Here is a 45,142-nt window from a genome sequence, read left to right as displayed (position 1 = left end):
GGGCAAGCTCGCCGCTGAAATGCTCTTCGCCCGCCTTCACCGTCGGCCGCTGGAAAACAGGCGGGTGCGCATGGAGCCGCAACTCGTCGTGCGGGATTCCACGCAGGCGGCGCCCAAGGGCTGAGTGCCCGGATCAGCCCCGAGAGCCGAAATGCCGCTCGAAGGTGAAGAGCGAGGTCGGCAACGCCGAGCCGCTGTCCAGCGCGAGATCGCACAGGATTTCGCCGATGACGCTGGTGAATTTGAAGCCATGGCCGGAGCAGGCCGAGGACACCACGACATTGCGGTGGGCCGGGCTGAAATCGATCAGGAAATCCTCGCTCGGCAGCATCGTGTAGCGGCAGGTCGTGGCGCGCATGCGCACGCTTGCCACCTTCGGCAGGCGTTTGCGGGCAAAACCGTCGAGCAGCGCGGTGTCCGCCTCGTTGACCGGCGGATTGGCGGCCGCCGGATCGATCTGCTCGCGGAAATGCGCATGGCGGCCGATCTTGACGCCATCGATGCCGATGGCCGGGAAACCGAAATAGGAACCGTTCTCGCCCTCGTCGCGCAGGAAGCAGGGCATGCGGCCCGGCTGGGCGGCAAAGCCGTCCTCCGGCTGATACCAGGCGACGACCTGGCGGATCGGCACGGCATGGGCGGCAAGCTGGGGGACGAGCTCCGCAATCCAGGCGCCGGTCGCGATGATCACTTTGCGTGCCCGGTATCGGCCGGTGGTGGTCAGGATATCGACCCCGTCCTCATCCGGTTCGATTGCCATCACCCGCTCGCCGAAATGCAGTTCCGCCCCGTCTTCCGTGGCGAGCTTGAGATAGCCCATGATCGCCGCCTCGGGCCTGATATAGCCGCCCTGCGGATCGAGCAGGCCGATCTCGCCGTCCTCCAGCGCGAAGGCCGGGTAGCGCCGCGCCATCTCGGCCTTGTCGAGGATGTCGTGCGGCAGGCCGTGCAGGTCGCAGGAGGCTTTCGTACCGCTGACGATCTTGCTGTCGGGCCGGCCGATCTGCAGCACGCCGGTGACGGTCAGGATATCCGCGCGTAGTCGCGCCTCCAGCAATCGCCAGTTCTCATAGGCGCGCCGTAGGAGCGGCACATAGGACGGGTCCTCGAAATAGCCGAGCCGGATCAGCCGGGTGTCGCCATGCGAGGAGCCGAGCGCATGGGCGGGGAAATGCGCTTCGATGCCGAGGACGCGTGCACCGCGCGCCGCAGCAAAGGATGCCGCAGCACTGCCCATGGCACCGAGGCCGATGACGGCGACGTCGAATTCTGCGGGCATGGATATCTCCCGGTCAGCCGGCGGGCTTTTCGTCTGCAATCAGGGCTCTCAGCACCTCTATGTCCGTGCCGAGCGGCCGGTCGTCCTCGTAATGCGCCACCCTTGCACGGACCATGGCATGCAACGCCGCCGTGCCTTGGGCAGGTTCGGCCGTGCCGGTCAGGAAATCATGCGCCTGGGCTGCGGCCATCAGCTCGATGGCGAGGATATGTTCGGCATTGTCGAGGATAGCGAGCAGCTTGTTGGCGGCGGCCGTCGGATGCGCGAGGAAATCTTCCTGCAGGCCGGAGGTGATGCCGCCATCCATGGCAGCAGGCGCGGCAAGGCGGCGGTTCTCGTTGCTGAGTGCGGTTGCGGTATATTGCGCGATCATGAAGCCCGAATGGCTGCCGGCATCGCTGGCCAGGAACGGCGGCAGGCCGCTGACCAGCGGGTTGACCAGTCGGTCCATGCGCCGCTCGCTCATCGCCGCGATCTGGGCAATGGCGGTCGCCAGGCTATCGGCCGCCTGTCCGAGCGCCGGCGCCACGGCATGGGCCTGCGAGGAGACGACGGGCTGGTCCGGCGTGCCGGAGACGGCGGGGTTGTCGGTGACCGAGGCCAGTTCGCGATCGACGACCGCGCCGCTCTGCTCGAACACATCCCAGGCCGCACCATGCGCATGGGGGACCGCACGCAGGCTGAGCGCATCCTGCGTGCGCTTACCGATGGCCGCGGCGATCAAGCCGCTGCCGGCAAGCTGTTTACGCAGCGTCGCGCCGACCCTGGCGATGCCGGCGGAGGGACGGAGCGCCAGAACGGCCTCGTCGAACGCCGCCATCTGGCAGCCGACCGCCTCGAGCGTCAGTGCGGCGATCGCATCGGCCCATTCGAGCAGGTGTTCGACACGCGATAGCGCAAGGGCGGAAAGACCCGTCGCGCAGGCCGTGCCGTTGACGAGGCTCAAGCCTTCCTTGGCCTCCAGCACCAGCGGCGCAAGGCCGATGGCGGCGAGCGCCTCGCGGCCGGTCATCTGTTTGCCGCGCACGACGGCATGGCCCTCGCCGATCAGGACGAGGGCGGTATGGGCATTGTGCGTGAGATATCCCGCCGAGCCCTTGGAGGGCACGTCGGGAATGCAATCCTGTGCCAGAAAGGCTGTGAGATAGCTGACGATTTCCGGGCGCACTCCTGAATGGCCGTGGCTGAAATTGGCGATCTGGGCGGCGATGATCGACCGCACGGCGCGCGGCGGCAGAAGCGGGCCGACGCCGCAGGCATGGCTGAGCACGATGTTGCGCGACAACCGGCTCTGCGAGTCGACATCGACGACCGTGTCGGACAGCGCGCCAACGCCGGTATTGACGCCATAGGCCCGCATGCCGGCCGCCACGATGGCATTGACGATTTTTCGCGCATGGGCGATGCGGGACATGGCCTGTTCGGAGAGGACAAGCGGTTCCCCTCCGCCGATCCGCGCGACATCCCGCCAGGACAAGCCGCCGTCGAGAACGATGCTCATTGCTCGCCGCCGAAATGGCCGATGAACTGGCGGAAGGCCGGCGACGCGCCGCTGCCGAACATGTCGTCCGGCGTGCCGCTGCTGTCGACCACGCCCTGGCGCATGAAGACGACGCGGTTGGAGACGTTGCGCGCAAAGCTCATTTCATGCGTCACGACGAGCATCGTCATGCCCTCTTCGGCGAGCGCCCGCATGACGCGCAGCACCTCGCCGACCAGCTCCGGATCGAGCGCCGAGGTGGGCTCGTCGAACAGCATGACCTTGGGCTTCATGGCGAGTGCGCGGGCAATCGCCGCGCGTTGCTGCTGGCCGCCCGAGAGATGGGCGGGATAGGCATGGCGCTTGTCGGCGATCCCGACCTTTTCGAGCAGCGCTTCCGCCTCGGCGATGCATTCGGCCTTCGGGCGCTTCAGCACATGGACGGGGCCTTCGATGACGTTCTGCAGGATCGTCATATGGGACCAGAGATTGAAGCTCTGGAACACCATGCCGAGTTCGGAGCGGATATGATCCACCTGCTTCTGGCTTTCCGGCCGGCTCTGGCCATTCTTTTTCACCATGCGGATCTGTTCGCCGTCGACGAAGATCTCGCCGTCGCTGGCCGTCTCCAGGAGGTTGATGCAGCGCAGAAAGGTCGATTTGCCGGAGCCGGAGGCGCCGAGCAGCGAAATCACGTCGCCGTCTTGGGCGTCGAGCGAAATGCCCTTCAGCACCTCGTGATTGCCGAAACTCTTGCGGATATTGCGAACGGAAAGGCGGATCACACCAGGCATCGGGATCTCCCTCAGGCTTTGACGGCCGACGGCGGGGCCGCGCGGCGATGTTTGGAGAGCGAATATTCAAGCAGCGCCATGCCCTGCAGGATCAGGAAATTCAGCACGAGATAGATGAGCGCCGCGCAGAGGAAGACTTCCATCGTGCGGTAGGTCTGCGAGATCAGCCGCTGGGCGACACCGGTAACCTCCCAGACGGTGACCAAGCTGGCGAGCGCGGTCGATTTCATCATCAGCACGATTTCCGTCGAATAGGCCGGAAGCGCATGGCGGAAGGCGATGGGCGCGATGATGCGGCGGACCAGCAGGAAGCCCGACATGCCGATCGCACGGGCCGCCTCGATCTCCTTCGGCGAGACGGCGCGGATGCCGCTTCGGAAAATCTCCGCCGAATAGCCGGCCGTGCAGAGCGCCAGCGACAGCACGGCGCAGACGACGGGTTCCCGCAGGAACGGCCACAGGAACGAATAGCGGATGACACCGAACTGTCCGAGGCCGTAGAAGACGAGGAACATTTGGATCAGGAGCGGCGAGCCGCGGAAGACGAAGATGTAGCCCTTGGCGAAACCGGAGAGGATCCGGTTGCCGGAAACCCGCATCGTGACGATCACCAGCGCCAGAAGGCAGCCGAAAAACACCGAGAGCGAGAACAGGAGAAGCGTCATGGGCACGGCCTTGAGCAGCGTGACCATCGCGGAGGAAAGGAAGGCGATATCCATCAGGCCTGCCCCATGGCTGCGCTCGGCATGCTGCGATTGGCGCGCCGTTCGGCGCGGTTGAACACCCGATCCGAAAAGCTTGTAAGCACCAGATAGAGAACACCACCGACGATGTAGAAGAGGAAATATTGCCGGGTCGAGCCGGCCGCCACCTGGCTGGTGCGCATCAACTCGGCAAGGCCGGTGACCGAGATCAGCGCCGAATCTTTCAACGTGAGCTGCCAGACGTTGCCGAGGCCGGGAATGGCATAGCGCAGCACCTGGGGCATGACGACGCGGCGCAGGCGCAGCCCGCGGTTCATGCCAATCGCCGAGGCTGCCTCGAGTTCGCCCTTGGCGATGGCGAGGTAAGCGCCGCGATAGACTTCCGCCTGGTAGGAGCCGGAAATGATACCAACGGCAAGCGCGCCGGCCGCAAACGACGGCAGGCCGAGAAAGCCCTCATAACCGAGCCAATGGCCGGCGGCGGTAACCGCCGAGGAGCCGCCGAAATAGATGAGATAGATGATCAGCAGTTCCGGCACGCCGCGAAACACGGTCGTATAGATATTGCCGAGGCCGACCAAAAGCGTGTTGCCCGACAGTTTGGCGGTCGCGACCACGGTGCCGAGCACGGCCCCGATCAGAAGCGCAGTCGCCGTCACCGCCAGCGTCATCAGCGTGGCGACCAAAAGCAGCGCGCCCCACCCATTCTGGCCGAAGCCCAGCAGTTCCAAGGTTGCCATGTCCGTTTCCCGTCGAATGCGGCATCAAGACAAATGCGATACGGACCTCCGGCAGCGGTGCCGGAGGCCGCAATCGCGACGACGTATCCCGCAGCTTACTCCGCCGGGCTGACGTCGACCTTGAACCACTTCATCGACAGTTCTTTCACGGTTCCGTCAGCCAGCGCCGACTTGATGGCCTCGTTGAACTTGTCGCGCAGATCCGTATCCGCCTTGCGGATGCCGAGGCCTTCGCCTTCGCCCCAGATCGGGCCGACGATTTCCGGACCGGTGAAGGCCAGCGCGCCGTTTGCAGCGGCAAAGGCGTTGCCGAAATAGACGGCGTCGTCGAAGCCGAGGTCGATGCGGCCGTTCTGGAGGTCCAGATCGCGCTCGGCGCCCGTCTTGTATTCACGGATCTCCGAGGTCGTGCCGAAATTGTCGTAGATGAACTTCGCATAGACGGTCGCGGCCTGGATGCCGATCGTCTTGCCGGCGAAGGCTTCCTTCAGCGCGTCGATTTCCTTCACGCCGGTCTGGCCGGCGGTCATCTTGATGATAGCGCCGGTTCCCGCCGCCTTGGCCAGCGGGCTGTCGGCCGCCGTCGCGAAGGCTGCCGGGGTAGCGGCATAGGGAATGGTGAAGTCGATGATCTGCTTGCGCTCTTCGGTGATCGACAGCGCGTCCATGATCACGTCGAACTTGCCGGCGTTCAGCGCCGGGATCATGCCGTCCCAGTCGGAAGCGACCAGTGTGCATTCGATCTTGGCGCGCTCGCACAGCACCTTGGCGAGTTCCGGCTCGAAACCGCCGAGCGTGCCGTCGGCATTGGTGAGGTTCCAGGGCGCATAGGCGCCTTCGAGCGTGATTGTCGCCGTCTTCCAGTCCTTGGCGAGGGCCGGGGCAGAGAGCGTGGCCAAAGCAGCCGCGCCCGCAAGAATAACTTTCCGCACTTCCATGTGAAGACTCCTCTGAGGTTCGTTAATCGTCATTGCCTACCGATCTGCGTCGGCTTGCCGCCATCGCTTGCGCTCTGGGGAGGTTGTATATGGTACCATAAGAAAAAATTTGCGTTATGCAAGATGGAAGTTTAGATTTTTGGAAATTGACCGGGAGATCGAGGGATGAATCGATGAAGCGTGGCGGCGAAATGCGCAGGGAGCTGGCGGAGAACGACGCGACGCCCCTTTATGCCGGCGTCAAGCAGATCATCCTCGACCGCATCCACAGCGGTGAGTGGCCGCCGAAACACCGTGTGCCCTCGGAAAACGAGCTGGTGGCCGAACTCGGCGTCAGCAAGATGACGGCAAACCGGGCGCTGCGCGAGCTGGCCAATGAAGGCGAACTCGTCCGCATCCAGGGCGTCGGTTCCTTCGTCGCCGAGCGCAAGGGCGTCTCGGCTCTGTTCGAGGTGCGCAACATCGCCGACGAGATCGCGGAACGCGGCCATATCCACGAAGCCAAGGTGGTTGCGCTGGCAAAAGCCTCGGCACCGCCGGATGTTGCGGATGCACTGGGTCTGGAAATCGGGGCGCCGGTTTTCCACTCGCTGATCGTCCATAGCGAGGAGGGTGTGCCGGTCCAGATCGAGGATCGCTACGTTCACCCCGGGGTCGCGCCCGATTACCTCAGCCAAGATTTTTCCGTCATCACGCCCAATGCCTATCTCTCGGCGATCGCGCCGCTCAGCGGTTCCGAGCATGTCGTCGAGGCGACCGTGCCGCAGCCGTGGGAATGCAAGCTGCTGATGATCCTGAAGACGGAACCCTGCCTGATGATCCGTCGCCGGACCTGGTCCGATCGCAACATCGTCTCGACCGCCCGGATCATCTATCCCGGCCAGCGCTATCGGCTGGAGAGCCGCAGCGGGACCATACCAGTTCCCTGATTGTATATGGAACATGGTGTTGTGCACACGATTCGTGTCCACGAGGGGAGCGGTCGGATCGGAATTCACTGAAGATTCAGGCAATTCCGGTCGCGAAACTTCTGCGCACCTGCTGGAACGCTCTAGATTCCGGATCCGTCGAGCTGCTGGGCGTCCTCGCCCTGCCAGGGGGAGGGCGCTGAGGCGCGGCTGATATTGGCCGAAGGCATCGGCATCCAGCATTTCAGCTCGGGTTCGGCATATTCGATGATGCAGCCGGGGGCGGAATCCGCGGCGCGCCAGCCTTCCGCGCCGAACCGGTCGCCGTGCGACCAATAGGCGACATCGACTTCGGCCGCCCCCTGTTCCGAAGAACGGACCGTGACGAGAATCCGGCTGCCGTCCCTCGGCGCACTTGTCATATGACGCCACCGCTCTGGCTGATCCATCGTCTTTCCTCCTGCCTCGTTGCAGGAAGTGTCGCGCCGCTGCCGAACCGGGTCAACCCAAACTTCGCACGGGCGCGCTCGTTTCTTGCGGCTGGCCATCCGTTCCGGCGGCACGCCGGGAACTGTCATCCTCTGATGCGCGCGAGAACGCGGTCGAGTGCGCTGTTCATCGCCTGGCTGCCGCCCTCCGCCTCGAAATCCCGGAAGACCTGCTCATTCAGGCCGCCTCTGGTGGCGAATTCGTGGCTCAATTCCAGGAAAGGCACGTCGTCGCCCGATAGGATTGCCGTATCGGAGAGGCTGGCGAAGAGGGGCGCGAGATAGGCGCGTCCCTTGCCTTCCGGCAGGCCGTTTGCCGCCAGCCACTCGCTTGCGCGATGCATGATGCCGAAATAGGTGGCCATCAGAGCGCTCGCTGCGGCGAGCAGGTCGTATTCTGCCTTGCTCTCGCACTCGACGGCGTTGCCCATCGCATTGAACAGTGCCGCGGTATCCGCATCGGGCGGGTAGACGGCGGTCACGCCCTTGCGGCGTGCGACGAAGGGCAGGGGGATTGCCTGGGAGAGACGCACATCCGCGCCGATCCAGTCGAGAAGGGTGTCTCGCGCCGTTGCGGCGACGACGCTGATCACGCGCTGCCCATCTCGGAAGCGCAGGGGGCGGATGACCTCCTCCGCGATCTGCGGGCGGATCGCCAGAACGACCGTGTCGCAGCCGTCGACGATGGTCTGGTTGTCGCCGGAGACCAGAACCTGCGGGAAATCGCCGGCCAGTCTTGCCGAGATATCCGCGCTGCGTAGCGATACCATGACATGCGGCACGGCGGCGGGCTTTGTGAGGAGGCCGCGCACCATCGCGTCGGTAATGGCGCCGGTTCCGATGAAGCCGATTTTCTGGGGCAGGGACATGATCATTCCGTGTTCTGAAGGGCAGGAGGTCGTCGGGAGATACCTGCTGCCGCATTTCGTGGCCATTGGGTCAGAAAATCAACGCCGCAGCAATCGCAAAATTTCCACCGTTTACATGCAATCGGCGCGCATGTTTGGTGCGCAGCAAGTGTTGAGCTGCGAGAAAAAATCTTGAGGCAATCCCTGAGGGACAAGGCCGTTTCGGTCTGCAATGAGAAGATCGCCAAGAAGGGCGAGGCCGTTGGCCTGTCGTTCTACGCCTTCTTTGCGAACAAAAACGAGAATCCGGATTTGCTGATGGAGGCGGCGGAGTGGTGGATCAAGACGCATCGCCTCGATCATTTCGAAAAGGCGACGAAAATCCACGCGATGATCACGTCGGGCCGGTAAAAAAGCTCGGGCCTTGTCTTCCCTTCGGGATGCCTGCCGAAGGACGGACCGGTCGTGCTCGATGCCGCTATGATGGGTCGCAGGCGCAGTCTTTGGGGGAATTCGTCGGAGGTCGCTATCTTCGCTGCGATGATTGCGCGAGGATCGTTCCAGCCGCAAACGAGAGCCTGTCATGACCAGCACACCGTCTTTCCGTGATCCCGCCGCCCCTGGAAACCTCGTCATACCCAGGCAGGAATGGGATCGCGCACCCTGGAACCGGTGGACCTTCCAGCATATCCGCGACATGGTGCCGACCACGCAGGTCTGGCGCGGGCCGGGGCCGGCGAGCCCGCTGCCGGTCAATCTGCAGCCTGTCGACGCCATTCCCTTCGAGGTGGACGGTCAGTACCTTACCATCGGCAGTTTTTTAGAGACGGCCTATACGGACGGCCTGCTGGTGCTCCATCGCGGCAGCATCGTTGCCGAGCGCTATCTGAATGGCATGGCGCCGCATACCCAGCACCTGTCGCAATCCGTCGCCAAGTCGATCGTCGGCACGCTGGCGGGCATTCTGATCGGCCGCGGCCTGGTCGATCCTGCTGCGCTGCTGACCTATTATCTGCCGGAACTGGAGGCGACGGCCTATCGCGGCGCGACCGTCCAGCATGTGCTGGATATGACCAGCGGCGTGCTGTTCGACGAGACCTATACCGCGCTCGATTCCCACATGGCGCAGCTCGACGCCGCCAGCGGCTGGAAGGATCGCTGGAACCCGGACTGGCCACAGCATGTCTGGGACCTGATCCTGTCCCTGACGGTGCTTGAGTGCCCGCACGGCGCCTCCTTCCGCTATCGCTCGATCGAGACCGACGTGCTGGCTTTCGTGCTGCAACGCGCGACCGCCACGCCGCTTGCCGAACTGGTCAGCCGCGAATTGTGGGCGCCGATGGGGGCGGAGGAGGATGCCTATTTTACCGTCGACGCCGCCGGCTACGCGCTTGGCGACGGCGGGTTCAACGCGACGCTGCGCGATTATGCCCGCTTCGCGCTGCTGCATCTGCGCGGCGGTGAGTTCAACGGTCGGCGCATCGTTCCGGCCGAGTGGATCGCCGCAACGCGTTTCGCCGCCGACCCGACGCTCTTCGGCGGCGTCTATCACGATGCGCTGCCGGCCGGCGCCTATCACAACCAGTTCTGGATCGAGGATATCGCACGTGGTGCCTATATGGCGCGAGGCGTTTTCGGCCAGCTGATCTACATCGATCCGGAGGCGGATTTTGCCGCTGTCATCCTGTCGAGCTGGCCGGAATTCGTCAACACGGCGCGCACGAGGACGGCGCTTGCCGCGGTCCGGGCCATTCGCGCGGCTTTGTCCGGTGCGGCGGGCGTGCCGGCTGCGCTGTAGCAATCGGTAGGGCGGCCTTTTTCACCGCTTGATCGCCTTCGCAAACCGGTCTCTACTCGGCGAGCAAATCGGGTGAGGATCTGTTGTGGCGACTTCAGACGACAGGAAGACGGCTTCGCGACGGCGAGGGCCTGGTGCGGCCAGATCAGCGCCGCAGGGTGTAACTCAAGATTTCGGGACGGGTGCTTTGCGCAAGAATTCCACACGGGTTGGCCCCGGCTATCCACAGGTCGTCGTTCTCTTCGGTGCGACGGGCGATCTGTCCCGCCGCAAGCTCCTTCCGGGACTGTTTCACCTCGTCAATGCCGGCTTCATTCCGGGCTGCCGGATCGTTGGCGTCTCGCTTGACGATATCGATGTCGATGGTTTCAGGACGATTGCCCGCGAGGCGCTCGACAAGTTCCTGACCCGTCAGTTCACCCAGGCCGAATGGGAGGCGTTCTCCGCCTCGCTCGACTATGTGCCGCTCAATGCCGGCGCCGGCGCGCTGAAGAAGGCGGTCGAGAAGGCGGAGGAGGCGCTCGGCCCGGAAACGCGGCGCGTGCACTACCTGTCCGTACCGCCCAAAGCCGCCCTTCCGGCCGTTCAGCTTCTGGCCGAGGCCGAACTGGTGGAGCGTTGTCGCATCATCATGGAAAAGCCGTTCGGCACGGATCTCGCCAGCGCCGTGGAGTTGAACAGGAAGCTCCACGAGGTCTTCGACGAGAAGCAGATCTTCCGCATCGACCATTTCCTCGGCAAGGAGCCGGCGCAGAACATTCTGGCCTTCCGTTTCGGCAACGGCCTGTTCGAGCCGATCTGGAACCGCAATTTCATCGATCACGTGCAGATCGACGTGCCGGAAACGCTCGGCCTTGCAACGCGCGCCGCCTTCTACGAGACGACGGGCGCCTATCGCGACATGGTCGTGACCCATCTTTTCCAGATCCTGGCCTTCATGGCCATGGAGCCGCCCACGGCACTGGAGCCCGCGCCGATCTCGGAGGAGAAGAACAAGGTGTTCCGCTCCATGCTGCCGATCGAACCGCGCGACGTGGTGCGCGGCCAGTATATCGGTTACCGCAAGGAGCCGGGCGTCGATCCCGAGAGCGACACGGATACGTTCATCGCGCTGAAATGCGCGATCGACAATTGGCGCTGGGCCGGCGTGCCCTTTTTCCTGCGCACGGGCAAGCGTCTGGCCGAGGGGCAGCGCATCATCTCCATCGCCTTCCGCGAGCCGCCGAAATCGATGTTCCCGCCGGGCTCCGGCGTGGGTGCGCAAGGACCCGACCATCTGACCTTCGATCTGGCCGATGCCTCCAAGGTCTCGCTTTCCTTCTATGGCAAGCGTCCGGGCCCGGGTTTCCGGCTCGACAAGCTGTCACTGCAATTCGCTATGAGCGAGACCGGCCTGATCGGCGAGGTGCTGGAGGCCTATGAACGGCTGATCCTCGACGCCATGCGCGGCGACCACACGCTGTTCACCACCGCCGAGGGCATCGAGCGGCTCTGGGAGGTTTCTCAACCGCTGCTCGACAATCCGCCGCCGGTGCGGCTCTACGATCAGGGCGGCTGGGGGCCGAAGTCGATCCACCAGCTCATCGCGCCGCATGCCTGGCGTCTGCCGTTCGAGCGCGCCTGGCGGGATTCGTCGAAAGGGTAGGGCAGCCGTTTCGCTTCAGGCTCAGTCGGGCCGGTAACCGTGGCGGGCGAAGAAACGGTCGAGCTCGTTCCGGCGCGGCGTCTGGCCGGTATAGATCGTGATATATTCCGGGATGCGCTTCATGCGCAGCGCGATGTCCTCCTGCGCCTGCATGGAGATGTAGCCGATCTGGACGAGGTAGGTCGTCCGCGCGCGGACGTCGGCGGCCGTCTCGTCATAGCCGAAGCGCATGAACATGCGGATCAGAGCCTCCAGCCGCGTCTGGTCGGCCCGCCGCACCTCCTGGAGAATGTCTTCCGATTGCAGCGCCCAGCTGCGAACGGCAAATTCGAAAGGGGAATCGAACAGATCCTTGTCCAGCCAGCAGTCGAAGACGTTCAGCATGGCTTCGGGCAGGGATTCCGCATAGGCTTCGGACCGCTTCACCATATTGCCGGTGTTCTTCTCCCGCCACCGCGCGATCAACGCATTCAGCAGCTCCTCCCGGTCCTTGAAGAACCAGTAGAAGCTGGTGCGGGAGAGGTTCAGTCGTTTGGCGAGCGGCAGGATCTTTACCGAATCCACGCCGGATTCGAGCAGGGCCTCATAGGCAGCCTCCAGCCATCCCTCCTGGGAGCCGCGCCAGCCGCTGTCGATCGTTGCCTGTTCCATACAACCTCCTAACAAAGACGGTCTGGCTTGGCAAGTAAATGTACATATATGTCAATTTTAAAGATGGCAATGTTTTCGCAGTTGACATGAGTGTACATTCCCACCTAGCTTTGCCGCGAAACCCGTCAAACCCGGAGCCTTGGCGCATGTCGAACGACCCCCTGCTGCAGCCCTATCAGCTCAAACACCTGACACTGCGCAACCGCATCATCGTCACCTCGCACGAGCCGGCTTACCCGGAGGACGGCATGCCGAAGGGCCGCTACCGCGCCTATACGGTGGAGCGCGCGCGGGGCGGAGTGGCGATGACGATGACGGCGGGCTCCGCGGCCGTCTCGAAGGACAGCCCGCCGGTCTTCAACAACCTGCTCGCCTACAAGGACGAGATTGTCCCGTGGATCCGCGAGATGACCGACGCCGTGCACGAAGAGGGCGCGGCGATCATGATCCAGCTCACCCATCTCGGCCGCCGTACCCGCTGGGACAAGGGCGACTGGTTGCCCGTCGTCGCTCCCTCGCACCATCGCGAAGCCGCGCATCGCGCCTTCCCAAAGAAGCTGGAAGACTGGGATATCGAGCGCATCATCAAGGATTTTGCCGATGCGGCCGAGCGCATGAAGGCCGGCGGCATGGATGGCGTCGAGCTGGAAGCCTACGGCCATCTCATCGACCAGTTCACCTCGCCGCTGACCAATGAGCTCGACGGCCCCTATGGCGGCTCGCTCGACAACCGCCTGCGCTTCTGTTTCGACGTGTTCAAGGCGATGCGCGAGCGCGTGGGCAACGACTTCATCCTCGGCGTGCGCTACACGGCAGACGAATGTCTGCCCGGCGGGACCGGAAAGGCCGAAGGCCTGGAAATCTCCCGTCGTCTCAAGGAAAGCGGCCTGATCGACTACCTCAATGTCATCCGCGGCCATATCGACACGGATCCCGGCCTGACCGATGTCATTCCGATCCAGGGCATGGCGAGCGCGCCGCATCTGGACTTTGCCGGCGATGTGCGGGCGGCGACCAAGTTCCCGACCTTCCATGCGGCGAAGATCCAGGATGTCGCCACCGCGCGTCATGCGATCGCGTCCGGTAAGGTCGACATGATCGGCATGACCCGCGCCCACATGACCGACCCGCATATCCTGCGCAAGATCATCGAGAAGCGCGAGGACGACATCCGCCCCTGTGTCGGGGCGAACTACTGTCTCGATCGCATCTACCAGGGCGGCCTGGCTTTCTGCATCCATAATGCGGCGACCGGCCGCGAGGAGACCATGCCGCACAGCATCCCGAAGGCGGATGTGCGCCGGAAGATCGTCGTTGTCGGCGCCGGCCCTGCCGGCCTGGAGGCGGCGCGCGTCTCCGCAGAGCGCGGGCATGCCGTCGTCGTCTTCGAAGCAGCGAACAATCCGGGCGGCCAGATCCGGCTGACGGCGCAGAGCGAGCGTCGCCGCGAAATGATCGGCATCGTCGACTGGCGCATGAGCCAGTGCGAGAAGCTGGGCGTCACGTTCCACTTCAACACCTGGGCGGATGCCGGTGCGATCACGGCGCAAAACCCCGATGTCGTGATCATCGCGACGGGTGGCTTGCCGCATACCGATGTGCTGACCAAGGGCAACGAGCTGGTGGTGTCGTCCTGGGATATCATCTCGGGTGACGTGAAGCCGGGCACCAATGTGCTCATCTATGACGATGCCGGCGACCATGCCGGCCTGCAGGCCGCCGAGTTCATCGCCAAGGCGGGCGGCAAGGTCGAGATCATGACGCCGGACCGCGCCTTCGCGCCCGAGGTCATGGCCATGAACCTCGTGCCCTACATGCGCTCGCTGCAGAAGCTCGACACGACCTTCACCGTCACCTATCGCCTGGAGGCGGCGGAAAAGAGCGGCAACCAGCTCATCGCCCATGTCGGCAGCGATTATGGCGGCGTTTCTAAGCAGCGCATCGTCGACCAGATCGTCGTCAACCACGGCACCATCCCGCTCGACGATCTCTATTTCGAGCTGAAGCCGGGGTCGAAGAACCTCGGCGAGGTGTCCTATGACGAGCTGCTCGACGGTGCGCCGCAGACCGTCGCTCGCAATCCCGACGGCGCCTACCAGCTCTTCCGCATCGGCGACGCCGTCGCCGCCCGCAACACGCATGCGGCGATCTACGACGCGCTGCGCCTTGCCAAGGATCTCTGACGGTGGCTTGAATCAGTGAGCGCGGTTTTGCGCGGATGGCGCTCGGGGCTGGTGTCCCGTGTATTGAAACGCGGGGGCAAGGCGCTATCCTTTCGACGTCATGACCCAAAGGAGACGATCAATGAGCATTTTCAGCCGCATCAAGGAGAAACTTTTTGGACATCCGGCCGCAGCGCCGGATCACGCCGTAACCGCTGGTGCGGAAAAGCCCGCCACCGCAGATATGGCCGCGACCCCCACCCTCGGCGGCCAAACGGACCAGGGCAAGGCGGAAAAGGTCGCGACACCGGCGCTCGGTGATGATGTCACCGCGACGCTTTCGGGGGCTCATTCCGACCCTGCGACCTCGGGAAATGCCGGTTCTGTCGATGTCGCGGCCGTCATGGATGCCGCCGTGAAGAAGAACGGTCAGAAACTCGACTGGCGGCACTCCATTGTCGACATGATGAAGGCGCTCGATCTGGATTCCAGCCTCTCGGCACGCAAGGAACTGGCCGATGAACTGGGGTTCAAAGGCGACAAGAACGATTCCGCAACGATGAATGTGTGGTTGCACAAGGCGCTGATGAAGGCCCTGGCCGATAATGGCGGCAAGGTGCCGGCCGAACTGCTCGATTGAGGCAAGCATGAAGGCGCCCGGATATCGGGCGCCTTGATCCCCGGGCGTGAGCCCTTGCTTCACGTGTCCGCACGGGCCTTGCGGGCAAAGTCGTTGAGCGCTGCGACAGTGGCGTCGAAGCGTTGTTCCGCCTCGGCGTTTCGCAGGAAGCCGACGCGTTGCACAAGAATTTCCGGCGGCGTGGGCTGCTGCTGGAAAAGTGCCATGACCTCATCGATGAAGTCCCGGAGCGGAAGATATCCCTCGCGTGTCGATTGGCCCGGTGTGAGTTCGGTCTGAACGGCCGGTGGCACCAGTTCGATCACTTCTATCCTGCCTTTCAGGACCTCGCGAAGCGAGACTGTGTAGCTGTGAATGGCGGCCTTCGTGGCGGAGTAGGTCGGCGTCGCCGTCAAAGGCACGAAGGCGAGACCTGAGCTGACATTGACGATCGCGGCATCGGATTGCGTGCTCAGATGGTCGATGAGCGCATTGGTCAGGCGGATCGGGCCGAGCAGGTTGGTGGTGATCGTCGTTTCCGCGTCCGCGAGATCACGCGATGCTTCCAGCGCCTCCATGCGCATGATGCCGGCATTGTTGATCAGTACGTTCAGGCTGGGAAAATCGGCGATGACCGTCTTGGCAAATGCCGAAATGCTTTCCGCACTGTCGATGTCGAGCGGAAGGGCGTGGATGTTCGGACGATCTCCGATAGCCTGCTGCAACGTCTCAAGCCGCCGTCCGGCGATGATGACGGTGTTGCCGAGATCGTGGAACCGATGGGCGAGTGCCTCGCCGATGCCCGAGCCGCCCCCGGTGATGAGAATGGTGTTGTTGCTTGCCTGCATGGATGTAAACCTCGTTGCTGTTGTTCTTCAGAAAATTAGGGGTCATACTCTCCATTCCAAAGTAGGCACCGAAAAGAGTTGTACGCACCAAAAGGAGAGTGTCTGATGCGCCGGGCAATCGCAGATCCTGAAATGGAAGAACAGCTGCGCGGTTCCGTTCCCGAGCATGTCGATCCGGAAATCGAGGCGCTCGTCGAGGACATCATCGGTAAGGTCGCCGACAAATGGACGATGCTCATCCTGGAGGCGTTGCAGGAACGGGGAACGTTGCGCTTTACCCAGCTCGGAAAGGCCGTCGGCGGCATCAGCCAGAAAATGCTGACCCAGACGGTGCGGCGCATGGAGGAGGACGGCCTTGTTCATCGCACTGTGCATCCCGTCATCCCGCCGCATGTCGACTACACGCTGACGCCGCTCGGCGAAAGCTTGAGCCAGGCGTTTTGCGGCGTCTGGATTTGGGCGGAGAAGCACCATGACGCGATCAAGCAAGCCCGCCAGACCTTCGCCAGAAACAGGAAAGGCTAGCCCTGCGCATGCAAGACAATTCTCGCGGTCGCGGAACGATTACGCTCCTCGTTGATTTCTCCGGCGCATTCATGCGGAAGGAGAAACACCATGAAATCGCTATCCGATATTTTCGAGCATACGCTGCAGGACGTCTACTACGCTGAAAACGCCATCACCAAGGCGCTGCCGAAGGTCGCCAAGGCGGCCAAGAGCCCTGAGTTGAAGAAGGCGGCGGAAGAGCATCTTGCCGAAACCAAAGAGCAGATCACCAAGCTGGAGCAGGTGTTCAAGTCCATCGGCAAGAAGGCCTCCGGCGAAAAATGCGACGCCATCGAGGGACTGATCAAGGAAGCCGATGGCTTGATGAAGGAAGCCGAGGGGACGGCGCTGGATGCCGGGCTTCTGGCTGCGTGCCAGGCTGTCGAGCATTATGAAATCGCCCGTTATGGTTCCCTGCGCGAATGGGCGAAGGATCTCGGCCATGATGAGGCGCACAAGCTTCTCAGCGAAATCCTCGACCAGGAGAAGGCGACGAACAACAAGCTGACGAACCTTGCTGTGACCGCGATCAATAAAACGGTCGCCAAGGCAAAGGCTGCCTGACAACGGGCGGGGCGACGCCGCGCCCCATGTTCCAAAAGTGAGAGATGTGTGGTGACATCGGATCTTCGGCTCGTCGATCCGGCATCACCACACTTCTGGAGCCTCTCTTCACGCTGGTCGAGGAATGCGGGATGCAGAAGACGATTGCGACCGCGCCGTAGTCATAAGGCATATTGCTGCGCGATGCCGACCGTCGCGCGGTCGATCCGCAAGGCGAATCCTACCCCCCAAGCAGTCCCGCTCTTCTCCAGAGCGTGGTTTTTCGTGCCGTTACGGCCTCAGGCTGTGAGGTCGATTTCCCGGCCGATGCCCTTCGCGCGGGCGCTGGCGACGATCAGGTTGCCGATCGCGAGATCCTGAATGGCGAGACCCACGGAATTGAACAGGGTGATGTCCTCCGCAGACGTTCGGCCCGTGGCGGCGCCGGTGATCACGTCGCCGATTTCGGTGGAGGCCTGTTCTGCGGTGATGGCACCGTCTGCAATGGCCAAAAGCAAGTCGCCTGAATCGTGCATGGCTATGGGCAGGCTGTCGAGGAAGACCTGAGCCCGCGCCATGCCGGCGGAGTCGATTTCGCGATGGTCCGGACGCGGCGGTGCACCGACGGCGTTGATATGCTGGCCAGGTTTGAACCAGGCGCCCTTTACATGCGGTTCGCGGGAGGGTGTCAGCGTGCAGACGATATCGGCTGCCGCGAAGACGTCTTCCGGCGCAGCGGCGCCTTCCAGCGCGAGGTCGGGGAAATCGCAGCCGACCCGTTCGATGAAGCGGGCGACGGTGGCCTGCGAGCGCGACCATACCACGACCCGTTCGATTGCACGGACTTCGCGGATGGCGTGCACATGCTCGACGGCGAGATCGCCGGCGCCGATCAGGCCGAGAACGCGGCTATCGGCGCGGGAGAGGTGGCGTGTCGCGACGGCGCTGGCGGCGGCCGTGCGGATACGAGTGGGAATCTGGCCGTGGAAGATTGCCACCGGTGCGCCGGTATCCTGCGAAACCAGCAGGGCCACCGACCGCTGCATCGGCAGGCTCCGCGCGGTATTGTCGGGAATGTCGGCAAGCAGCTTGACGATGGCAAGGCCCTGACGATCGGCAAGTGCGGGCATTGCCAGGAAGGCGCCGCTGCCGGAAGGCAGCTTCATCGCAACTGCCGCCGGCTGTGCGGCCGTGCCGCCGGACATGTCTGCGTGGGCCTCTTCCACGGCTTCGATCACCTCGGCCATGGTCACCAGCCCCTCGATTTCGGACCGGGACAGCACGAGGGTCGTGCGCGGGGAGAGGTGGCTGTCGGTCCTGCTGTCGACGTTCATCGGCATTCTCGCTGACTTCGGGTGACGTTGAAGTCTGTCATCCGGAAGAACCATATGTGCTTCTCGCTTCATCATGCTATGACTATATTGTATACAATGTCAATAAACATTGACTGATGTAAATTGTCAGGATTCGCTCGCTACCGTTCATCGAAAATCTGAAGATGCGCTTTGCGATGCTTCCAGGAGTGCCGGCAGGCCCTGCCGGGCAGCTATCGCCGTGGGATCCTTAAAGTCGATGCGTAAAACAGAACGCCCAGTCGGCGGCGCATCCGAAAATCAAAAGTCTGCTTTCGAGGTGCTTCGTTCGATAAAATAGTATGCAAAACTGTATCCCGTTCTGTCGCGGGGAAAGTCATGGCAAGGAGGCGACTATTCCGGCGAAACCAGTCCGTCGAAAACCTCGACAAGCGCGGTGACGATGGCCTGGCCCAATGCATTCGCCGTATCGGCGATTTGCGCATCGTCGCCGTCGCGGGCGGCAAGCGCCAGGTTTCCACCTTCCTCCGCGACGATTGCCTTGGCGCGCTCAATGGCCCATTGGGCGAAATCGCTGCGGCTGGATATCGTCATCACTTCCGATTGCTCATCCATTCGGTTTCTTCCGGGTTCGAGCCTGACAATCATAACGCAGGGCGTTTATCGTTTGGTCGCCATCCATATGACATGGCGGGCGCCGCTGTTCTTGGTGCTGGCGCGCACGCGCACCTCGTCGGTGGCAAAACCCGCTTCGCCCAATCGGCGGGTAAAGGCGCTGTCGGGTGCCGACGACCACACGGCGAGCACGCCGTTCGGACGCAGGGCGGCCTTGGCGGCGCGTAGGCCCTTTTGGCTGTAGAGGCCGTCATTGGAGGCGCGCGTCAGCCCATCGGGGCCGTTGTCGACATCCAGCAAAATGGCGTCAAAGGCGCCCGTCTTCGTGCGAATGAGGGCGCCGACATCGCCGACATGGATATCGACACGGGGATCGTCGAGTGTGCCGGCATGCAGGTCCGCCATCGGTCCGCGCGCCCATTCGACGACGGCCGGCACCAGTTCGGCGACGACGACCGACGTATCTTGCGGCAACGCGCCGAGAGCCGCCCGCAAGGTGAAGCCCATACCGAGACCGCCGATCAGCATGCGGGCGTTCTTCCGGCCGGCAATGCGCTCGCAGCTCAGCGTCGCCAAGGCTTCTTCCGAACCGCTCAGCCTGCTGTTCATAAGCTCCGTGGAGCCGAGCATGATGGAAAATTCGCTGCCGCGCTGCTTCAGGCGCAGCTCACCGCCATCACCGGGAATGGTTGCACGATCAAGCTGGATCCAGGGAAGCATCGGAGTATCTCACGGCCTTGTTCGGGCGCGTCGTAGCATGGCGGCGGGACCGAGGATATCCCATTGTCGGCGAACGCGGAACGCCGAACCTACTCGGGTCGCTTCAGCCCCTCCGGAGCACGATAAGCGGAGGCTTCATAGTGTAGCCGGTAGCTGTTGCTGCTTTCCGTCCCGGTATCGGTGCACGTGCCATCCTTGTCCGGTTTGCTGATGGTCGTCGTGTTGGTCTCGTCGACCACGATATCGGCGATGGCATTCCCGGCGGAGGGCACCATGGAGAGAGTGCGCTCGGTGGTGTGGAACTCGCCGGCACAGTTCGTATCCCATTCCCCCTGGTTGCTTGAGACGATGAGGCTGTCCAGTACGGGCGCGAGGCGCTCCTTGTCGTCGATCCGGAAGAGCCAGAGCGTCGTTTCGCCGAAGGGATTTGGGCGTGAGCTGCCCCGCAGCGACACGCGCAGCCCGAAGGCCATATTGCCGGGGGCCAGGCGATAGCGCGCCGTATCGAATGCGATGCTGGAAATGTACAGGGCATCATCGTTCATGAGATGCGGCAGGCGCAATCGTTGCCTGACCGCGGAATCGCTGCTGTTGACGACGAGCAGTTCGAGATCGCCCTCGTTGCTGTCATCGGATTGACGTGTCATCAGCGGCACGGCTACCAGCGTGAGTTCGGGCCGAGCCGGCCAGACCCGGCAGACGACGGCATGCGGGTCGTCGTCGGCGCTCGCGGAGACCTTGATGGTCGCACCATCGACCTCGAAACCTTGGTCGGGGATTTCTTGCGCTGCCGGATAGGCATTTTTGACGATAGCGGCGCCCTGGGAACCGCAGTCGTCTTGCGCAGCCAGCGCCATCGGTGTGTCAAAGCCGAGAGCGAGGACGCTCAGGACCGTCCATACGAATGGTCGAGCGAAAAGCGGCAAACACTGCCCCCTGCTGTGCATACTCATCTCCCCGCGATGGTCGATCATGTAACGGAACATACAGACGATTTGCTGGCCCCACAAACGGCGCGCAGAATTGGATCGCTGCCTGGAGCCGAAACGCATGGTGGAAAGGGGGTTGTTTACATGCCGTGGACATCGGCAAGAGAGGGAATGTCGCACTGACATTCCGGAGCGTCGAATCGCTCATGGTTGACGGCGGCTATTGCCCTGTCTGGCCGGCGCCCTGTGGACGCGCGGTGGAAAGGGGACGGCGAGCCGTCCCCCCAAAGTCACGCTTAAACCAAGCGAACGTTTTCGGCCTTCGACTTGCCGGTCTTGCGGTCCTGGCCGATGTCGTAGCTGACCTTCGTGCCGTCGCGGAGCGAATCGCCTGCCTGCACTGCGGATACATGGACAAAAACGTCTGCCCCGCCATTGTCGGGAGTGATGAAGCCGAAGCCCTTATCCTGGTTGAAAAACTTTACGGTGCCGGTTGCCATGTTATCCTCGTGATCTCAGTGCCGTTGTGGCCACTGCTGTAGCTTAAGCATCGTCCTGCGCCCCTGCAACCGCTTATTCGCGTTGTGTTGGCAAGGCCGAGAACAATCCTATGGATTATAGTCTTACGCGTGATGCAAATCCATTCAAGCCCGTCGGCGGCCTATCAGTGGCCCTAAATGGAATATTGTTCGCCAGCAGCATGAAAATCACCGTTCGAAGGGTTCTCCAAGCGAAGCCACGCCGTTGAGCTTGAGCAGGCGGCGGTCGGCGGAGATGATGCCGAGCACGATGATGGTGACGATATAGGGCAGGCTCGACAGGAGCTGCGAGGGCAGATCGAGGCCGGTCGTCTGGGCGGCAAGGCTCATCAGCGAGACCGCGCCGAACAGGCAGGCGCCGAGGAAGACGCGGCCCGTCAGCCAGGTTCCGAAGACGACAAGGGCGATCGCAATCCAGCCGCGGCCGGCGATCATGCCGTCGGCCCAGAGCGGCGTATAGACCACCGAGGCATAGGCGCCGGCAAAACCGGCCATCATGCCGCCGAAGGCGACGGCGGCGACGCGCACGGCGATGACCGGATAACCGATGGCATGCGCGGCCTTCGGATTTTCACCGACGGCGCGAATGACGAGGCCCGTCTTGGTGAAGGCGAAGGTCGCCCAGATGCCGAGCGTCGCCAGAAGCGACAGCCAAACGGCGAGGTCCTGCACGAAGAGGCCGCCGATGACGGGCAGGTCGGAAAGGCCTGGAATACCGAACTTCGGGAGCCCTTTCACCGTCAGGCTCTCGTAGCTCTTGCCGAAAAGGGCCGACAGGCCTTGGCCGAGGATACCGATGGCAAGTCCCGTCGCGACTTGGTTGGCGCGGAAGCCGAGCGCGATAAGGGCGAAGACGAGCGAGAGCAGCGCGCCGCAGATCCCGGCGGCGACGAAAGCGATGAAATGCCCGCCGCCGTGATAGACGATGATGAAGGCGATGGCCGCGCCGAAGGCCATCAGCCCCTCGACGCCGAGATTGAGCACGCCGGCGCGCTCGACGACCAGTTCGCCGAGGGCTGCGAGCAGGAAGGGCGTTGCCGCCGCCAGCATGCCGGCGAGGATGAATTCGACGGCGTTCATGACGGGCTCCGCGCGGTGACATGCGGCCATTCGAGGCGATAGCGCACGAAGGCGACGGCGACGAGATAGGCGAGCAGCAGGCTGCCCTGGAAGACGCGCACGGCGGCGATCGGCAGGTTTGCCGAGACCATGGCATTGTCGCCGCCGATCGAGATCGCCGCCATGACAAGCGAGGAGACGACGATGCCTATGGGGTGCAGGCCGCCGAGATAGGCGACGATGATCGCGGAATAGCCGTAGCCGGTGGAGATCGAACGCTGAAGCTGGCCGAGGGGGCCTGCGACCTCCGCCGCGCCCGCAAGGCCCGCGGCGAAACCGCCGATCAGCAGCGACAGCCAGATCGCTCCGCCTTCGCTGAAGCCGGCATAGCCGGCCGCGCGCGGCGCAAGGCCGCCGACCTGCAGCTTGTAGCCCATGAAGCTTCTCTGCATGAAGACCCAGGCGGCGAGCGAGAGTGCGAGCGCGATCAGAAGCGAGACGTTGACGCGCGTGCCGGCAAACAGCGTCGGCACCATGGCGTCGTACTGGAACATCACGGATTGCGGGAAATTGAAGCCGTTCGGATCCTTCCAGGGGCCGAGCAGCAGGTAATAGAGCACTTGCGCAGCCACCAGGCTCAGCATCAGCGAGACGAGGATTTCGTTGGCGTTGAGCCGCACGCGCCAGAAGGCGGTGATGCCGGCCCAGAGCGCGCCGCCGATGGCGCCGATCAGCAGCATGGCGGGCCAGATCCAGCCGCCCGTCGCCTGCGGAAACCAGATCGGGATGGCGGAAGCGAAGATCGCGCCGAGGATGAACTGCCCTTCCGCGCCGATGTTGAACACCTTGGCGCGGAAGCCGATGGCGAGACCCTGGGCGATGAGGAGCAGCGGCCCGGTCTTCAACAGCACCTCGGAAAACGACGACCACGAGATGAAGGGTTCCAGCAGCATGGCATGCACGACGGCCGCGGGATCGCGGCCCATCAGCACATAGAGCGCGAGATTGAGCAGGATCGCGGCGGCGAGCGCCAGCGGCGGCGCAAGCAGCATCGCCTTGCGCGAGGCGCGTTCGCGGCGCACGAGATTGGGCAGAAAATGCGTCATGCTCATGCGTCGGCCTTTTCCGGCTTTGCGCCCATCATGTAGCGGCCGATCTCTTCCGGCCTGGTGTCGCGCGTCACCAGCGGCGGGCTGAGGCGGCCGTGATAGAGCACCTGGATCGTGTCGGCGAGTTCGAACAGTTCTTCCAGCTCTTCCGATATGACGAGGATCGCCATGCCGGCATTGCGCAGCGCGATCAGCCGGCGGCGGATGGCGAAGGCGGCACCGATATCGACGCCCCAGGTCGGCTGGGCGACGAAGAGCAGTTTCGGCGCCAGCATGATCTCGCGGCCGACGATGAATTTTTGCAGGTTGCCGCCGGAGAGTGCCCCGGCTTCCGCCTGCGGGCCCGGCGTGCGCACGTCGTAGTCGCGGATGCAGGTTTCGGCAAAAGCAGTGGCCTGCGCCTGATCCACCAGGCCGTTTTTCAGGAGTTTCAGCGGATGGGCGGTGAGCAGCCCGTTCAGCACCAGCGACATTTCGGGCACCGCGCCGCGGCCGAGCCGGTCTTCCGGCACGAAGGCGAAGCCGCGCGCGCGGCGCGCCGCCGGACCGAGCTGGCCGACATCGGCGCCCATCATGAAGATACGATCCTTCTCATGGCGGGAGAGCCGTGCCTCGCCGGAGATCAAAGCTGCGAGCTCGCTCTGGCCGTTGCCGGAAACGCCGGCGATGCCGAGGATCTCGCCGGCACGCACCGTCAGATTGATATCGGCGAGCGGCACGGCGAAGGGATCGTCGGGCGTATGGTCGAGGCCGATGATCTCGAGCTGCTTGTCGCCGCCGCTCCGGGGCTCGGCCGGCATCGGCTCGGTCATGTCGCGGCCGATCATCATGCGGGCGAGATCATGCGCATCGTGCTCGCGCGGATCGACATTGCCGGTCACGCGGCCGGCGCGCAGGATCGTCGCGCGGTCGCAGATCGCCCGGATTTCTTCGAGTTTGTGCGAGATGAAGAGAATGGAAACGCCGCCGTCGCGCAGGCGCCGCAGCGTGTCGAAGAGCTTTTCCACCAGCTGCGGCGGCAGGACCGAGGTCGGCTCGTCGAGGATCAGAAGCTTCGGATTGGTCATCAGGCAGCGGATGATCTCCACCCGCTGGCGCTCGCCGACGGAGAGTGCGTGCACATGGGCCAGCGGATCGACCTCCAGGCCGAAATCGCGGCCGAGCGTGCGGATGCGCTTGGTCAGCTCGGCCTTCTTGCCCGGCACGACGAGGCGGATGTTTTCCACCACCGTCAGCGTCTCGAACAGCGAAAAATGCTGGAAGACCATGCCGATGCCCTGCCGCCGCGCCTCGGCGGGGGAGGCGAGGGCGAGAGGCTCGCCCTGCCAGGTGGCTGTGCCGTCGTCCGGCTGTTCGACGCCGTAGATGAGTTTCATCAGCGTCGATTTGCCCGCCCCGTTCTCGCCGAGGATCGCATGGATCGACCGGTCGGCCACGTCAAGGTCGATACCCTGGTTGGCCTTGATCGGTCCGTAGCTCTTCGAGATGCCGCGCAGCGACAGGAGGGGCGGGGTCATGGACTTACTTCGGCAGCGGGGTGGCGACGCCCTTGACGTGCCAGTCCATCGCGATGATCTCGGGGTCGGTCATGACGGCGCCGGCCGCGACACCCTCGCTGCCGTCCGCCTTGGCGATCGGGCCGGCGAAGGGCGAGAAGCTGCCGTCGGCGATCTTGGCCTCGGTTTCCTTGATCTTCGTCATCGTGTCGGCCGGGATGGCGGGATTCCAGTCCGTGACCTGCACCACCTTGTCGGCCACGCCGAGGAAGGCATTGGCGCCCTTGAAGGTGCCGGCCAGATGCGCTTCGACCGAGGCCAGGAAGAACGGCGACCAGTCGGTCGCGACGCAGCCGAGATAGGTCTTCTCGGCGTATTTCTTCATCGAGGAATTCAGGTTGAAGGAATAGGCACCGGCATCTTCGCAGGCCGCCACAACCGACGGCGTATCCTGCGCATTGGAGAAGATCACGTCGCATTTCTGCGCGATCAGTGCCTTTGCCGCTTCCTGCTCTTTGGCCGGATCGAACCAGGAATTGACCCAGACGACGGAGACTTCGATATCCGGGTTCACGGCCTGGGCGCCGAGCGTGAAGGCGTTGATCGAGGTGATGAGTTCGGGAATGGCGAAGGCCGAGACGGAGCCGAGCTTGCCGGTCTTCGAGACGGCGGCGGCGGCCATGCCGAGCAGGTAGGTACCCTGGAAATACTTCGCGGCGAAGGGGGAGAAGTTCGGCGCGACCTGGAAGCCGGAGGCGTGCAGCACGGTGACGCCGGGGTCGCGGCGGGCGACCTGAAGCGCGCCGTTCTGGTAGCCGAAGGAGCCGGCGATCAGGAACTTGTTCCCGTCGGCTACCGTCTTGGTCATTATGCGGTCGGCATCCGGGCCTTCCATGATGTTTTCCAGCACCGTGACCTTCACCTTGTCGCCGTACTTGGCCTTCACCGGTTCCAGGCTGGCGGAAAGCGCGTGACCCCAGCCCACGTCGCCGATCGGCGAGGGCACGACGAGCGTGATGCCGAGCGGCTCGTCGGCGGCAAAGGCGAGGCGGCTGCCGAGCGCGCCGGCAAGGCCGGTGGCGGCCGCGGCCTTCATCAGGTTTCTGCGGGTCAGGTTGGTCATGATGGTTCCCTCTGGTTGGTTTTTTAGAATTCTACGGTGGCGAGTGCCGCTTCTGCGTCGGCGGCGAGCTTGGCCTCATCGAGGCCGGGGAATTCACCGTCCTGCCAGACAATGCGGCCATTGATCATCGTCATGTCCGTTGCCATGCCGATGCCGACGCGCGGGATGAGGCTTATGGGATCACGACGCGTGCCGACATAGTCCATGCGGCGCGTGTCGATGGCGAAGAGGTCGGCAGCCATGCCGGGTGCCAGCCGGCCGATATCCGGCCGGCCGAGCAGGCTCGCGCCGCCCGTTGTGCCATAGCCGAGGAAATCGGCCGGATCGGGCACGGGATGCTCGCGCGTCGAGGCGACGAGGCATTGCAGCATATAGGCCGAATGCAGGCAGTGCATCAGGTTGGAATTGTCGTTAGAGGCAGCGCCGTCGCAGCCGAGGCCGACGCGCAGGCCGAAGGCGGCCATGGCGGGAATGTCGGTGACCTCGGCGCCGACGAGATAGACCGGCTCCGGGCAATGGGAAACGCCGGTGCCTCTCGCCGCCATGGTCTTCAGCTCGTCATGCGTCAGTTCCCAGCAATGAGCGTAGAAGGCGTCCGGACCGGTGAAACCCAGCTCCTCCAGATAGTCGACAGTCCGCTTGCCATGACGTGCCGCGATGACCGGGCTTTCGCCCTCGCCGACATGGGTGTGCAGGAAGACGCCGCGGTCACGCGCCAGCGCCACGGATTCCACGAAGGTCTCGCGGTAGCAGTTGACCGGCTGGCAGGGCGCGACGACGACCTGGCGCATGCTGAAGGGTTTTGCGTCGTGATAGGTGTCGATCAAGCGGGCACAATCGGCGATGAACTCGTCCGTCGTCTCCAGCATGGCGTCGGGAATGGTCGATCCCTCGGATTTCGGCAGCGTGTTGCCGCCGCGGCCGGCGTGGAAGCGCATGCCCAAAAGGTTCGCCGCCTCGAATTGCCGGTCGATCAGCCGCTTTCCGGCATGGCGCGGGAAATTGTACTGGTGGTCGAAGGCGGTGGTGCAGCCGTGCTTGATCAGCTCGGCCATGGCCGTGACGGAGGAATGATAGAAGCATTCCTCGTTGAGCTGCGAGAAGATCGGATAGATGCGGTCCAGCCACTCGATGACGGACAGTTTCGTCCAGTCGAGATCGGCGCGGTTGCGCACGAAGCACTGGAAGAAATGGTGATGCGTGTTGACGAGGCCGGGATAGACGAACCAGCCGGTCGCGTCCTGTACCTGAACGCCCAGGCCGGCTGGCAGGTTCTCGCCGATGGCCTTGATGGCGGGTCCCTCGGTGAGGAGGTCGACATTGCGTCGGACCTTGGGGCCGCTGCCATCGTTGACGATCACGGCGGCGCAGTTCTTCAGGAGATGGCCGCTCATGTCACGCCTCGCCCGTTTCGAGCTGCGGCTCGGGCTTCAATTCGTGCAGCCGGTGGATGCCGGGCATTTCGATGAAGCCGGGGAGCGAGCGGAGCCGACGCGACCAGAGGCGGATTGCCGGATAGGGATCGAGCGGCACGCCGCCGTCGGGCGCAAGCGCCACATAGGGGAAGCAGGCGATATCGGCCACGGTCGGCCGGTCGGCCGCGAGAAATTTCCGTCCGCGCTCCGCCTGTTCGACGAGGCCGAGTTCTAGCTCGCGGAGGGCGGCGATGCCCGATGCCCGCAGGGCGCCGATATCGCCCGGCCGTAGCAGCATTTCGTGCAGACGCGCACCGCCGAGACTTGCCGTGAGCCGACCGGAGAAGGAGAGCCATTGCTGCACGCGGGCAGCTTCTTGCGCATCGCTGCCGGCAAGCCAGCCCGGTGCGGCTTTCGCCGCGAGATAGACGAGCATGGCCGAGGACTCGGTCAGGAGCACGTCGCCGTCTTCAAGGATGGGGATGGAGCCGGCCGGGTTGAGCGCCAGGAGTTCCGGGCCGCGATGTTCGAGGCCGGGATGGAAATCCACGGCGCGCAGGTCGAGCTTGGTGTCCGTCAGCGCCGCCATCAGGCGCACCTTGTAGCAGCTCGGCGAGAGAATGTAGTCGTAAAGCTTCATCATTGCGCCACCAGCTGCGCGCCATAGGTATAGTTGTGACGCTTCAGCCAGCGCCGGTAGGCGACGGAGGTCAGGTCCGCGCGCGTCGGCATTTCCATGCCCGGATCGAGCGGCAGGAGGCGCGGCACCTGGTTTTCCAGGATCGAGCGGTCCTGCAGGAAGATCGTCTGCTGGAAATGGATGAGATCGGTCATCGGCGTGTCGTCGTCGAACAGTGCCATCCATGGCCAGACATCGCAGAGATCTTCCGCGAGCGGCTGCACGAAAAGCGTGATGACGTCCCATTCGCTCGGCCGCGGCGGGCAGGTCTTGTAGAGTACGGTGGAGGTCGGCCCGGCCACGCGATACATATATTGCGTGGTGATGCCGCCGCTCGCCGATTTCGCGGCCTGCGGCTGGTAGAACTCGACCTGCGTGGCCCAGACCTCATCGACATCCTCGCGGATCTCGACCTTGTAGGCCTGCACTTCCGTATGCGGCTCGGCGCCGAGAATATCGGTGTGCACGAAGGGGAAATGGGCGATGTCCAAAAAATTCTCGACGGCGCGCAGCGGCGAGCAGCGCACGCGCACCACGCCGACATCCACGAAGCGGCGGCCTGGCTGGTCGGCCTCAGGAATGGCGAACAGTTCCTTCTTGGGATCGCCGAGCGAGGTCCAGACATGGCCGTAGCGCACGCGCACCGGCAGGCTACGACCGGCGCTATCGGTCACTTTGGCATCACCGTTTCCATCGCGTGCGACCATGATCGGTTCGCCCATCAGCATGGTCTTGCGGCCGGCCTCGTCGAGTTGGCCGAAAATGCCGACCGGGTACCATTCATCGAGCATGGGCCCCACGGCCATCAGGCAGCTCCCTTCTTCTGGATATCTTCGGCCCCGCGACGGAGCGCTTCGGCAGCGCGGACCGCCGCGATACGGTCGGCAGGGCCGGCATCGGCCGAGACCAGCACATGGATAAGGGTTTCGCCACCTCGGGTGGACGACAGCAGGAGGCGAATATCTCCGGCGTCCAGCAGCCCTTCGGCCGTCGTCTTGGAGCCGGCGGCGGCCTCGACGGCGGCGATGTCGGCGAAGGCGGTGAGCGAGCGCAAGGGCACAAGGCCGGCGAGGCCCGGCGGCGCGGCAGCGGGTTCGCCGACGGCGACCCAGACCACGCCATCGGCCTCCGTCACCGGGTGGGTGACGGTGCGGATCGCGTCAGGCGGCGTCAGTCCGGGATGGGCGGGGATGCGCAGACAGTTCCCGGCCTGCCCGTAGCTCCAGCCGTGATAGATGCAGGAGAGCGTCTCGCCGCGCACGAAGCCGTGCGAAAGGCTCATCCCGCGGTGCGGACATCGGTCCGCAGAGGCGGCGACACGGCCGGACTGGCTGCGCCAGAGAGCAAGTGCGCCGGCGGGAATGCGCGCCGGCAGCACGGTTGCAGCCGGAAGATCCGAAGAAAGGGCGACCGGAACCCAAGAGCCCGTCGGCTCCGCAGGCATGAGGATATTTTCCAAGTGACTTCAACCGCTTGATTTTGCAGAAGGCGAAAGATCCCTTCTACGTTTGCACAAACAGTTCCGCATTGGCAAGTTGATCAAATACCAGAATAACGGCTTTTGCGACTATCCACCGGCATTGCTGACGCGCCTGCGATCGATGGTTTCAACCCATACGTTAATCGGGCCGAGCAGGCAGCCAACCTCCATCATATCGATGAGCTCCGGCGCGCCGGCAAGGTCGACTTCGATGCGGTCTGGACCACTATGGACGATTTCCTGGGAAAGGCCGAGCTTGGCGGCATGGCGGCGGATCCACGGCAGGAAACTGTCCGCGTCAAGCGCACCGCGGATCGTCATGCGTTCTCTCAAGAGAATATCGGCTTCATCCGGCACAGAAGGCTCCAACGTCGTCTTTTGGGGCGGCGCGATGGCGCGACGAGAACATGCGGGTCAGAGCAGGCCTTCCGCAACGGCATAGTCCGAGAGCACGTCCTTCATGTCACGGTCGCTGTCGCGGGGGAGGAGGGCGCGAGTCGAGATCGCGTCGAGATGGTGCATCATCAGCTTGGAGGCGGCATCCGTCTCGCCGGCGATGAGATGGCCGAGAATTTCCTGATGCTCCGAGACGGCGCAATCCGACGAATGCGGCCGTCCGTAGAGTGCCAGGATGAGGGAGCTGCGGGCGACGGTCTCGTTCACATAGCGGATCAGGCTGGCATTCTCGGTCATCTGGGCGAGGATCGTGTGGAATTCGCCGGCAAGGCGGATCGACACGGCATGCTCAGGCTTGGCGGCCTCTTCCGCTGCGATATGCGCGGTCAGCGTTTCGATCTGCGCCTTTGTCAGCTTGCCGGAAAGCGATTCCACGACGAGGCGTTCAAGGGCCATGCGCGTGATGAAAAGGTTCAACCCTTCCTCCAGCGTCGGCCGCGCGACCGTCGCGCCCTTGTTGGGGGTGAGGTCTACCAGGCCTTCTTCGCTGAGGCGCACCAGGGCTTCGCGCACGAGCGTGCGGCTCACCCCGAGGCGTTCGCCGAGCAGGTCTTCCGGAAGCTTCGCGCCGGGAAGTAGCGCCTGATCGAGGATCGCGCGCTTCAGGGCGCGATGGACAGCCGGCGAGCGCCCCCGGCTGGAATTGGCTGCTTTCGGCGCCATGCGGCAATCTCCCGTCCCGAAAATACGCCCGCAAATTGCATGCGCAGGCCGGCTATGTCCATGGTGAATAAGCCGACCAAGCGTATGAACAATACTATAATTGCAGCCTATGTTTCATCCAGGGCACGCACCCGTGAAGCCGCCTTCAGGCTCCGAATATCCGCTCCAGCTTGCTGGCGGGCGGCGGGGCGTAGCCGCCGAGGCGGGAGGTGCGCATGTTGAGACCGGCCATGGCTTCGGCCATCTTCACCGCGCAGGAGACGCCGTCGAGCACAGGCAGGCCGTGTTCGGCAGCAAGATCGGCCGCGAGGCTCGCCATGCCGGCGCAGCCGAGCACGATGGCTTCGGCGCGATCCTCCGCGACGGCGACGCCGATTTCCGCGCTGATCTTCTGACGGGCATTGGAGCCCGGTTGTTCCAGTTCCAGCACGGCGACCTCGGATGAGCGCACGCGGGCGCAGCGGGCGTCGAGGCCATAGCGCGCAAGGTTGTGTTCCAGCGCCGGCACGGAACGGGCAAGCGTCGTGACGACGGAGAACTTGTTGGCGATCATCGAGGCGAAATGGTAGGCGGCTTCGCCGATGCCGATGACCGGCTTGTCGGTGAGGCAGCGGGCAGCGTCGAGGCCGGTATCGTCGAAACAGGCGATGACGACGGCGTCGCAATCGGGGTTGCGGCGGATCGTGTCGAGCAGTCCCGCAAGGCTCATCGCCTCGTCGAAATAGCCTTCGATGGAGACCGGGCCGTGTGCCGGGTTGACGGCGGTGATGTCGGTGCCGGGAGAGGCGGCGGCGCGCGCCGCCTTCCCGATATGATCCGTCATCGAGGCGGTCGTGTTGGGGTTGATGACGAGGATTTTCATGTCAGAGTTCGCCTCCGAGGTAGGCAGCCTTGATGCGGTCGTCGTTCATCAGCTCTTTCGAATTGCCTGACAGCGCGATCGACCCGGTGGAGAGCGCATAGGCGCGGTTCGAGATGGAGAGCGCCATGCGGCTGTTCTGCTCGACGAGGAGGATGGAGACCTTCTCGTCACGGCTGATGGCGACGATGGCGCGGGCGATGTCCTGCACCAGTTTGGGCGCGATGCCGAGCGACGGTTCGTCCAGAAGCAGGAGCTTCGGACGGGCCATCAGCGCGCGGCCGATCACCATCATCTGCTGCTCGCCACCCGACATGGTGCTGGCCTGCTGGTGGTAGCGCTCGCGCAGGCGGGGAAAGCGCGTCAGCACGTTTTCCAGCGTCTGCTCGATCTCCGCCTTGTCGGTGCGCGTGAAGGCGCCCATCAGCAGATTGTCCTTGACGGACATCAGCGGGAAAGCGCGCCGTCCCTCCGGCACCATGGAGATGCCGCGGCGCACGATTTCGGCCGCCGGCGTGCCGTTCAGCTTCTGCCCCTGGTAGAAGATCTGGCCCGACTTGACGGAACGAAGCCCGGTGATCGCCCGCAGGATCGAGGATTTGCCTGCCCCGTTCGCGCCGATCAGCGCGACGGTTTCGCCTTCGTCGACATCGATCGACACGCCCTTCAGCGCATAGATGTGGTCGTAATAGAGTTCGATATTCTCAACGCTCAATATCTTGGTCATGGCTTACATCCCGATCGCCGCATCTTCGGAGCCGAGATAGGCTTCGATCACCTTCTCGTTCTCGCGGATTTCCTTGGGCGTGCCCTCGGCGATCTTCTGGCCGAAGTTGATGCACACGATCCGGTCGCTGATCTTCATCACGGCGGGCATGTCGTGCTCGACGAGAAGAACAGTGACGCCACGCTCGTCGCGAAGGCGGCGGACGAGCCTGACCATCTTCATCGTCTCGTCGTGGTTCATGCCGGCGAAGGGCTCATCGAGCAGGATGACCTTCGGATCGGTGGCAAGGCCGATGGCCATGCCGAGCGCGCGCAGGTGCCCCTGCGGCAGGTTGGAGGCGAGCTCGTTGCGGATCGCCTGAAGCCCCAGGAAATCGACGATGTCGTCGGCCGACTTGGCGAACGCCGCCTCGTCCTCCTTGGCCTGCCTGGTGCCGATGAAGAAGCCTAGGAGGCTCGCCTTCGAGCGAAGGTGGTGGGAGACGATGATGTTTTCACGCACCGTCATGGAGCGGAAGATCGTCGTTTCCTGGAAGGTGCGCACCACGCCCATCTGCGCGACCTTGTGCGGCGCGAGGCTCGAAATGCGCGTGCCGTTGAACAGCACTTCGCCCGATGTCGCCGGCACGAAGGAGGAGATCAGCTTGAACAGCGTCGATTTTCCCGCCCCGTTCGGGCCGATCACCGAGAGGATTTCCCCTTTGTTGACGTCGAAGGTGACGTCGTTCACCGCCGTCAGGCCGCCATAGCGCTTGGTGATGTTCTTGATCTGCAGGATCGGGGTCATGCCCGGCCCTCCTTCTTGTCGAGAAGGCTGAGGACACCGTTCGGCAGAACCAGCATGAGCAGGATCATGACGCCGGAATAGATGAGCAGCTGGTATTCCTTGGCGATCGACAGCAGGTCCCAGCCGAAATAGAGCAGCAGCGTGCCGAGCATCGGGCCGAAGACGTACCCGAGGCCGCCGAGGAAGCAGTAGAGCATGAAGTTCACGCTGTCGGCGACCACGAAGGACGACGGATAGATCGACTGGGCGATGGCGGCGAACATGGCTCCGGCGATACCGCCGAAGAACGAGGAAATCGCATAGGCGAGCAGGCGGAGATAAGCGGTGTTGACGCCGATCGAGGCCGACAGTTCCTCATTCTGCTGGAGGCTGCGGCAGAGATGGCCGAGCCGCGAATTCACGATGCGCCAGAGCACGAGATAGGTGAGGATCATCAGCACCACGGCCATGACATAAAAGCCGACGCGCGGATTGGAGAGCGTGGCGAAGTCCGGGATGATCGTCAGGCCGAAAAGCGAGAGTTCGCCCGGCTGCGGGATCGAGGTGATGCCCTTGGCGCCGTTGGTGATCGGCAAGGCGAGGGCGGACAGGCGGGCGACTTCCGTCAGAACCAGCGTGACCATGGCGAAGTAGACGCCGCGCAGTCTGAGGATCGGCAGGCCGATCAGCACGGAGATGAAGGCGCAGAACAGGCCTGCCAGTGGCAATGTCCACCAGAAGGAGACGCCGGCCTTCGTGACAAGGATCGTCGAAACGTAGCCGCCGACCAGCGCGTAGGCGCCCTGGCCGATATTGATGCGGCCGATATAGAAGGTGAGCCAGACGCCGGCGGCACCCACGGAGAGCAGGGCGACGGAGGTCAGCGTGTAGTAGAAGTCCCAGCGTCCGGTCGCGTTGATGAACAGCGGGACGAGAACAAAGACGGTGAGGAGAAAGGCTGCGAAGCCGAGAAGTCTTTTCGTGTTCATGACCTTAACCCCACGGCTTGCCCATCAGCCCCTGCGGGCGGACGGCGAGGAAAACCATCAGCGTGGCGAAGATGACGAGATAGGTGATGTCGCCATAGGCCGAGAGCACCGTCAGGCCGACGCTCTCCATCATGCCGAGGATGAAGCCGCCGGCGATCGCGCCGGAAATGACACCTGCGCCACCGATCATGATCATCAGGAAGGCCTTGACCGAGGTCGGGCCGCCCATGCCGAGATTGACGCCGGTGATGGTGACGAGGAGGCCGCCGACGAGGCCGGCGAGCATCGCGCCGAGCGCAAAGCCGATCATCGAGTAGCGGGCGACGTTCACGCCCATCAGCTGCGCGGCCATCTTGTCCTGGGCGAGCGCCCGCATGGCGCGGCCGGTCTTGGAATAGTTCATGAAGCCGATGAAGACCACGATCAGCAGGATGGCGAGCACGCCGATCAGGATGCGGTCATAGGGCATGATGATGCGCATATCGAGGTTGAGTACGCCGTTGACGACCTTCGGCACGCCGCGCTGCTTTTCGCCGAAGAACAGCAGGATGACGGCATCGAGAAAGAAGGCGACGCCGGCTGCCAGCAGCATGGTCGATTCATCGCGCTTGGAACGGCGCACGACCGGCGCGAACAGGAATTTCTCGATGGCTGCCCCCATGATCGCGAGCACCACCGCCGACGCGAAGAGGCCGACGATGAAGGGCAGGCCGAGCTGGACGACGACCGTATAGGTGACGAAGCCGCCGAAGACGTACATCTGCCCGTGGGCGAAGTTCAGCACGTTCATCAGCGAGAAGATCAGGGTCAGTCCGAGGGCGATCAACGCATATTGCGCCCCGAGATAGAGACCGTTGGCAATTATCTGTTCCATCGTGAGCCTCCAATGGAAGGACGTTCAGGCAAGAGGGATCCGGCCGAACGACGCGGCGTCGTCCGGATCCCCTGTCTCATCAGTGCCTAGGCTCCGATCAGTCGACCTGGCCGACGAACATCGTCTCGAACTTGCCGCCCTTGAATTCATTCACGACGAGCGGCACGGAGACCTGACGCTTCTGGCCGAAGGAGGTCATGCCGACATAACGCAGCTTGGCGTCGCCTTTCATGAAGGGGTTCGGCGCTTCGAACGTGTCCATGGTCTTCTTGTACTCCTCGACATTGTCGATGGCGGCCGGGTTCGCTTTCAGCGTCTCGATGATGTATTCGAGCGCGTAGACCTTGGTGTTGGACTCGTCATTATACTCGCCGAACATCTTCGTGTAGCGGTCGACGAATTCCTTCATCGTGTCGCTGGCGAGTTCCGGCGTGGACGCGCCACCGACCGAGATGAAGCCTTCGGCAAGTTCGCCTGCACCTTCCTGCAGAACGGTCGCGTCCTGTCCCGTTTCCGTGGAAATGAAGCCGGTATAGCCGAGTTCGCGGGCCGACCGGATGAGCTGCGGCGCATTGGCCGGGGAAACGCCCGAGAGAACGAGCAGGTCGGGCGACGCCTGGATGACGGGCAGCAGCACCGGCGTGAAGTCGGTCGTGTCTACCTGGTAGGTCACGTTGCCGGACACCACTTCAAGGCCGAGCGCCTCGGCGGCCGCAATGCCGGATTCACGCTGGCTCAGCGGGTCGGATTCGTTGGCGGCAACGAAAGCCACCTTCTTCACGCCCTTGTTTTCCTTGAGATATTTGTAGATGGCCGGGCCAGACTGGTAGTTCGCCACCATGCCGAGGATCGCGTTGGATGCCGGTGCGGTGAAAAGCTCTTTCGGAAAAGCGTAGGGGAAGTACATGATGCCATTGTGCTCGGCGACCGGGCGCACCGCTGCCGCGCCGTCGTCGACATTCGGACCGACGACATAGTGCACGCCGTCCTGCGCCATCTTTTCCATGCCGGCGATGGCGCGCTTCGGGTCCTTCTGGTCGTCGAACGGCACGATCTCGATGTCGTAGGTCTTGTCGCCGATCTTCACGCCGCCAAGTTCGTTGAGCCAGGCGGCACGCGCCTCCATCGAGCGCTGGTTGGAAATACCCCAGGCCGCGGCCGGGCCGGAGGTAACGCCGACGAAGCCGATTTTCAGCTTGGCGTTCTCGGCATAGGCCATCAGCGGCAGAGACAGGACGGTCGCTGCGGCGAGGGCGGAAAACTTCAGGAATGTACGCTTTTGCATGTTGTTCTTCCTCTGGGCCATTGATTTATTTTCTATGTGGCGAGCGGGCCGCGAGGGCGGCCACGTCAGGCCTTGGCCAGAGCATTCAATGCATTGTTAACAATCCTGTCAAGTCGTCGTGCACAACACGGAACTGTTTCATCGACGAAATAGCGGCTTGTTGGTTGATGAAATCGGCTCTATTTAAAAACCAAGTGCAGTAGAGTGCGCATGTCGAGGTGATGCGGTGGTTGATTTGGGGCGGGAAAATCCGGTCGAGGCGGAGGAAATCGACGAAAGCGATATCGTCGAACGCATCTTCGAAGCCGTGGTTGAGCAGCGACTGCCGCCGGGAACCAAGTTATCCGAATCCGCTTTATGCGAGGCTTTCGGCGTCGGACGCATGCGGATCCGCCGTTCGCTTCTGCTGCTGGCCAGCCGCGAGGTGGTCGAGCTTCACGCCAATCGCGGCGCCTTCGTCGCCTCGCCGACGCCCGATCAGGCGCGCGAAGTCTTCGAGGCGCGTCTTGCGCTGGAGCCGAACATAACGCGCCTTGCCGTCCAGCGCGCCGGCGAGGACGACATCGCGGAACTGAACCGGCTCCTCGAAATGGAATATGTCGCGCACAAGGAGCGACACCGGCACGACGCGATCCGTCTCTCCGGCCAGTTCCATACCATGCTTGCACAGATCGCCGGCAATGCGATCCTGATCCGCACGATGAAGGAACTCGTGACGCGCACCTCCCTCATCATCGGTCTCTTCGGTGCGCCGGGCCTGAACAGCTGTCGCGACGACGACCACGCGTCCATCGTTCACGCTTTCCATGCGCGAGACGCCGAAAAGGCGGCCTGGATGATGACGCTTCACCTGCGGCACATCGAAAGCCACCTCCAGCTGGACACCAAGCCTCATGAGGCGGTCGACCTCGTCCAGCTGTTCACGCAGAAGAATCTCGTCGAACAGTAACGACCGGTCTGCTTCTCTGACTAGCCGGCGCCGCCTTCCGTCAGGAGCTTTCCGTCGATGAGGACGGTACCCACCGGTGGGCTCGACGGCTCAAAATGCGGAATGCGAACAGACGCGCATGAAAAAGGGGAGGATTCCATCTGGATCCCCCCCTTCGAAACCGTCGAAACGGTGTTTCGATCAGCCGCACAGGGCGCGGGTGATTTTTCCGGTCGCCGGGTCGGTCTCGATGGTCACGCGTTCCTGCCGCAGGTCCATCGTCACGCCGTCGCCGGGCTTGATCTGGCGCACGATCGTCGCACCCGTCAGCTTCATCGCTTCGGCATCGGAAATCTTGTCCTTGCCGACGAGGGCGTCGGCCGCTTCGCGCTTGCAGATGCCGGACTCGACGGCGGCAGCGGCTTCGGGCTCCTTCTCCTTCTGGCAGCCGGCGGCGAGGAGAGCGAGAACGGTGGCTGCAACGGCAGCGGTGTGGCGAATGGGAAGCAAAACGTATCCTTTCTGTCGAAAGGCGCCATCAAGCAGCGGAATACGGCGACAGCTGGGCGCGAACCGCGGCTGCCTGTTTACCCGTCGGCACAATGCGGGAAAGATGAATATGAGCCTTCCGAAGTCGTTAAAGAGGCGGCGGCGGCCATCACTGGCTCGCTGCGCGCGAAGACGACATACCGGACTTGGCCTTGTTGAAATTCATATTTTCTATAAAAACACTCAATTTAAGAAAGGCGTGCCTGCTACCCCTCGTTTTCGTTTGTTATCCCTATGCGCATCAGACGATTGCAGTGGAGCGGGACCGATGAATGCTCATGCGGAGAACACGCATTTCAATACCCACAACACGACCTTGCTCGACCACCCGGCCGATGCCGACCGCCTGAAGGCGGCCTTGCGGACGCTTGGCGGCGGCGTCAGCATCATCACGGCGGGTGAGGGTGAAGCCCGTACCGGCGCCACGGTCACGTCGGCGACGGCGCTCTCCGTCGAGCCGGCGCGCATGCTGGTCTCGCTCAATCGCAGCTCCTCCACCTGGCCCGTCGTCGAGCGCTACGGCCATTTCGGCATCAACATCGTCGGCGCCGACCACGAGACCATCGCCAATCAGTTCGCCGGCCGCGGCGGCCTGCGCGGTCCGGATCGCTATCGTGGCGCAGAATGGGTCACGGCACTCAGCGGCGCCCCGCTGCTCGTCGATGCCGTGGCCGCGATCGATTGCACCGTCGAGGAGGCCATCGAGCGACACAGCCATGTAATCGTCATCGGCAAGGTTCTGTCGATCCGTCTCGGCACCGGCCATTCGCTGCTCTATCAGGACGGCCGCTACCACTCCGTCTCCGGCTAAGGCGCCCCTTCCAACATCTCGAAATGCTGCAACCCGCCGCAGCTGCGATCATTAGGACGATGCCGCTACGTCCAGCGCGCCGGACTTCGTACGGTTTCGCGCGGAGCCGCCCAACCTCCCCGCCCTGCACTGGCGCATGATGAGTGCCGCTCCGCTTCCGATCCTCGCGTTCACGCCGCAGATCGGGTACCACGATGGATCTCCCGAGGATCGGTTTTCTCGGGATGTTTCCGGAGCAGGCCATGAGCAGCAACACCTTGTTTTCCCTCGCCGGGCGGGTCGCCCTCGTCACCGGTTCGAGCCAGGGCATCGGCTTTGCCCTTGCCGAAGGTCTGGCGCGGCAGGGAGCAACCGTCGTTCTCAACGGCAGGAATGCGTCAGCGGTGCAGGCGGCTGCGGCCACCCTTCGCGACAAGGCCTACCCGGCCCACGCTGCGACATTCGACGTCACCGATCCCGCGGCGATTACGCCGGAAATCGAGCGGATCGAAAACGAGGTCGGGCCGATCGATATCCTGGTCAACAATGCCGGCATGCAGTTTCGCACGCCGCTCGAGGATTTTCCCGTCGAGCGCTGGGAGCAGCTTTTGACGACCAATATATCGAGCGTCTTCTTCGTCAGCCAGCCGGTCGCCCGCCGCATGATCGCGCGAGGCCGCGGCAAGATCGTCAATGTCGCTTCCGTCCAGAGCGAACTGGCAAGGCCGGGCATCGCGCCTTACACCGCAACGAAGGGCGCCGTGAAGAACCTGACCCGCGGCATGTGCGCCGACTGGGCGAAACACGGATTGCAGATCAACGCCATCGCGCCGGGATATTTCAAAACGCCGCTCAATCAGGCGCTGGTCGACGACCCGGATTTTTCCGCCTGGCTGGAAAAGCGCACGCCGGCCGGCCGCTGGGGCAATGTCGAGGAGCTGATCGGCGCGGCCGTGTTCCTGTCGAGCGATGCATCCTCCTTCGTGAACGGCCACACGCTCTATGTCGATGGCGGCATCACCACCAGCCTGTGACCGTCAGATGCCGCCCATGCAGAGATATTTCATCTCCAGATAGTCCTCCAGCCCGTGGCGGGAGCCCTCGCGGCCCATGCCGGATTGCTTGACGCCGCCGAAAGGCGCGGCCTCGGAAGACATGCGCCCCGTATTGATGCCGACCATGCCGTATTCCAGCGCTTCCGCCACCCGCCAGACGCGGCTGAGATTGGAGGCGTAGAAATAGGCGGCGAGGCCGTAGATCGTGTCGTTGGCCTCGCGCACCACCTGGTCGGCATCCGTGAAGCGGATGATGGGGGCGAGCGGCCCGAACGTCTCTTCCTGCGCGATGCGCATGTCGCGGGCGATGCCGGTTAGCACGGTCGGTGCGAAGAACGTGCCGGCACCCGTGATCCGCTTTCCGCCGCAATGCACGCTGCCGCCGCGTTCGACCGCGTCGGCGACATGCGCCTCGATCTTGGCAAGTGCGCGCGTATCGATCAGCGGGCCGATCGCGACATCGGGATCGAAACCGTCGCCGACGGAGAGCGTCCGGACGCGGGCGGTGAACTTTTCGGCGAATTCGTCGTGGACGCCCGCCTGCACATAGAGGCGGTTTGCCGAAACGCAGGTCTGGCCGGCATTGCGGAATTTCGCCTGGATGGCGCCGTCGACGGCCGCATCGACATCGGCATCGTCGAAGACGATGAAGGGGGCGTTGCCGCCGAGTTCCAGGCTGAGCTTCTTCACCTGGTCGGAACATTGGCGCATCAGAAGACGGCCGACTTCCGTCGAGCCGGTGAAGCTGATCTTGCGCACCTGCGGATGAGTGCAGAGTTCGCGGCCGACGGCATCGCCCTCCGAGGCATAGATCAGGTTGACGACACCGGGCGGAAAGCCGGCCTTTTCCGCCAGCGCGAACATCGCGCCCGCCACCAGCGGCGTCTGTTCCGCCGGTTTCAGCACGACCGTGCAGCCGGCGGCAAGTGCGGGCGAAATCTTGCGGGCGACCATCGAGGCCGGGAAGTTCCACGGCGTGATGGCACCGACGACGCCGATCGGCTGCTTGATGACGATCATGCGCCGGTCGCGCGAGGGGGCGGGAATGGTCTCGCCGTAGATGCGGTTCGCCTCTTCGGCATACCATTGCAGATAGGCGGCGGCGTGCGATACCTCGGATTTTGCCTCGGCGAGCGGCTTTCCCATCTCGGCGGTCAGGATGGCGGCGAGATCGTCGGTGTGGCGCACGATCAGCTGGTGCCAGCGCCAGAGCGTGTCGGAGCGTTCGCGGGCCGTGCGGGCGGCCCATTCCGTCTGCGCCTCGGTGGCGCGCTCGATGGCGGCCCGCGTCTCGGCGACGCCCATATCCGGGATTTCCGCGAGCAGCTCGCCGGTGGCGGGATTGAACACCTCGAAGGTCGCGCCGCCCTCGGGCAGGCCGAGCCAGGCCGGATCGGCAATCGCCGCGAAGAGGTCGCGGTTTTCCAGGCGGCGGATGAGGTTTTGCGTCAGGGCCAAGGGCGTCCTCCCGGTCACGATATCGGTGACGCAGAGATATGAGAGCGCAAGGGCGTTCGCAATCGAACAATTGTATCGATTGTCAGCCTCCGGCGGCGTCCCCGGACACATCAAGACAATCCCGTCACACTTGTAACTCTCACCTGCCGGGCGGGTGCCGCTAGCCTGTCCCCGGATCGATCATTCGGAGCAGGACGATGACCCCGACGGCAGACACGACAGGCGACGGTTTTCACTGGCTCGGCTTCGCGGCAGCGCCGACCTTCGCCTTCATGGCGGCGGTTTCGCTGCTTGACGGAGATCAGTCTTCGATCTGCGGCTCCGGCCCCGATCTCTCGCCGCTCGGCAGCATGACGACGATGTACCTGCTGATGGCTCTCTTCCACCTGGCGCCCTGGCTGAAATTCGCCCGGCGCCGCTGACGTCCCAACCAAGGAGAAAGACGATGCAACACGAGATTGTTTCCCGCGCCGAATGGCTGGATGCGCGCAAGGCGCTGTTCGACAAGGAACGCGCCATGACGCATGCGCTCGACGAGCTGCGCGCCGAGCGCCGCCGGCTCCCCTGGGTGCGGATCGAGAAGGAGTACGTTTTCCAGGGGGCGGACGGGCCGGTCACGCTCGACGCGCTGTTCGGCGAGCGCAGCCAGCTCGCCATCTATCATTTCATGCTGACGCCGGGATCCGATCACCTTTGCCCGGGGTGCTCCTATACGGCCGATCATGCCGATGCGGCGCGGCAGCATTTCGAGCATGCCGACCTCTCCTTCGCCGCCGTGTCCCGCGCACCCGTCGAGCGTATCGGGGCCGTGAAGGCGCGGATGGGCTGGACCTTCCCCTGGGTCTCCGCCGGCGACGGCGATTTCAGCTATGATTTCGGCGTCTCCTTCACGCAGGAGGACCGGGAGGCCGGTCGGGCGCTCTACAATTACGGCCTGACGACGATCCAGCGCAGCGCCGACATGTTCGGCCTCAGCGTCTTCGTAAAGGACGAGGACGGCGCCATCTTCCACAGCTACTCGACCTATCATCGCGGGACGGAGCTTCTGATGGGAGCATTCAACTGGCTCGACCTGACACCGAAGGGGCGCAATGAGGTGGGCGGCATCATGAGCTGGGTGCGGCTGCACGACCAATACGGAGCCTAGAACGGCACCGCATGTTAGAGAGCCCACCCGCGTTCGGCGGGTGGGCTCGATTCAGAGTGTCTAAGCAACAGGCAGGCGCATACCGTTCTTTCCATGTCGCATCACGCCCGGCACCGTAAAAGGACATAATTTTGTACCGGGCCGGGCATACAGCGGCGATAGGCTCTCCCGGCAGCGTTCTTCCGACACGGGGATGCGCCCGGGAAAATGCATATGCGCTTCGGATTCATCGTCGTCTTGCTTGCACTCGTCTCTCCGGCCGTGGCCAAGCCGCTGCACGAGCCGCGGCTGACCATCGCCAAGGGCGGACCGGAGCATCCGCAGGTCGCGCTCACCTTCGACGCTTGCAGCGGCGGCATCGACAGGCGGATATTGGACACCCTCATCGACAACAGGATCCCTGCAACGCTGTTCGTGACCCGCCGCTGGCTTGCCCGCAACGGCCCGACCATCAGGTTGCTGGCCGCGCATCCTGAGCTTTTCGAGATCGAGGATCACGGTGCCGAGCATGTGCCGGCGGTGCTGGGCAGCAAGGCGGTGTACGGCATCAAGCCGGCCGGGACGCTGGCGGCCGTTGCGGCGGAGGTCGAGGGCGGAGCCGGAGCGATCGTCACGGATCTCGGCGTGCAGGCAGGCTGGTTCCGCGGTGCGACGGCGCTCTACAGCCCGGATGCGCTGGCGCTGATCAAGTCGCTCGGTTTCCGCATCGCGGGCTATTCGCTGAGCGGCGACGCGGGCGCCACGGCCTCCGCCTCCAAGGCGGCAAGGACCATCGGCCGGGCACGGGACGGCGATGTCATCATCGCGCATATCAACCAGCCGAACCGTATGTCGGGGGAGGGCGTCGCGAAGGGCATTCTCGAACTCAAGGCCAGAGGCTTTGCCTTCCGGCTTCTCAAGGACGTCGAGACGGCGGAGGATGACAACAGCTGACCACCGGAACGACTTGCAGGGAAGGGAAGAATAAACCGCTTTCACCGCCCGTAGTGCGAGAACGCGCAACGGCTGGACGACCGTTTCACAACCCGGCCGCAGCTTCACCTGACAAATGCGGTGCCGGGTGAAGGGCGTCGTCCGGCCGCGTTTTGAAAGTTGCTTGAGGAGGGCGGCGTTGGTGACCATCTTTTTGCCGGAACCGTTTCGATATCCCGTGAAATCCGGCACGCTGCCGATGGCGCTGTTCGCCGGACTTCTGTTTTCCGGCAGCCTTGCTCATGCCTGTGAGACGGATGCGCAGCCGATCTTCAGCTGTGAGGCGGATGGCAGAGGTAAGTTCATCGAATTGTGCGCCTCGGGCGAGCCGGGCGGTGTGCCGTCCGCGCTTCAATACCGTTTTGGGTCCCAGACGCCGGAGGGCCGGGACGATGTGGTGGAGCTGGAATTTCCGGACAAGGCGGCCGGATCGCTCGGTCGGTTCTTCGGTGCTGTTTACACTCACAAGGGTGTCTATACGCAATCAGTCCGCTTCAAATCCGCGGGCTTCAGCTACACGGTCTTTACGGAAAGCTGGCCGGATGCCGATTCTGCCGAGGGGGCTGCCGGTTCCGCCGGCGTGACGGTGCGCAATCTGCGCACGGGCAAATCGCGCACGGTGGATTGCAGCGAGCGCCCGCGTTTCTACATTTTCGAACTGCAGAACGTTCTCGCCTGCGATCCCGCTACGCCGGTGGGCAAAGCCTGCATCCAATAGCAGACATGCGAAGTGGAAGAGCGGAAACGTAAATTTGGACGATGCTAGCGACAATAGCGCGAATGTGGGCTATGCGGAGGCGGGTGCTCCGGGCGTCTCCGCACAGCCGCTCTCCTTGAATCGCATTGAAAGAGAACAGCAGACCGCCAATGCTGCGACGATTGTACAAGTGGGTTCTGTCCCTTTCCGCCCGCCCGACGGCGCAGATCTGGCTTGCCGTGATCGCCTTCGTCGAAAGCTCGATTTTCCTCGTGCCGGCCGATGTGCTGCTGTTGCCGATGGTGCTGACGCAGCCGAAGAAGGCCTATCGATATGCCGCAATCGCGACGGTGGCCTCGGTGCTGGGCGGCATCGCGGGTTGGGCGATCGGCTATTTCGCCTATGAAACCGTCGCAAAGCCGATCCTGTCCTTCTATGGCAAGCTCGCCGAATTCGAGCATTTGAAAGCGTCGATCAACGACCGCTGGATCCTGCTCCTGATGATCACCTCGGGGATTGCGCATCTGCCGCCGATCAAGGTCGTGACGATCCTGTCGGGCGCGGTGCACATGGCGCTGCCGGTCTTCATCCTGTGCGCCGCGGTGACCCGTGGAGCGCGCTTTTTCCTCTTCGCCTATCTGGTGCGCCGCTACGGTGAGACCGTCGCGCTTTTCATCGAGCAGCGGCTGAACCAGATCGTGCTGATCGTCGCCGCACTGGCGGCGGTCGCCATTCTCCTGTCGGGCCGGTTCGTGACAGTGTAACCGCGCCGGTCAGACCGTGCCGCCGATGCTGGCGAAGGCGGCGTGGCCCCTGGCGCAGGCGATGACGATATGCCCGTAGGGTGCACGCCATTCGCTGTGAACATGGGTGTTCTCGTCCAGATCAAGGCTTGCGCTGACCTCTGTGCCCTCCTGCCGGAACGCGACCGGCTGGCCGTTCACCGTCAGCCACGAGAGCGGCGTCGGGCTCTGCACCTGTATCGAAAGCCGCTGGCGGCCATGCCCGATGGGTGCCAGCGACAGCGACAGCCGAAGCTCGGCGGCATCGGTCGGGTCCGTTGCTGCGGCTGCTGAGAGGTCTTGAAGCTCCGGCGTTCGCGTCGGTGCCTCGCGGTACGTGCCGGTCTTTTCGAAGGCGCAGGCATAGGCGAGAAGGGTCGTGTCGTCCCAGGCGCGGCCGGCGAAGGTCAGGCCGGCCGGCATGCCGATATCGGCCAGCATCCCCATCGGCACGGTCACCGTGGGAATGCCGAGATGGCGGATCGCCAGATTGCCGTTCGCCACCCAGGTGCCGTTCTGCCAGGCGAGATCGGCCGAGGCGGGGTTCACATCGGCATCCGCCGGGCCGATATCGGCAACGGCCGGGAAGATGACCGCATCCAGTCCCAGACCGTCCATCCAGACTTCCAGGTCGACGCGGCGCGTTTCCTCAAGCCCGCGAAGCCCTTCGGCAAGACC

Annotated in this window: 49 protein-coding genes and 1 pseudogene; 16 read left to right on the top strand and 34 right to left on the bottom strand. The window is 63.6% G+C overall.

The window, feature by feature from the left end; genetic code table 11:
• Nucleotides 1–133 precede the first annotated feature (133 nt).
• The 6 genes from solA to ACOZKU_RS10840 form a co-directional block, all read right to left on the bottom strand.
• Nucleotides 134–1,279 (bottom strand): N-methyl-L-tryptophan oxidase, encoded by a 1,146-nt coding sequence (gene solA, locus ACOZKU_RS10865; RefSeq protein WP_421578873.1) that lies wholly within the window; start codon nt 1,277–1,279, stop codon nt 134–136.
• Nucleotides 1,280–1,292: 13 nt separating this feature from the next.
• Entirely contained in the window at nt 1,293–2,780 is a 1,488-nt protein-coding gene (locus ACOZKU_RS10860) for an HAL/PAL/TAL family ammonia-lyase (RefSeq protein WP_421578872.1), read from the bottom strand.
• Nucleotides 2,777–3,553, bottom strand: coding sequence for an ABC transporter ATP-binding protein (locus tag ACOZKU_RS10855; protein WP_421578871.1), 777 nt, complete (start codon nt 3,551–3,553; stop codon nt 2,777–2,779). The genes ACOZKU_RS10860 and ACOZKU_RS10855 overlap by 4 nt, the downstream gene beginning before the upstream one ends.
• 11 nt (nt 3,554–3,564) lie before the next feature.
• Nucleotides 3,565–4,272: an ABC transporter permease subunit gene (locus ACOZKU_RS10850; RefSeq protein WP_314091577.1), complete on the bottom strand. Its 708-nt coding sequence runs from the start codon at nt 4,270–4,272 to the stop codon at nt 3,565–3,567.
• On the bottom strand, nt 4,272–4,997 hold the full coding sequence (locus tag ACOZKU_RS10845; RefSeq protein ID WP_421578870.1) for an ABC transporter permease: 726 nt from the start codon (nt 4,995–4,997) through the stop codon (nt 4,272–4,274). Before ACOZKU_RS10845 ends, ACOZKU_RS10850 begins: the two co-directional genes overlap by 1 nt.
• Before the next feature lie 95 nt (nt 4,998–5,092).
• Nucleotides 5,093–5,935 carry a transporter substrate-binding domain-containing protein gene (locus ACOZKU_RS10840; protein ID WP_314091583.1) on the bottom strand — a complete coding sequence of 281 codons (843 nt, stop codon included), beginning with the start codon at nt 5,933–5,935 and terminating at the stop codon, nt 5,093–5,095.
• A 173-nt stretch (nt 5,936–6,108) separates the two neighbouring features.
• Between ACOZKU_RS10840 and hutC the strand changes: the two genes are divergently transcribed.
• Entirely contained in the window at nt 6,109–6,864 is a 756-nt protein-coding gene (gene hutC, locus ACOZKU_RS10835) for a histidine utilization repressor (protein ID WP_421578869.1), read from the top strand.
• A gap of 122 nt (nt 6,865–6,986) precedes the next feature.
• Here the strand turns inward: hutC and ACOZKU_RS10830 are convergent, their stop codons facing one another.
• Nucleotides 6,987–7,292, bottom strand: a complete 306-nt coding sequence (locus ACOZKU_RS10830; protein WP_421578868.1) for a hypothetical protein — start codon at nt 7,290–7,292, stop codon at nt 6,987–6,989.
• A 125-nt stretch (nt 7,293–7,417) separates the two neighbouring features.
• Entirely contained in the window at nt 7,418–8,200 is a 783-nt protein-coding gene (locus ACOZKU_RS10825) for a pyrroline-5-carboxylate reductase (protein ID WP_421578867.1), read from the bottom strand.
• Nucleotides 8,201–8,371: 171 nt separating this feature from the next.
• On the opposite strand from ACOZKU_RS10825, the gene ACOZKU_RS10820 reads away from it, so the two are divergent.
• From ACOZKU_RS10820 to zwf, 3 genes are all read left to right on the top strand, one after another.
• Entirely contained in the window at nt 8,372–8,590 is a 219-nt protein-coding gene (locus tag ACOZKU_RS10820) for a DUF6500 family protein (RefSeq protein ID WP_421578866.1), read from the top strand.
• A 172-nt stretch (nt 8,591–8,762) separates the two neighbouring features.
• Nucleotides 8,763–9,977 carry a serine hydrolase domain-containing protein gene (locus ACOZKU_RS10815; protein WP_421578865.1) on the top strand — a complete coding sequence of 405 codons (1,215 nt, stop codon included), beginning with the start codon at nt 8,763–8,765 and terminating at the stop codon, nt 9,975–9,977.
• Between the two features lie 187 nt (nt 9,978–10,164).
• The gene (gene zwf, locus ACOZKU_RS10810; protein ID WP_314091601.1) at nt 10,165–11,622 is read left to right on the top strand and encodes a glucose-6-phosphate dehydrogenase; all 1,458 of its coding nucleotides are present in this window, start codon (nt 10,165–10,167) and stop codon (nt 11,620–11,622) included.
• A gap of 21 nt (nt 11,623–11,643) precedes the next feature.
• Here the strand turns inward: zwf and ACOZKU_RS10805 are convergent, their stop codons facing one another.
• Nucleotides 11,644–12,273 (bottom strand): TetR/AcrR family transcriptional regulator, encoded by a 630-nt coding sequence (locus ACOZKU_RS10805; RefSeq protein WP_314091603.1) that lies wholly within the window; start codon nt 12,271–12,273, stop codon nt 11,644–11,646.
• A gap of 146 nt (nt 12,274–12,419) precedes the next feature.
• Between ACOZKU_RS10805 and ACOZKU_RS10800 the strand changes: the two genes are divergently transcribed.
• A complete protein-coding gene (locus ACOZKU_RS10800; protein ID WP_421578864.1) occupies nt 12,420–14,456 on the top strand; it encodes an NAD(P)-binding protein in 2,037 nt (678 codons plus the stop codon).
• 121 nt (nt 14,457–14,577) lie between these two features.
• Entirely contained in the window at nt 14,578–15,075 is a 498-nt protein-coding gene (locus ACOZKU_RS10795; RefSeq protein ID WP_421578863.1) for a DUF3597 domain-containing protein, read from the top strand.
• Nucleotides 15,076–15,134: 59 nt separating this feature from the next.
• Here ACOZKU_RS10795 and ACOZKU_RS10790 read toward each other — a convergent pair whose 3' ends face one another.
• The gene (locus tag ACOZKU_RS10790; RefSeq protein WP_421578862.1) at nt 15,135–15,902 is read right to left on the bottom strand and encodes an SDR family oxidoreductase; all 768 of its coding nucleotides are present in this window, start codon (nt 15,900–15,902) and stop codon (nt 15,135–15,137) included.
• 105 nt (nt 15,903–16,007) lie between these two features.
• Here ACOZKU_RS10790 and ACOZKU_RS10785 point away from each other — a divergent pair, with 105 nt between their 5' ends.
• Both ACOZKU_RS10785 and ACOZKU_RS10780 read left to right on the top strand, forming a co-directional pair.
• Entirely contained in the window at nt 16,008–16,427 is a 420-nt protein-coding gene (locus ACOZKU_RS10785) for a winged helix-turn-helix transcriptional regulator (RefSeq protein WP_421578861.1), read from the top strand.
• A 90-nt stretch (nt 16,428–16,517) separates the two neighbouring features.
• Entirely contained in the window at nt 16,518–17,012 is a 495-nt protein-coding gene (locus ACOZKU_RS10780; protein WP_314091617.1) for a ferritin-like domain-containing protein, read from the top strand.
• A 278-nt stretch (nt 17,013–17,290) separates the two neighbouring features.
• On the opposite strand, the gene ACOZKU_RS10775 is transcribed toward ACOZKU_RS10780, so the two are convergent.
• The 21 genes from ACOZKU_RS10775 to ACOZKU_RS10675 all read right to left on the bottom strand — a co-directional run bounded on the left by ACOZKU_RS10775 (nt 17,291) and on the right by ACOZKU_RS10675 (nt 36,086).
• Nucleotides 17,291–18,325, bottom strand: coding sequence for an ornithine cyclodeaminase family protein (locus tag ACOZKU_RS10775; RefSeq protein ID WP_421578860.1), 1,035 nt, complete (start codon nt 18,323–18,325; stop codon nt 17,291–17,293).
• Between the two features lie 372 nt (nt 18,326–18,697).
• Entirely contained in the window at nt 18,698–18,919 is a 222-nt protein-coding gene (locus tag ACOZKU_RS10770; RefSeq protein WP_314091623.1) for a hypothetical protein, read from the bottom strand.
• Between the two features lie 45 nt (nt 18,920–18,964).
• Entirely contained in the window at nt 18,965–19,639 is a 675-nt protein-coding gene (locus tag ACOZKU_RS10765) for a spermidine synthase (protein WP_421578859.1), read from the bottom strand.
• Between the two features lie 89 nt (nt 19,640–19,728).
• Nucleotides 19,729–20,496: a hypothetical protein gene (locus tag ACOZKU_RS10760; RefSeq protein ID WP_421578858.1), complete on the bottom strand. Its 768-nt coding sequence runs from the start codon at nt 20,494–20,496 to the stop codon at nt 19,729–19,731.
• 368 nt (nt 20,497–20,864) lie between these two features.
• Entirely contained in the window at nt 20,865–21,068 is a 204-nt protein-coding gene (locus tag ACOZKU_RS10755; protein WP_117369870.1) for a cold-shock protein, read from the bottom strand.
• 207 nt (nt 21,069–21,275) lie between these two features.
• Entirely contained in the window at nt 21,276–22,187 is a 912-nt protein-coding gene (locus ACOZKU_RS10750) for an ABC transporter permease (protein WP_421578857.1), read from the bottom strand.
• Nucleotides 22,184–23,278 carry an ABC transporter permease gene (locus ACOZKU_RS10745; RefSeq protein ID WP_421578856.1) on the bottom strand — a complete coding sequence of 365 codons (1,095 nt, stop codon included), beginning with the start codon at nt 23,276–23,278 and terminating at the stop codon, nt 22,184–22,186. The genes ACOZKU_RS10750 and ACOZKU_RS10745 overlap by 4 nt, the downstream gene beginning before the upstream one ends.
• Nucleotides 23,275–24,792, bottom strand: a complete 1,518-nt coding sequence (locus tag ACOZKU_RS10740) for an ABC transporter ATP-binding protein (RefSeq protein WP_421578855.1) — start codon at nt 24,790–24,792, stop codon at nt 23,275–23,277. The genes ACOZKU_RS10745 and ACOZKU_RS10740 overlap by 4 nt, the downstream gene beginning before the upstream one ends.
• A gap of 4 nt (nt 24,793–24,796) precedes the next feature.
• Nucleotides 24,797–25,894 carry a BMP family ABC transporter substrate-binding protein gene (locus ACOZKU_RS10735; RefSeq protein ID WP_421578854.1) on the bottom strand — a complete coding sequence of 366 codons (1,098 nt, stop codon included), beginning with the start codon at nt 25,892–25,894 and terminating at the stop codon, nt 24,797–24,799.
• Between the two features lie 23 nt (nt 25,895–25,917).
• A complete protein-coding gene (locus ACOZKU_RS10730) occupies nt 25,918–27,288 on the bottom strand; it encodes an amidohydrolase (protein ID WP_421578853.1) in 1,371 nt (456 codons plus the stop codon).
• 1 nt (nt 27,289) lies between these two features.
• Nucleotides 27,290–27,949 carry a glutathione S-transferase family protein gene (locus tag ACOZKU_RS10725; protein ID WP_421578903.1) on the bottom strand — a complete coding sequence of 220 codons (660 nt, stop codon included), beginning with the start codon at nt 27,947–27,949 and terminating at the stop codon, nt 27,290–27,292.
• Complete coding sequence (locus ACOZKU_RS10720; protein ID WP_421578852.1) at nt 27,949–28,794, bottom strand: aromatic ring-hydroxylating dioxygenase subunit alpha; 846 nt, start codon at nt 28,792–28,794, stop codon at nt 27,949–27,951. The genes ACOZKU_RS10725 and ACOZKU_RS10720 overlap by 1 nt, the downstream gene beginning before the upstream one ends.
• Nucleotides 28,794–29,432, bottom strand: coding sequence for a Rieske 2Fe-2S domain-containing protein (locus ACOZKU_RS10715; RefSeq protein ID WP_421578851.1), 639 nt, complete (start codon nt 29,430–29,432; stop codon nt 28,794–28,796). The genes ACOZKU_RS10720 and ACOZKU_RS10715 overlap by 1 nt, the downstream gene beginning before the upstream one ends.
• A gap of 123 nt (nt 29,433–29,555) precedes the next feature.
• Nucleotides 29,556–29,789, bottom strand: coding sequence for an acylphosphatase (locus ACOZKU_RS10710; RefSeq protein ID WP_421578902.1), 234 nt, complete (start codon nt 29,787–29,789; stop codon nt 29,556–29,558).
• Nucleotides 29,790–29,882: 93 nt separating this feature from the next.
• A complete protein-coding gene (locus ACOZKU_RS10705) occupies nt 29,883–30,587 on the bottom strand; it encodes a GntR family transcriptional regulator (protein ID WP_314091656.1) in 705 nt (234 codons plus the stop codon).
• Between the two features lie 145 nt (nt 30,588–30,732).
• The gene (locus ACOZKU_RS10700) at nt 30,733–31,449 is read right to left on the bottom strand and encodes an aspartate/glutamate racemase family protein (RefSeq protein ID WP_421578850.1); all 717 of its coding nucleotides are present in this window, start codon (nt 31,447–31,449) and stop codon (nt 30,733–30,735) included.
• Nucleotide 31,450: 1 nt separating this feature from the next.
• Complete coding sequence (locus tag ACOZKU_RS10695) at nt 31,451–32,173, bottom strand: ABC transporter ATP-binding protein (RefSeq protein ID WP_421578849.1); 723 nt, start codon at nt 32,171–32,173, stop codon at nt 31,451–31,453.
• Between the two features lie 3 nt (nt 32,174–32,176).
• The gene (locus ACOZKU_RS10690; protein WP_421578848.1) at nt 32,177–32,959 is read right to left on the bottom strand and encodes an ABC transporter ATP-binding protein; all 783 of its coding nucleotides are present in this window, start codon (nt 32,957–32,959) and stop codon (nt 32,177–32,179) included.
• Entirely contained in the window at nt 32,956–33,927 is a 972-nt protein-coding gene (locus tag ACOZKU_RS10685; RefSeq protein ID WP_314091675.1) for a branched-chain amino acid ABC transporter permease, read from the bottom strand. Before ACOZKU_RS10685 ends, ACOZKU_RS10690 begins: the two co-directional genes overlap by 4 nt.
• A gap of 4 nt (nt 33,928–33,931) precedes the next feature.
• A complete protein-coding gene (locus tag ACOZKU_RS10680; protein ID WP_117369842.1) occupies nt 33,932–34,801 on the bottom strand; it encodes a branched-chain amino acid ABC transporter permease in 870 nt (289 codons plus the stop codon).
• Nucleotides 34,802–34,898: 97 nt separating this feature from the next.
• Nucleotides 34,899–36,086 (bottom strand): ABC transporter substrate-binding protein, encoded by a 1,188-nt coding sequence (locus ACOZKU_RS10675; protein WP_421578847.1) that lies wholly within the window; start codon nt 36,084–36,086, stop codon nt 34,899–34,901.
• Nucleotides 36,087–36,312: 226 nt separating this feature from the next.
• Here ACOZKU_RS10675 and ACOZKU_RS10670 point away from each other — a divergent pair, with 226 nt between their 5' ends.
• The gene (locus ACOZKU_RS10670) at nt 36,313–37,035 is read left to right on the top strand and encodes a GntR family transcriptional regulator (RefSeq protein ID WP_421578846.1); all 723 of its coding nucleotides are present in this window, start codon (nt 36,313–36,315) and stop codon (nt 37,033–37,035) included.
• 180 nt (nt 37,036–37,215) lie between these two features.
• On the opposite strand, the gene ACOZKU_RS10665 is transcribed toward ACOZKU_RS10670, so the two are convergent.
• The gene (locus tag ACOZKU_RS10665; RefSeq protein WP_421578845.1) at nt 37,216–37,524 is read right to left on the bottom strand and encodes an I78 family peptidase inhibitor; all 309 of its coding nucleotides are present in this window, start codon (nt 37,522–37,524) and stop codon (nt 37,216–37,218) included.
• Between the two features lie 307 nt (nt 37,525–37,831).
• Here ACOZKU_RS10665 and ACOZKU_RS10660 point away from each other — a divergent pair, with 307 nt between their 5' ends.
• Both ACOZKU_RS10660 and ACOZKU_RS10655 read left to right on the top strand, forming a co-directional pair.
• Nucleotides 37,832–38,374, top strand: coding sequence for a flavin reductase family protein (locus tag ACOZKU_RS10660; protein WP_421578844.1), 543 nt, complete (start codon nt 37,832–37,834; stop codon nt 38,372–38,374).
• A 242-nt stretch (nt 38,375–38,616) separates the two neighbouring features.
• Nucleotides 38,617–39,387, top strand: a complete 771-nt coding sequence (locus ACOZKU_RS10655) for an SDR family oxidoreductase (protein ID WP_421578843.1) — start codon at nt 38,617–38,619, stop codon at nt 39,385–39,387.
• A gap of 3 nt (nt 39,388–39,390) precedes the next feature.
• On the opposite strand, the gene ACOZKU_RS10650 is transcribed toward ACOZKU_RS10655, so the two are convergent.
• The gene (locus ACOZKU_RS10650; protein WP_314091692.1) at nt 39,391–40,866 is read right to left on the bottom strand and encodes an NAD-dependent succinate-semialdehyde dehydrogenase; all 1,476 of its coding nucleotides are present in this window, start codon (nt 40,864–40,866) and stop codon (nt 39,391–39,393) included.
• A gap of 197 nt (nt 40,867–41,063) precedes the next feature.
• Here ACOZKU_RS10650 and ACOZKU_RS10645 point away from each other — a divergent pair, with 197 nt between their 5' ends.
• The 5 genes from ACOZKU_RS10645 to ACOZKU_RS10625 all read left to right on the top strand — a co-directional run bounded on the left by ACOZKU_RS10645 (nt 41,064) and on the right by ACOZKU_RS10625 (nt 44,446).
• Nucleotides 41,064–41,288, top strand: a complete 225-nt coding sequence (locus tag ACOZKU_RS10645; protein ID WP_421578842.1) for a hypothetical protein — start codon at nt 41,064–41,066, stop codon at nt 41,286–41,288.
• 23 nt (nt 41,289–41,311) lie between these two features.
• Nucleotides 41,312–42,013 (top strand): DUF899 domain-containing protein, encoded by a 702-nt coding sequence (locus tag ACOZKU_RS10640; protein WP_421578841.1) that lies wholly within the window; start codon nt 41,312–41,314, stop codon nt 42,011–42,013.
• Nucleotides 42,014–42,226: 213 nt separating this feature from the next.
• Nucleotides 42,227–42,946, top strand: a complete 720-nt coding sequence (locus tag ACOZKU_RS10635; RefSeq protein ID WP_421578840.1) for a polysaccharide deacetylase family protein — start codon at nt 42,227–42,229, stop codon at nt 42,944–42,946.
• A gap of 127 nt (nt 42,947–43,073) precedes the next feature.
• Nucleotides 43,074–43,703 carry a hypothetical protein gene (locus ACOZKU_RS10630; protein ID WP_421578839.1) on the top strand — a complete coding sequence of 210 codons (630 nt, stop codon included), beginning with the start codon at nt 43,074–43,076 and terminating at the stop codon, nt 43,701–43,703.
• Between the two features lie 149 nt (nt 43,704–43,852).
• Nucleotides 43,853–44,446, top strand: a complete 594-nt coding sequence (locus tag ACOZKU_RS10625) for a YqaA family protein (protein ID WP_314091703.1) — start codon at nt 43,853–43,855, stop codon at nt 44,444–44,446.
• Between the two features lie 9 nt (nt 44,447–44,455).
• Here ACOZKU_RS10625 and ACOZKU_RS10620 read toward each other — a convergent pair.
• Nucleotides 44,456–45,142 (bottom strand): annotated as a pseudogene (locus tag ACOZKU_RS10620) (amidase); the annotation flags it as partial.

The sequence above is a fragment of the Shinella sp. M31 genome (assembly GCF_049199205.1).
In the GTDB taxonomy this organism is placed as follows: domain Bacteria; phylum Pseudomonadota; class Alphaproteobacteria; order Rhizobiales; family Rhizobiaceae; genus Shinella.
The sequence above is the reverse complement of the archived record's forward strand: the minus strand, read 5'-3'. Positions and strand labels throughout refer to the sequence as shown.

Excerpts from the sequence above, each read along its gene's own strand:
- ACOZKU_RS10825 (WP_421578867.1), bottom strand. The coding sequence starts at position 8,200 with ATGTCCCTGCCCCAGAAAATCGGCTTCATCGGAACCGGCGCCATTACC.
- ACOZKU_RS10830 (WP_421578868.1), bottom strand. The coding sequence starts at position 7,292 with ATGGATCAGCCAGAGCGGTGGCGTCATATGACAAGTGCGCCGAGGGAC.
- ACOZKU_RS10790 (WP_421578862.1), bottom strand. The coding sequence starts at position 15,902 with ATGCAGGCAAGCAACAACACCATTCTCATCACCGGGGGCGGCTCGGGC.
- ACOZKU_RS10640 (WP_421578841.1), top strand. The coding sequence starts at position 41,312 with ATGCAACACGAGATTGTTTCCCGCGCCGAATGGCTGGATGCGCGCAAG.
- ACOZKU_RS10625 (WP_314091703.1), top strand. The coding sequence starts at position 43,853 with ATGCTGCGACGATTGTACAAGTGGGTTCTGTCCCTTTCCGCCCGCCCG.
- ACOZKU_RS10710 (WP_421578902.1), bottom strand. The coding sequence starts at position 29,789 with ATGACGATCCGCGGTGCGCTTGACGCGGACAGTTTCCTGCCGTGGATC.
- ACOZKU_RS10730 (WP_421578853.1), bottom strand. The coding sequence starts at position 27,288 with ATGAGCGGCCATCTCCTGAAGAACTGCGCCGCCGTGATCGTCAACGAT.
- ACOZKU_RS10755 (WP_117369870.1), bottom strand. The coding sequence starts at position 21,068 with ATGGCAACCGGCACCGTAAAGTTTTTCAACCAGGATAAGGGCTTCGGC.
- ACOZKU_RS10815 (WP_421578865.1), top strand. The coding sequence starts at position 8,763 with ATGACCAGCACACCGTCTTTCCGTGATCCCGCCGCCCCTGGAAACCTC.
- ACOZKU_RS10800 (WP_421578864.1), top strand. The coding sequence starts at position 12,420 with ATGTCGAACGACCCCCTGCTGCAGCCCTATCAGCTCAAACACCTGACA.
- ACOZKU_RS10715 (WP_421578851.1), bottom strand. The coding sequence starts at position 29,432 with ATGCCTGCGGAGCCGACGGGCTCTTGGGTTCCGGTCGCCCTTTCTTCG.
- ACOZKU_RS10840 (WP_314091583.1), bottom strand. The coding sequence starts at position 5,935 with ATGGAAGTGCGGAAAGTTATTCTTGCGGGCGCGGCTGCTTTGGCCACG.
- ACOZKU_RS10700 (WP_421578850.1), bottom strand. The coding sequence starts at position 31,449 with ATGAAAATCCTCGTCATCAACCCCAACACGACCGCCTCGATGACGGAT.
- ACOZKU_RS10680 (WP_117369842.1), bottom strand. The coding sequence starts at position 34,801 with ATGGAACAGATAATTGCCAACGGTCTCTATCTCGGGGCGCAATATGCG.
- ACOZKU_RS10855 (WP_421578871.1), bottom strand. The coding sequence starts at position 3,553 with ATGCCTGGTGTGATCCGCCTTTCCGTTCGCAATATCCGCAAGAGTTTC.
- ACOZKU_RS10795 (WP_421578863.1), top strand. The coding sequence starts at position 14,578 with ATGAGCATTTTCAGCCGCATCAAGGAGAAACTTTTTGGACATCCGGCC.
- ACOZKU_RS10720 (WP_421578852.1), bottom strand. The coding sequence starts at position 28,794 with ATGGCCGTGGGGCCCATGCTCGATGAATGGTACCCGGTCGGCATTTTC.
- ACOZKU_RS10645 (WP_421578842.1), top strand. The coding sequence starts at position 41,064 with ATGACCCCGACGGCAGACACGACAGGCGACGGTTTTCACTGGCTCGGC.
- ACOZKU_RS10725 (WP_421578903.1), bottom strand. The coding sequence starts at position 27,949 with ATGAAGCTTTACGACTACATTCTCTCGCCGAGCTGCTACAAGGTGCGC.
- ACOZKU_RS10845 (WP_421578870.1), bottom strand. The coding sequence starts at position 4,997 with ATGGCAACCTTGGAACTGCTGGGCTTCGGCCAGAATGGGTGGGGCGCG.
- ACOZKU_RS10770 (WP_314091623.1), bottom strand. The coding sequence starts at position 18,919 with ATGGATGAGCAATCGGAAGTGATGACGATATCCAGCCGCAGCGATTTC.
- ACOZKU_RS10765 (WP_421578859.1), bottom strand. The coding sequence starts at position 19,639 with ATGCTTCCCTGGATCCAGCTTGATCGTGCAACCATTCCCGGTGATGGC.
- ACOZKU_RS10775 (WP_421578860.1), bottom strand. The coding sequence starts at position 18,325 with ATGAACGTCGACAGCAGGACCGACAGCCACCTCTCCCCGCGCACGACC.
- ACOZKU_RS10695 (WP_421578849.1), bottom strand. The coding sequence starts at position 32,173 with ATGACCAAGATATTGAGCGTTGAGAATATCGAACTCTATTACGACCAC.
- ACOZKU_RS10785 (WP_421578861.1), top strand. The coding sequence starts at position 16,008 with ATGCGCCGGGCAATCGCAGATCCTGAAATGGAAGAACAGCTGCGCGGT.
- ACOZKU_RS10745 (WP_421578856.1), bottom strand. The coding sequence starts at position 23,278 with ATGAGCATGACGCATTTTCTGCCCAATCTCGTGCGCCGCGAACGCGCC.
- ACOZKU_RS10740 (WP_421578855.1), bottom strand. The coding sequence starts at position 24,792 with ATGACCCCGCCCCTCCTGTCGCTGCGCGGCATCTCGAAGAGCTACGGA.
- ACOZKU_RS10690 (WP_421578848.1), bottom strand. The coding sequence starts at position 32,959 with ATGACCCCGATCCTGCAGATCAAGAACATCACCAAGCGCTATGGCGGC.
- ACOZKU_RS10655 (WP_421578843.1), top strand. The coding sequence starts at position 38,617 with ATGAGCAGCAACACCTTGTTTTCCCTCGCCGGGCGGGTCGCCCTCGTC.
- hutC (WP_421578869.1), top strand. The coding sequence starts at position 6,109 with ATGAAGCGTGGCGGCGAAATGCGCAGGGAGCTGGCGGAGAACGACGCG.
- ACOZKU_RS10805 (WP_314091603.1), bottom strand. The coding sequence starts at position 12,273 with ATGGAACAGGCAACGATCGACAGCGGCTGGCGCGGCTCCCAGGAGGGA.
- ACOZKU_RS10735 (WP_421578854.1), bottom strand. The coding sequence starts at position 25,894 with ATGACCAACCTGACCCGCAGAAACCTGATGAAGGCCGCGGCCGCCACC.
- ACOZKU_RS10860 (WP_421578872.1), bottom strand. The coding sequence starts at position 2,780 with ATGAGCATCGTTCTCGACGGCGGCTTGTCCTGGCGGGATGTCGCGCGG.
- solA (WP_421578873.1), bottom strand. The coding sequence starts at position 1,279 with ATGCCCGCAGAATTCGACGTCGCCGTCATCGGCCTCGGTGCCATGGGC.
- ACOZKU_RS10705 (WP_314091656.1), bottom strand. The coding sequence starts at position 30,587 with ATGGCGCCGAAAGCAGCCAATTCCAGCCGGGGGCGCTCGCCGGCTGTC.
- ACOZKU_RS10685 (WP_314091675.1), bottom strand. The coding sequence starts at position 33,927 with ATGAACACGAAAAGACTTCTCGGCTTCGCAGCCTTTCTCCTCACCGTC.
- ACOZKU_RS10660 (WP_421578844.1), top strand. The coding sequence starts at position 37,832 with ATGAATGCTCATGCGGAGAACACGCATTTCAATACCCACAACACGACC.
- ACOZKU_RS10850 (WP_314091577.1), bottom strand. The coding sequence starts at position 4,272 with ATGGATATCGCCTTCCTTTCCTCCGCGATGGTCACGCTGCTCAAGGCC.
- ACOZKU_RS10760 (WP_421578858.1), bottom strand. The coding sequence starts at position 20,496 with ATGGCGCTGGCTGCGCAAGACGACTGCGGTTCCCAGGGCGCCGCTATC.
- ACOZKU_RS10675 (WP_421578847.1), bottom strand. The coding sequence starts at position 36,086 with ATGCAAAAGCGTACATTCCTGAAGTTTTCCGCCCTCGCCGCAGCGACC.
- ACOZKU_RS10635 (WP_421578840.1), top strand. The coding sequence starts at position 42,227 with ATGCGCTTCGGATTCATCGTCGTCTTGCTTGCACTCGTCTCTCCGGCC.
- ACOZKU_RS10750 (WP_421578857.1), bottom strand. The coding sequence starts at position 22,187 with ATGAACGCCGTCGAATTCATCCTCGCCGGCATGCTGGCGGCGGCAACG.
- ACOZKU_RS10780 (WP_314091617.1), top strand. The coding sequence starts at position 16,518 with ATGAAATCGCTATCCGATATTTTCGAGCATACGCTGCAGGACGTCTAC.